The sequence below is a fragment of the Aeromonas salmonicida subsp. salmonicida genome, from assembly GCF_001643305.1.
Lineage (GTDB): Bacteria > Pseudomonadota > Gammaproteobacteria > Enterobacterales > Aeromonadaceae > Aeromonas > Aeromonas salmonicida.
Genome location: NZ_LSGW01000118.1, coordinates 1 through 54,147, shown reverse-complemented (window position 1 = coordinate 54,147; position 54,147 = coordinate 1). Strand labels below are relative to the sequence as shown.

At 58.0% G+C, this 54,147-nt stretch carries 63 protein-coding genes and 1 pseudogene (1 of these 64 only partly in view); 46 read left to right on the top strand and 18 right to left on the bottom strand.

Annotated features, from left to right (window positions below):
* Nucleotides 1–592 carry the 3' end of an oxygen-independent coproporphyrinogen III oxidase gene (gene hemN / locus AXW79_RS21425; protein WP_005319882.1) on the top strand. The gene continues 782 nt to the left of window position 1, outside the view, so only the last 592 of its 1,374 coding nucleotides appear in the window; its start codon lies off the left edge, out of view; the stop codon is at nt 590–592.
* Between the two features lie 75 nt (nt 593–667).
* Here the strand turns inward: hemN and add are convergent, their stop codons facing one another.
* The 5 genes from add to glnA form a co-directional block, all read right to left on the bottom strand.
* Nucleotides 668–1,669 (bottom strand): adenosine deaminase, encoded by a 1,002-nt coding sequence (gene add, locus AXW79_RS21420; RefSeq protein ID WP_005319879.1) that lies wholly within the window; start codon nt 1,667–1,669, stop codon nt 668–670.
* A gap of 141 nt (nt 1,670–1,810) precedes the next feature.
* Complete coding sequence (gene glnG / locus AXW79_RS21415) at nt 1,811–3,229, bottom strand: nitrogen regulation protein NR(I) (RefSeq protein ID WP_005319876.1); 1,419 nt, start codon at nt 3,227–3,229, stop codon at nt 1,811–1,813.
* Nucleotides 3,230–3,238: 9 nt separating this feature from the next.
* On the bottom strand, nt 3,239–4,294 hold the full coding sequence (glnL, locus tag AXW79_RS21410; protein ID WP_005319873.1) for a nitrogen regulation protein NR(II): 1,056 nt from the start codon (nt 4,292–4,294) through the stop codon (nt 3,239–3,241).
* An 80-nt stretch (nt 4,295–4,374) separates the two neighbouring features.
* Nucleotides 4,375–4,956 (bottom strand): DUF4124 domain-containing protein, encoded by a 582-nt coding sequence (locus AXW79_RS21405; RefSeq protein WP_005319870.1) that lies wholly within the window; start codon nt 4,954–4,956, stop codon nt 4,375–4,377.
* 91 nt (nt 4,957–5,047) lie between these two features.
* Nucleotides 5,048–6,457 (bottom strand): glutamate--ammonia ligase, encoded by a 1,410-nt coding sequence (glnA, locus tag AXW79_RS21400; RefSeq protein ID WP_005319867.1) that lies wholly within the window; start codon nt 6,455–6,457, stop codon nt 5,048–5,050.
* A gap of 351 nt (nt 6,458–6,808) precedes the next feature.
* Between glnA and typA the strand changes: the two genes are divergently transcribed.
* The 3 genes and pseudogenes from typA to dtd all read left to right on the top strand — a co-directional run bounded on the left by typA (nt 6,809) and on the right by dtd (nt 10,177).
* Complete coding sequence (gene typA / locus AXW79_RS21395; RefSeq protein WP_005319864.1) at nt 6,809–8,620, top strand: translational GTPase TypA; 1,812 nt, start codon at nt 6,809–6,811, stop codon at nt 8,618–8,620.
* 173 nt (nt 8,621–8,793) lie between these two features.
* Nucleotides 8,794–9,666, top strand: coding sequence for a virulence factor BrkB family protein (locus AXW79_RS21390; protein ID WP_005319863.1), 873 nt, complete (start codon nt 8,794–8,796; stop codon nt 9,664–9,666).
* A gap of 84 nt (nt 9,667–9,750) precedes the next feature.
* Nucleotides 9,751–10,177, top strand: a pseudogene (dtd, locus tag AXW79_RS21385) (D-aminoacyl-tRNA deacylase).
* A gap of 72 nt (nt 10,178–10,249) precedes the next feature.
* Here the strand turns inward: dtd and AXW79_RS21380 are convergent.
* Nucleotides 10,250–10,915 carry a spermidine synthase gene (locus AXW79_RS21380; RefSeq protein WP_005319854.1) on the bottom strand — a complete coding sequence of 222 codons (666 nt, stop codon included), beginning with the start codon at nt 10,913–10,915 and terminating at the stop codon, nt 10,250–10,252.
* 173 nt (nt 10,916–11,088) lie between these two features.
* Here AXW79_RS21380 and AXW79_RS21375 point away from each other — a divergent pair, with 173 nt between their 5' ends.
* Nucleotides 11,089–12,009, top strand: a complete 921-nt coding sequence (locus AXW79_RS21375) for a bifunctional GNAT family N-acetyltransferase/hotdog fold thioesterase (RefSeq protein WP_005319848.1) — start codon at nt 11,089–11,091, stop codon at nt 12,007–12,009.
* Nucleotides 12,010–12,055: 46 nt separating this feature from the next.
* On the opposite strand, the gene AXW79_RS21370 is transcribed toward AXW79_RS21375, so the two are convergent.
* The 4 genes from AXW79_RS21370 to gntU form a co-directional block, all read right to left on the bottom strand.
* A complete protein-coding gene (locus tag AXW79_RS21370; RefSeq protein WP_005319845.1) occupies nt 12,056–14,125 on the bottom strand; it encodes an AsmA family protein in 2,070 nt (689 codons plus the stop codon).
* A gap of 88 nt (nt 14,126–14,213) precedes the next feature.
* Nucleotides 14,214–16,283 (bottom strand): ATP-dependent DNA helicase RecG, encoded by a 2,070-nt coding sequence (gene recG / locus AXW79_RS21365; RefSeq protein WP_005319842.1) that lies wholly within the window; start codon nt 16,281–16,283, stop codon nt 14,214–14,216.
* Nucleotides 16,284–16,486: 203 nt separating this feature from the next.
* Entirely contained in the window at nt 16,487–17,836 is a 1,350-nt protein-coding gene (gene pssA / locus AXW79_RS21360) for a CDP-diacylglycerol--serine O-phosphatidyltransferase (RefSeq protein WP_005319837.1), read from the bottom strand.
* A gap of 146 nt (nt 17,837–17,982) precedes the next feature.
* Entirely contained in the window at nt 17,983–19,323 is a 1,341-nt protein-coding gene (gene gntU, locus AXW79_RS21355) for a gluconate transporter (protein WP_011899209.1), read from the bottom strand.
* A 245-nt stretch (nt 19,324–19,568) separates the two neighbouring features.
* On the opposite strand from gntU, the gene AXW79_RS21350 reads away from it, so the two are divergent.
* The 3 genes from AXW79_RS21350 to AXW79_RS21340 are packed head-to-tail and all read left to right on the top strand — an operon-like array spanning nt 19,569 to nt 22,522.
* Complete coding sequence (locus AXW79_RS21350; protein WP_005319830.1) at nt 19,569–20,078, top strand: gluconokinase; 510 nt, start codon at nt 19,569–19,571, stop codon at nt 20,076–20,078.
* Nucleotides 20,075–21,871, top strand: a complete 1,797-nt coding sequence (edd, locus tag AXW79_RS21345) for a phosphogluconate dehydratase (RefSeq protein WP_005319827.1) — start codon at nt 20,075–20,077, stop codon at nt 21,869–21,871. The genes AXW79_RS21350 and edd overlap by 4 nt, the downstream gene beginning before the upstream one ends.
* Nucleotides 21,872–21,880: 9 nt before the next feature.
* Nucleotides 21,881–22,522 carry a bifunctional 4-hydroxy-2-oxoglutarate aldolase/2-dehydro-3-deoxy-phosphogluconate aldolase gene (locus AXW79_RS21340; protein WP_005319824.1) on the top strand — a complete coding sequence of 214 codons (642 nt, stop codon included), beginning with the start codon at nt 21,881–21,883 and terminating at the stop codon, nt 22,520–22,522.
* A 148-nt stretch (nt 22,523–22,670) separates the two neighbouring features.
* On the opposite strand, the gene AXW79_RS21335 is transcribed toward AXW79_RS21340, so the two are convergent.
* Entirely contained in the window at nt 22,671–23,678 is a 1,008-nt protein-coding gene (locus AXW79_RS21335) for a substrate-binding domain-containing protein (RefSeq protein WP_005319822.1), read from the bottom strand.
* A gap of 89 nt (nt 23,679–23,767) precedes the next feature.
* Here AXW79_RS21335 and AXW79_RS21330 point away from each other — a divergent pair, with 89 nt between their 5' ends.
* Nucleotides 23,768–24,418: a Qnr family pentapeptide repeat protein gene (locus AXW79_RS21330; protein ID WP_005319819.1), complete on the top strand. Its 651-nt coding sequence runs from the start codon at nt 23,768–23,770 to the stop codon at nt 24,416–24,418.
* A gap of 170 nt (nt 24,419–24,588) precedes the next feature.
* Here the strand turns inward: AXW79_RS21330 and AXW79_RS21325 are convergent, their stop codons facing one another.
* Nucleotides 24,589–25,995, bottom strand: a complete 1,407-nt coding sequence (locus AXW79_RS21325) for a peptidoglycan DD-metalloendopeptidase family protein (protein ID WP_043151374.1) — start codon at nt 25,993–25,995, stop codon at nt 24,589–24,591.
* 9 nt (nt 25,996–26,004) lie between these two features.
* A complete protein-coding gene (gene gpmM / locus AXW79_RS21320) occupies nt 26,005–27,534 on the bottom strand; it encodes a 2,3-bisphosphoglycerate-independent phosphoglycerate mutase (RefSeq protein WP_005319813.1) in 1,530 nt (509 codons plus the stop codon).
* A gap of 325 nt (nt 27,535–27,859) precedes the next feature.
* On the opposite strand from gpmM, the gene AXW79_RS21315 reads away from it, so the two are divergent.
* Genes AXW79_RS21315 through gpsA form a run of 3 tightly spaced genes read left to right on the top strand, consistent with a single transcriptional unit; the run spans nt 27,860 to nt 29,816 of the window.
* Nucleotides 27,860–28,291: a rhodanese-like domain-containing protein gene (locus tag AXW79_RS21315; protein ID WP_005319811.1), complete on the top strand. Its 432-nt coding sequence runs from the start codon at nt 27,860–27,862 to the stop codon at nt 28,289–28,291.
* Nucleotides 28,292–28,338: 47 nt separating this feature from the next.
* A complete protein-coding gene (gene secB / locus AXW79_RS21310) occupies nt 28,339–28,809 on the top strand; it encodes a protein-export chaperone SecB (protein WP_005319808.1) in 471 nt (156 codons plus the stop codon).
* Between the two features lie 2 nt (nt 28,810–28,811).
* A complete protein-coding gene (gene gpsA, locus AXW79_RS21305) occupies nt 28,812–29,816 on the top strand; it encodes an NAD(P)H-dependent glycerol-3-phosphate dehydrogenase (protein WP_005319805.1) in 1,005 nt (334 codons plus the stop codon).
* Between the two features lie 107 nt (nt 29,817–29,923).
* Here gpsA and nfuA read toward each other — a convergent pair whose 3' ends face one another.
* Both nfuA and AXW79_RS21295 read right to left on the bottom strand, forming a co-directional pair.
* Entirely contained in the window at nt 29,924–30,502 is a 579-nt protein-coding gene (gene nfuA, locus AXW79_RS21300) for a Fe-S biogenesis protein NfuA (protein ID WP_005319803.1), read from the bottom strand.
* Nucleotides 30,503–30,720: 218 nt separating this feature from the next.
* Entirely contained in the window at nt 30,721–31,449 is a 729-nt protein-coding gene (locus tag AXW79_RS21295; RefSeq protein WP_011899207.1) for a ComF family protein, read from the bottom strand.
* Between the two features lie 38 nt (nt 31,450–31,487).
* Between AXW79_RS21295 and bioH the strand changes: the two genes are divergently transcribed.
* From bioH to AXW79_RS21275, 4 genes are all read left to right on the top strand, one after another.
* On the top strand, nt 31,488–32,252 hold the full coding sequence (gene bioH / locus AXW79_RS21290) for a pimeloyl-ACP methyl ester esterase BioH (RefSeq protein WP_005319797.1): 765 nt from the start codon (nt 31,488–31,490) through the stop codon (nt 32,250–32,252).
* 71 nt (nt 32,253–32,323) lie between these two features.
* On the top strand, nt 32,324–32,557 hold the full coding sequence (locus AXW79_RS21285) for a hypothetical protein (protein ID WP_005319796.1): 234 nt from the start codon (nt 32,324–32,326) through the stop codon (nt 32,555–32,557).
* Between the two features lies 1 nt (nt 32,558).
* On the top strand, nt 32,559–33,359 hold the full coding sequence (locus AXW79_RS21280) for a putative metalloprotease CJM1_0395 family protein (protein ID WP_005319794.1): 801 nt from the start codon (nt 32,559–32,561) through the stop codon (nt 33,357–33,359).
* Between the two features lie 90 nt (nt 33,360–33,449).
* The gene (locus AXW79_RS21275; protein ID WP_005319791.1) at nt 33,450–33,728 is read left to right on the top strand and encodes a hypothetical protein; all 279 of its coding nucleotides are present in this window, start codon (nt 33,450–33,452) and stop codon (nt 33,726–33,728) included.
* A gap of 37 nt (nt 33,729–33,765) precedes the next feature.
* Here AXW79_RS21275 and AXW79_RS21270 read toward each other — a convergent pair whose 3' ends face one another.
* Complete coding sequence (locus AXW79_RS21270) at nt 33,766–36,072, bottom strand: Tex family protein (protein ID WP_011899206.1); 2,307 nt, start codon at nt 36,070–36,072, stop codon at nt 33,766–33,768.
* A 347-nt stretch (nt 36,073–36,419) separates the two neighbouring features.
* Entirely contained in the window at nt 36,420–36,893 is a 474-nt protein-coding gene (gene greB, locus AXW79_RS21265) for a transcription elongation factor GreB (RefSeq protein ID WP_005319766.1), read from the bottom strand.
* A gap of 240 nt (nt 36,894–37,133) precedes the next feature.
* On the opposite strand from greB, the gene ompR reads away from it, so the two are divergent.
* Complete coding sequence (gene ompR / locus AXW79_RS21260; RefSeq protein ID WP_005319762.1) at nt 37,134–37,853, top strand: osmolarity response regulator transcription factor OmpR; 720 nt, start codon at nt 37,134–37,136, stop codon at nt 37,851–37,853.
* A complete protein-coding gene (gene envZ, locus AXW79_RS21255) occupies nt 37,850–39,148 on the top strand; it encodes a two-component system sensor histidine kinase EnvZ (protein ID WP_005319760.1) in 1,299 nt (432 codons plus the stop codon). Before ompR ends, envZ begins: the two co-directional genes overlap by 4 nt.
* Nucleotides 39,149–39,185: 37 nt before the next feature.
* Here envZ and AXW79_RS21250 read toward each other — a convergent pair whose 3' ends face one another.
* Nucleotides 39,186–40,100, bottom strand: a complete 915-nt coding sequence (locus AXW79_RS21250) for a DMT family transporter (RefSeq protein WP_005319757.1) — start codon at nt 40,098–40,100, stop codon at nt 39,186–39,188.
* Between the two features lie 357 nt (nt 40,101–40,457).
* Here AXW79_RS21250 and rpsJ point away from each other — a divergent pair, with 357 nt between their 5' ends.
* From rpsJ to rplQ, 28 genes are all read left to right on the top strand, one after another.
* Complete coding sequence (gene rpsJ / locus AXW79_RS21245; protein ID WP_005307944.1) at nt 40,458–40,769, top strand: 30S ribosomal protein S10; 312 nt, start codon at nt 40,458–40,460, stop codon at nt 40,767–40,769.
* Between the two features lie 22 nt (nt 40,770–40,791).
* A complete protein-coding gene (rplC, locus tag AXW79_RS21240) occupies nt 40,792–41,424 on the top strand; it encodes a 50S ribosomal protein L3 (RefSeq protein ID WP_005319753.1) in 633 nt (210 codons plus the stop codon).
* 17 nt (nt 41,425–41,441) lie between these two features.
* Nucleotides 41,442–42,047: a 50S ribosomal protein L4 gene (rplD, locus tag AXW79_RS21235; RefSeq protein ID WP_005319750.1), complete on the top strand. Its 606-nt coding sequence runs from the start codon at nt 41,442–41,444 to the stop codon at nt 42,045–42,047.
* Nucleotides 42,044–42,346 carry a 50S ribosomal protein L23 gene (rplW, locus tag AXW79_RS21230; protein WP_005319747.1) on the top strand — a complete coding sequence of 101 codons (303 nt, stop codon included), beginning with the start codon at nt 42,044–42,046 and terminating at the stop codon, nt 42,344–42,346. The genes rplD and rplW overlap by 4 nt, the downstream gene beginning before the upstream one ends.
* 15 nt (nt 42,347–42,361) lie before the next feature.
* The gene (rplB, locus tag AXW79_RS21225) at nt 42,362–43,183 is read left to right on the top strand and encodes a 50S ribosomal protein L2 (protein ID WP_005319743.1); all 822 of its coding nucleotides are present in this window, start codon (nt 42,362–42,364) and stop codon (nt 43,181–43,183) included.
* Nucleotides 43,184–43,205: 22 nt separating this feature from the next.
* Nucleotides 43,206–43,484 carry a 30S ribosomal protein S19 gene (gene rpsS / locus AXW79_RS21220; RefSeq protein WP_005307960.1) on the top strand — a complete coding sequence of 93 codons (279 nt, stop codon included), beginning with the start codon at nt 43,206–43,208 and terminating at the stop codon, nt 43,482–43,484.
* Nucleotides 43,485–43,494: 10 nt separating this feature from the next.
* Nucleotides 43,495–43,839 carry a 50S ribosomal protein L22 gene (rplV, locus tag AXW79_RS21215; protein WP_005319741.1) on the top strand — a complete coding sequence of 115 codons (345 nt, stop codon included), beginning with the start codon at nt 43,495–43,497 and terminating at the stop codon, nt 43,837–43,839.
* Nucleotides 43,840–43,842: 3 nt separating this feature from the next.
* On the top strand, nt 43,843–44,553 hold the full coding sequence (gene rpsC / locus AXW79_RS21210) for a 30S ribosomal protein S3 (protein WP_005319740.1): 711 nt from the start codon (nt 43,843–43,845) through the stop codon (nt 44,551–44,553).
* A 13-nt stretch (nt 44,554–44,566) separates the two neighbouring features.
* Nucleotides 44,567–44,980, top strand: a complete 414-nt coding sequence (gene rplP, locus AXW79_RS21205; RefSeq protein ID WP_005319737.1) for a 50S ribosomal protein L16 — start codon at nt 44,567–44,569, stop codon at nt 44,978–44,980.
* Entirely contained in the window at nt 44,980–45,171 is a 192-nt protein-coding gene (rpmC, locus tag AXW79_RS21200; RefSeq protein ID WP_005319733.1) for a 50S ribosomal protein L29, read from the top strand. Before rplP ends, rpmC begins: the two co-directional genes overlap by 1 nt.
* Entirely contained in the window at nt 45,171–45,419 is a 249-nt protein-coding gene (gene rpsQ, locus AXW79_RS21195) for a 30S ribosomal protein S17 (protein ID WP_005319730.1), read from the top strand. The genes rpmC and rpsQ overlap by 1 nt, the downstream gene beginning before the upstream one ends.
* A 147-nt stretch (nt 45,420–45,566) precedes the next feature.
* The gene (gene rplN / locus AXW79_RS21190; RefSeq protein WP_005307975.1) at nt 45,567–45,935 is read left to right on the top strand and encodes a 50S ribosomal protein L14; all 369 of its coding nucleotides are present in this window, start codon (nt 45,567–45,569) and stop codon (nt 45,933–45,935) included.
* An 11-nt stretch (nt 45,936–45,946) separates the two neighbouring features.
* Entirely contained in the window at nt 45,947–46,264 is a 318-nt protein-coding gene (gene rplX / locus AXW79_RS21185) for a 50S ribosomal protein L24 (protein ID WP_005319727.1), read from the top strand.
* Nucleotides 46,265–46,277: 13 nt separating this feature from the next.
* Complete coding sequence (gene rplE, locus AXW79_RS21180) at nt 46,278–46,817, top strand: 50S ribosomal protein L5 (RefSeq protein WP_005319725.1); 540 nt, start codon at nt 46,278–46,280, stop codon at nt 46,815–46,817.
* Nucleotides 46,818–46,827: 10 nt separating this feature from the next.
* Complete coding sequence (gene rpsN, locus AXW79_RS21175) at nt 46,828–47,133, top strand: 30S ribosomal protein S14 (protein WP_005319722.1); 306 nt, start codon at nt 46,828–46,830, stop codon at nt 47,131–47,133.
* A 21-nt stretch (nt 47,134–47,154) separates the two neighbouring features.
* Nucleotides 47,155–47,547, top strand: a complete 393-nt coding sequence (gene rpsH, locus AXW79_RS21170; RefSeq protein WP_005307980.1) for a 30S ribosomal protein S8 — start codon at nt 47,155–47,157, stop codon at nt 47,545–47,547.
* Between the two features lie 13 nt (nt 47,548–47,560).
* On the top strand, nt 47,561–48,094 hold the full coding sequence (rplF, locus tag AXW79_RS21165; RefSeq protein ID WP_005319720.1) for a 50S ribosomal protein L6: 534 nt from the start codon (nt 47,561–47,563) through the stop codon (nt 48,092–48,094).
* 9 nt (nt 48,095–48,103) lie between these two features.
* Nucleotides 48,104–48,457 carry a 50S ribosomal protein L18 gene (rplR, locus tag AXW79_RS21160; protein WP_005319717.1) on the top strand — a complete coding sequence of 118 codons (354 nt, stop codon included), beginning with the start codon at nt 48,104–48,106 and terminating at the stop codon, nt 48,455–48,457.
* 14 nt (nt 48,458–48,471) lie between these two features.
* Nucleotides 48,472–48,972: a 30S ribosomal protein S5 gene (gene rpsE / locus AXW79_RS21155; protein ID WP_005319713.1), complete on the top strand. Its 501-nt coding sequence runs from the start codon at nt 48,472–48,474 to the stop codon at nt 48,970–48,972.
* Between the two features lie 6 nt (nt 48,973–48,978).
* A complete protein-coding gene (gene rpmD, locus AXW79_RS21150; protein WP_005307985.1) occupies nt 48,979–49,158 on the top strand; it encodes a 50S ribosomal protein L30 in 180 nt (59 codons plus the stop codon).
* A 2-nt stretch (nt 49,159–49,160) separates the two neighbouring features.
* Nucleotides 49,161–49,598, top strand: a complete 438-nt coding sequence (rplO, locus tag AXW79_RS21145) for a 50S ribosomal protein L15 (protein WP_005319708.1) — start codon at nt 49,161–49,163, stop codon at nt 49,596–49,598.
* A gap of 8 nt (nt 49,599–49,606) precedes the next feature.
* Complete coding sequence (gene secY / locus AXW79_RS21140; RefSeq protein WP_005307989.1) at nt 49,607–50,935, top strand: preprotein translocase subunit SecY; 1,329 nt, start codon at nt 49,607–49,609, stop codon at nt 50,933–50,935.
* Nucleotides 50,936–50,962: 27 nt separating this feature from the next.
* Nucleotides 50,963–51,076 carry a 50S ribosomal protein L36 gene (gene rpmJ / locus AXW79_RS22600; RefSeq protein WP_005319705.1) on the top strand — a complete coding sequence of 38 codons (114 nt, stop codon included), beginning with the start codon at nt 50,963–50,965 and terminating at the stop codon, nt 51,074–51,076.
* 139 nt (nt 51,077–51,215) lie between these two features.
* A complete protein-coding gene (rpsM, locus tag AXW79_RS21135) occupies nt 51,216–51,572 on the top strand; it encodes a 30S ribosomal protein S13 (protein WP_005307991.1) in 357 nt (118 codons plus the stop codon).
* Between the two features lie 14 nt (nt 51,573–51,586).
* Complete coding sequence (rpsK, locus tag AXW79_RS21130) at nt 51,587–51,976, top strand: 30S ribosomal protein S11 (RefSeq protein ID WP_005319702.1); 390 nt, start codon at nt 51,587–51,589, stop codon at nt 51,974–51,976.
* 39 nt (nt 51,977–52,015) lie between these two features.
* On the top strand, nt 52,016–52,636 hold the full coding sequence (gene rpsD, locus AXW79_RS21125) for a 30S ribosomal protein S4 (RefSeq protein ID WP_005319700.1): 621 nt from the start codon (nt 52,016–52,018) through the stop codon (nt 52,634–52,636).
* Between the two features lie 25 nt (nt 52,637–52,661).
* Nucleotides 52,662–53,651, top strand: a complete 990-nt coding sequence (locus AXW79_RS21120; protein ID WP_005307997.1) for a DNA-directed RNA polymerase subunit alpha — start codon at nt 52,662–52,664, stop codon at nt 53,649–53,651.
* A 43-nt stretch (nt 53,652–53,694) separates the two neighbouring features.
* Entirely contained in the window at nt 53,695–54,078 is a 384-nt protein-coding gene (gene rplQ / locus AXW79_RS21115) for a 50S ribosomal protein L17 (protein ID WP_005307999.1), read from the top strand.
* The last annotated feature ends 69 nt before the right edge of the window (nt 54,079–54,147 follow it).

Below are 54,147 nucleotides of genomic sequence, written 5' to 3'. Positions count from 1 at the left end.
GGCCCCTCGGGAGAAGCTGGCTATGCTGCAGGACACCATCGCCTTCCTCACCGGTCAGGGCTACCAGTTCATCGGCATGGATCACTTCGCCAAACCTGATGACGAGCTGGCGGTGGCGCAGCGTGAAGGCAAGTTGCACCGCAACTTCCAGGGCTACACCACCCAGGGAGATTGTGATCTGCTGGGATTGGGGGTCTCCTCCATCAGCATGATTGGCGATGCCTATTCCCAGAACCAAAAAGAGCTCAAAGCTTACTACGCCCAGGTTGAAGAACTGGGGCATGCCCAGTGGAAGGGGTGCTCCCTCAATCAGGACGACTTGATCCGCCGCGAGGTGATCAAACGTCTCATCTGCGATTTCAGCCTGAACTTCGCCGCCGTCGAGCAGGCTTATGGTCTGGTCTTCAAGGCGTATTTTGCCGATGATCTCAAGCTGTTGCAGACCTTTATCGACGACGGTCTGGTGCGCATGACCGACGATGGGCTGGAAGTGGTCTCCACCGGTCAGCTGCTCATTCGCAATATCTGCATGTGTTTCGATGTCTACCTGCGCAACAAGGCGCGCCAGCAGCAGTTCTCCCGGGTGATCTGAACAGGCAGCCCTGCACTGAAGATAAAAAACCGCCTTTCGGCGGTTTTTTTATGGGGTAAGCAAACGGTTCAAGGTTTAGCGGCGGGCGGCGCGGGCGCTCAGCTCGGCTTTCTCGCCATCGCTCAGGAAAGCGAGGGTCAGACCGTTTTGCTGGGCGGTGCGGATCTCGCTCGCCGTCATGCCGGCGGCCGGGGCGGCCACCTCATATTCGTGGGGCAGGTCTATGCCTTCGACCGCCGGATCGTCCGTGTTGAGGCAGACCAGCACACCGGCAGCCAGGAACTGGCGGATTGGGTGCTCGGTCAGATTCGTGACCGTGGTGGTCTGCAGGTTGGAGGTGAGGCAGGATTCGATGCCGATGCGGTGCTCCGCCAGATAAGCCATCAGGGCAGGATCCGCAATCGCCTTGACGCCGTGGCCGATGCGCTCGGCGCCGAGATCGCGAATGGCTTGCCACATGCTTTCGGGGCCCGCCGCTTCGCCTGCGTGTACTGTGACGCGCATGCCCGCATCACGGACCTTGCGAAAATGCTCGGTGAACAGCTCGCCCGGGAAGCCCAGTTCGTCACCGGCCAGATCGACGGCAACCAGTTTGTCGCGATGGGCCAGACAGGCGTCCAGCTCCTTGCGGCACTGTTCGGTGCCGAAGGTGCGGCTCATGATGCCGATGAGGTTGGTCTTGATGCCAAAGTCGCGGCTGCCAACTGCAACGCCGTCAATGATGGCTTCCACCACACCTTGTGGATGCAGTTTGTGGGTCATGGCCATGTAGGCGGGACTGAAGCGCAGCTCGGCATAGTCGATACCGGCACGCAGCAGATCCTCCACGTTCTCGTAGGCAACACGGCGGCAGGCATCGTAATCAGCCAGCACGGCCACGCCCCAGTCCAGTTTCTTCAGGAAGGCGACCAGACTCGGCTCATTCTCGACGATCTGCACGTGGGGGCGAAGTGCTTCCAGCTCAAAGGCTGGCAACTGGATATTGTGCTGACGGCCCAGCTCGAGGATGGTCTGCGCGCGGATATTACCGTCCAGATGGCGGTGCAGGTCGGTCAAGGGGAGAGATCTGTCAATCATGATGGCGCCTTCTTCGAGTCGGGTTTGAAAGCCTGCCATTCTAGGCAGGGCTTTCAAAAAAGATACCCCGTTTGAAATCAAACGGGGTCTTATTGGTCAGGGATTTGCCAAGGCGTGATGGGAATCGTTTTTCCAGAGGGCTCAGGAGAGGTCGAGCTCCTTGAGCTTGCGAGTCAGGGTGTTGCGACCCCAGCCAAGCAGGCGGGCAGCCTCCTGTTTGTGGCCATGGGTGTGATCCAGTGCCGTCTCCAGCATGATCCGCTCAAATTGGGGCAGGGCATCGGCCAGGATGTCGGTCTCCCCCAGTGCCAGCTTACTGGCGACCCAGTCCTGCAACTGCTGCTGCCAGCAGCCGGGCAGGGCAGGTTGGCCGGGCTCGGCCGTGTTGGTGATGGGGGTCAGCAGTTCGGCGGGCAGATCCCCTACCAGCACCTCCTGGCCCGAGGCCATGACCGTCAGCCAGCGGCAGACGTTCTCCAGCTGGCGCACGTTGCCCGGCCAGGCGAGACGGCTGATGTAGGCCTGGGTATCCGGGTGCAGGCTCTTGGCCTCCACGTTCAGCTCCTTGGCGGCGCGCAGCAGGAAGTGCTGGGCCAGTTGAGGTATATCCTCGCGGCGCTCCTTGAGGGCCGGAATATGAATGCGGATGACGTTGAGGCGGTGGAACAGATCTTCCCGGAATTCACCGTCTGCCACCCGTTTCTCCAGATTCTGGTGGGTAGCGGCGATGATCCGCACATCTACCTGCACCGGCTGATGACCGCCGACCCGGTAGAACTGGCCATCGGCCAGCACCCGCAGCAGGCGGGTCTGCACATCCAGCGGCATGTCGCCGATTTCATCGAGAAACAGGGTGCCGCCATCGGCCTGCTCGAAGCGGCCGTGGCGAATATTGTTGGCACCGGTAAAGGCCCCTTTTTCATGACCGAACAGCTCGGATTCGATGAGATCTTTGGGGATGGCGGCCATGTTGAGTGCGATGAAGTTCTTGTGGGCGCGCGGGCTGTGCTTGTGCAGCGCGTGGGCGACCAGCTCCTTGCCGGTACCGCTCTGACCGTTGATCAGCACTGAGATGCTGGAGCGCGACAGCCGGCCGATGGCGCGAAACACTTCCTGCATGGCCGGCGCTTCGCCGATGATTTCAGGTGTGGTGGCCGTCTCCTGCTGGCGTGCCTTGCGCTTGGTGCGCTGTTCTTTCAGGTGATTCTCGGCGCGGCGCACCAGGGTGACCGCCTCGTCGATGTCGAACGGCTTGGGCAGATACTCGAAGGCGCCCCGCTGATAGGCATTGACTGCGCTGTCCAGATCCGAGTGGGCCGTCATTATGATGATGGGCAGATCGGCCTGGCGGCGGTGGATCTGCTCCAGCAGGCTGAGACCATCGATGCCGGGCATGCGGATATCGGAGAGGATCACATCGGGCGAACGTATCTCCAGCGAGCTCAGCAGAGCCTCGCCATCGGCAAAACTCTCGCACTCGAAGCCTTCACTGCCGAGGGTGCGTTCCAGTACCCAGCGGATAGAACTGTCGTCATCGACGATCCACACTTTTGCTGTCATGACGTTCCCTTATTTGCGAAGCGGTAGAAAAATGGTGAATTCGGTGTGACCAGGCCAGCTGATGCAGTCGATACGCCCCTTGTGCTGATCAATCAGATTCTGGGCGATGGAGAGGCCGAGTCCGGTTCCCCCCTCCTTGCCGGTGATCATGGGGTAGAAGAGGGTGTCGCGGATGGCATCGGGAATGCCGGGGCCGTTGTCGATGATCTTGATCTCGGCCGCCAGCCGGTAGCGCTGACCATGGATGGTGATCTGGAAGGAGGTGCGGGTTTTGATGCGAATCAGTCCCATCTGTTCACCTATGGCTTCGGCGGCGTTGCGAACCATGTTGAGAAAGGCTTGCTGCAGATGATCCGGCTCCATCTCGAACTCGGGAATGCTGGGATCGTAATCCCGCTCTATGCGCACAGTGGGTGGCAGCTCCAGCTCCACCAGACGGCGCACCTGCTCCAGCACGGAGTGGACATTGTGCATCTGGTGGCGACCCGGACGCTGGGGGCCGAGCAGGCGATCGACCAGCACCCTCAGCCGGTCGGCCTGCTCTATGATGATGCCCGTGTATTCGCGCAAGGCCGGATCCGGTAGCTCTTTTTGCAGCAGCTGAGCCGCGCCGCGCAGGCCGCCCAGCGGGTTCTTGATCTCGTGGGCCAGTCCGCGCACCAGTTCCTTGGCCGCCTGTTGCTGGGCATGTTGTTGCAGCTCCTGGCTGATCTTCTTCTGCTGATCAATTTTGCGCAGCTCTACCACCATCAGCCGTTGTTCATGGTCGGCAAGCGGGCTTACGCTCATCTCCAGCAGCCTGGGTTCACCTTCCACCACCAGGGTCACTTCACTGTCGGTGAAGCCCTGCCCAGAGGTAAGGCATTGCTTGAGGCGCTGCAAATCGAGAGAGATATGTTCCAGCAGGTGGGGCAGCTCGATCCCGATCAGCCGAGGCTGGCTGAGGGAGAGCAGTTGTTCGGCCGCCGGGTTGACGAACTGGATGCAGAGCCGCTCATCCATCAGGATGACGGCGGTCAGCAAGTTATCGAGCAGTATCTTGGCTTGATCCGGGCGGGTTGGCACAGGTTTCTCCCTAAAACGGTGCTATACACCAGTAATGCACCAACGTGGTGCATTTAGTCTACCCGTATCGATGCACAGGATCACCCCTTGTTGGGGAGCGGGGTCACTTTAGGTGCCGGATTGATACTGGCTCGATGCAGGTAGAAGGTGACTACCCTTGATTTAGCAAGGATCGTACCGTCTTTGGCGAGTAGTTCGAGTTGTGCCTCGTGTGCGCCGCGATCCAGGTTTTCGACCCGAATAGCCAGGCCGTTGCTGACAATGGGGGCCGCCTTGCCATCCAGGGTCAGGCGCACGTCGTACTGGGTCGGCGGTTTGGGGCTTATCTGCCCCTGGAACACCACATTGCCCGTGTTGTCGCGCAGTGTGCTGCCCTGTTCCGGGGAGAGCATTTCGATTACCAGCTTGGCGGCTTCCTCCTCTTTCTTGGCATCAACGCCGGTCAGGCTGTTGAAGTTGTCCACCTGCACCGAGCGGGGGGCACCACCAATGAGAGGGGCAACACGCAGATCCACTTCTTTGGCCTGCTGGCCGGGAGGGGGGGCATCCGTGTAGTGAACGACGCCCTTGCTGTCTGTCCAGGAGTAGATCTTGGTGGCCTGGGCGACGGTGCTCGTCAACAGCAAAAGTCCCAGAGCCCATAGGGGGCATGCGTTTTTCATCCATCTCTCCTTGACGGGATTTTGCTTAATCCTATCAGAGAAAAAACCCGCCTGTTGGCGGGTTTGGTCAAGTTCCGAGCTGTGGTCCGGATTAAACGGAGTAGTACAGTTCAAACTCCAGCGGGTGCGGGGTCATGCGCACACGGTCAACATCATGCTGTTTCAGTTCCAGATAGGAATTGATGAAGTCATCGCTGAACACGCCGCCGCGGGTCAGGAACTCGCGATCGCTGTCCAGTGCGGCCAGTGCTTCGTCCAGAGAGCCGGCAACGGTCGGCACTTCTGCGGCTTCTTCCGGCGGCAGGTCATACAAGTTCTTGTCCATGGCATCGCCCGGATGGATCTTGTTGATGATACCGTCCAGACCGGCCATCAGCTGAGCTGCAAAAGCCAGGTACGGGTTGGCTGCCGGATCCGGGAAACGTACTTCGATACGACGAGCTTTCGGGCTCGGTACTACCGGGATACGGATGGAAGCAGAGCGGTTGCGGGCGGAGTAAGCCAGCATGACAGGTGCTTCATAACCCGGAACCAGACGCTTGTAGGAGTTGGTGGTCGGGTTGGCGAAGGCATTGATTGCCTTGGCGTGCTTGATGATACCGCCGATGTAGTGCAGTGCCATCTCGGACAGACCACCGTACAGGTCGCCAGCGAACAGGTTGACACCGTTCTTGGCTAGGGACTGGTGGCAGTGCATGCCGGAGCCGTTGTCACCGAACATGGGTTTCGGCATGAAGGTGACAGTCTTGTTGTAAGCGTGGGCCACGTTATGGATCACGTACTTCAGAACCTGTACTTCGTCCGCTTTCAGGGTGAGAGTGTTGAAACGGGTCGCGATCTCGTTCTGACCGGCGGTCGCCACTTCATGGTGGTGCGCTTCAACGACCTGGCCCATCTCTTCCAGCACTAGACACATGGCAGCGCGGATGTCCTGGGAAGAGTCAACCGGTGCAACCGGGAAGTAACCACCTTTCACGAACGGGCGGTGGCCCTTGTTGCCGTGCTCATACTCGGTACCCGAGTTCCAGGCGGCTTCTTCAGATTCGATTTTCACGAAGCTGTGGCCCATGGTGTTCGAGAAGGTGATGTTGTCGAACATGAAGAATTCCGGCTCAGGCCCGAACAGCACTGTGTCAGCGATGCCGCTGGCTTTGAGGAAATCTTCGGCACGCTTGGAGATGGAGCGCGGGTCGCGGTCATAACCTTGCATGGTGGCCGGTTCCAGCACATCACAAACGATGTTCAGGGTGGTCTCTTCGGTAAACGGGTCCAGCTTGGCGGAGGCCGCATCCGGCATCAGCAGCATGTCAGACTCGTTGATACCTTTCCAGCCGCCGATGGAAGAGCCATCGAACATCTTGCCGTCTTCGAAGAAATCTTCGTTGACCTGGTGGGAAGGGATAGATACGTGCTGCTCTTTACCCTTGGTGTCGGTAAAGCGCAGGTCAACAAACTTGACTTCGTGTTCCTGGATCAGGGCCAAAACGTTCTGGGCTGACATGCTAAGTAACCTCCGGTGTTAAAACTCTTAGGGTGAATGCGTCATCACATTCACATAAGCCAGTATCGTGCCAAGTTTGTGACAGCTTGATTTCAGGGCGTTTTCGGCTATAAGGCCGCCCCAAGACCTGCCATCTCAGCGCGTTACGCCTCAAAGTAGTGCAACTGTGGATCGTTTTGGTGCACTAAAATGGTGCGCAGTATACGGTCAGCCCCCATCTAAACAGGCTTTGATCGGAAGGTCTATGATCCTGATCCCCTGTTATGCGTGAATGCACTGCAATTATGCTAGGCAGATCACAAAGGCGAGAGTACAATTAGCGCCCAATTTTACCCGGTGATTGAGGCGAGAATGTTAGAGAATTTACGCAATATTGCGATTATTGCGCACGTAGACCACGGCAAAACTACCCTGGTTGATAAGCTGCTGCAGCAGTCTGGAACCCTGGACCGTACCACTGATGGTCAAGAGCGTCTGATGGATTCCAACGACCTGGAAAAGGAACGTGGTATTACCATTCTCGCCAAGAACACCGCGATCCGTTGGAAAGACTACCGTATCAACATCGTTGATACCCCGGGTCACGCCGACTTCGGTGGTGAAGTAGAGCGCGTTATGTCCATGGTCGACTCAGTGCTGCTGCTGGTTGATGCTGTTGACGGCCCTATGCCGCAGACTCGTTTCGTGACCCAGAAGGCATTCGCCCAGGGTCTGAAGCCGATCGTGGTCATCAACAAGATCGACCGTCCGGGTGCTCGTCCTGACTGGGTTATGGATCAGGTATTCGACTTGTTTGACAACCTGGGTGCGACCGATGAGCAACTGGACTTCAAAGTTGTTTACGCTTCAGCACTGAACGGCTGGGCCACCATGGACCAGGGCGTTGAATCCGACAACATGGAACCCCTGTTCCAGGCGATCGTTGACAACGTCGAGCAGCCGAAGGGTGACCCTGCCGGTGCTTTCCAGATGCAGATCTCTCAGCTGGATTACAACTCCTACGTGGGTGTTATCGGCATCGGCCGTATCAGCCGTGGTCGCGTCAAGACCAACCAGCAAGTCACCGTCATCGGTGCCGATGGCAAGACCCGTACCGGCAAAGTCGGTCAGGTGCTTGGCTACCTGGGTCTGTCCCGTACCGAAGTTGTCGACGCGCAAGCGGGTGACATCATCGCCATCACAGGTCTGGGCGAGCTGAAAATCTCCGACACCATCTGTGACAACAGTGCTGTTCAAGCCCTGCCGCCGCTCTCCGTTGACGAGCCGACCGTGAACATGACCTTCCAGGTCAACACCTCACCGTTCGCCGGTAAAGAAGGCAAGTTCGTGACCTCCCGCAACATCATGGAGCGTCTGAACCAGGAGCTGGTCCACAACGTGGCTCTGCGTGTGGAAGAGACCGAAGATCCGGACAAATTCCGCGTATCCGGTCGTGGTGAACTGCACCTCTCCATCCTGATCGAAAACATGCGTCGTGAAGGTTACGAACTGGCGGTATCCCGTCCGGAAGTTATCCTGCGCACCGTGGACGGTGTTCTGCACGAACCGTTTGAAACCGTGACTGTTGACGTGGAAGAGATCCACCAGGGTTCCGTGATGGAGCAACTTGGCCTGCGTAAGGGCGAGATGACCAACATGACCCCGGATGGCAAGGGCCGTGTCCGTCTTGACTTCATGATCCCGAGTCGTGGCCTGATCGGCTTCCAGACCGAGTTCCTGACCATGACGTCCGGTACCGGTCTGCTGTACCACACCTTTGACCATTACGGTCCGCACAAGGGTGGCAGCATCGGCGAGCGTCAGAATGGCGTGCTGATCTCCAACGCTACCGGCAAGGCGCTGACCTTCGCCCTGTTCGGTCTGCAAGACCGCGGTCGTCTGTTTATCGGTCACGCTACCGAAGTGTACGAAGGCCAGGTGATCGGTATTCACTCCCGCTCCAATGACCTGACTGTAAACTGCCTGAAGGGCAAGCAGCTGACCAACATGCGTGCCTCCGGTACCGACGAAGCCCAGGTGCTGACTCCGCCGATCCGCATGACCCTGGAACAGGCTCTCGAATTCATCGACAACGATGAGTTGGTAGAGATCACTCCCAAGGCCATCCGTGTGCGCAAGAAACTACTGACTGAAATGGATCGCAAGCGCGCCGGTCGTGCTTGATATCTGTTTATCGACAGACAGAGAGAGGCCTGCGGGCCTCTTTTTTTATGCCCATTTGACGGTGGATCACCAGCCAGTATACTCGGGCTGGTCGTACCGATCCGGTCCATGGGTGGTCAAATGACCATGCTATCTGACACAATGTCTGCATGATGAAGACGTTGAGAATCACAATGCAGCAGAAATTTGGTGGCCGTCTTGGCCATGCTCTCTCCTTTTTACGCCACGATGGCGGCCATTTTGCCCAGTTTGTCTGGAGCCGTTTCCAGCACGACAGGCTGACGGTCACTGCCGGTTATCTGGCCTATGTCACCTTGCTCTCTCTGGTCCCCATGATTGCCGTGGTATTTGGCATGATGTCCGCCTTCCCTGTGTTCCAGACCCTGAAACAGGCGATGGAGCAGTTCGTCTATCACAACTTCGTGCCGACCGCGGGTGAGATGCTCAAGGAGTACATAGATGGCTTCGTGGCGAATGCCACCAACACCACAGCGGTGGGTATCGGGGCCCTGATAGTGGTGGCGTTGATGCTGATCTCGGCCATCGACAAGAACCTCAACTACATCTGGCGCTCGACCCAGGGCCGGCCGCTGGCTCAGGCGTTTGCCATGTACTGGATGATACTGACACTGGGTCCTGTGCTTATCGGTGGCAGCATTGCCATCTCCTCTTACATCTTCTCGCTGCGGCTGTTCGGGGCCGAGAGTCTGTTCGGCATCGGTTACCTGTTGTTGCGCAGTTTGCCGTTCCTCTTCTCGGTACTCACCTTCCTGCTGGTCTATACGGTCGTGCCCAACTGCAAGGTGCGCCTGGTTCACGCCTTCATCGGTGCCCTGGTGGCGGCGACCCTGTTCGAGCTGGCCAAGCGCGGATTTGCCATCTACATCACCAACTTCCCCTCCTATCAGGCCATCTATGGCGCTCTGGCGACCATTCCGGTCCTGTTTGTCTGGGTTTATCTCAGCTGGTTGGTGGTATTGCTTGGCGCCGAGACCACGGCTTGTCTCGGCGAATATGAAAAACCGGTGAGCGAGGAGTTGGCCTGAGCCATCGCTTTGCCCGTCGTTTTCTTGGTAGCATCGACGACCGCCCCTGTGAGGGCGGTCGTTCTGTTTTGAGAGGAGAGGGATGTGATTGCATTGATCCAGCGGGTCTCCGAGGCCAGCGTGACAGTGGAAGGCGAAGTAACGGGTGCCATTGCCAATGGCTTGCTGGTGTTGCTCGGGGTGGAGCAGGGGGAGGGCGGACAAGTTGCTGCACAAGGTGAGCGGCTACCGCATCTTCTCCGATGAAGAGGGCAAAATGAACCTCAATGTGAGTCAGGCCGGTGGCAGTCTGCTGGTCGTCTCCCAGTTCACCCTGGCGGCGGATACCAAAAAAGGCATGAGACCCAGCTTCTCTGGCGGTGCCCATCCGACCGACGCCGAGCGGCTCTACGACTATTTTGTAGTGCAGGCAAAGGCCAGTGGCATACCGACCGAGACAGGTCGTTTTGCTGCCGACATGAAGGTGGCGCTGCTCAATGACGGCCCCGTCACCTTTTGGCTGCAGGTGTAGGCGTTATGGCCGCGAGCCCGCCCCTGGCTAAAGGCCTTTATCTGCAACGTGCAGACAGGGCCAGCCGTGGCGTTAGGGGGTCAGGTTGGTGGCGTGCAGTATGACGTTGCGATAGCCGGGCACCCCGTGGGTGCTGGTGAGGCCAATCCACTCCTCCGCCAGCCGCCTGGCCTGCGCCAGTTCGAGATGTGTCCGTGGCAGCAGGTTGACGATGAGGGTACCGCGGAGGCATTTGGCCAGTGCCTGATAGAGCGGAGCCTGAAACAGCAGCAGGGGATTGCCATCCTGACTGAACAGGTCGAGCAGCACGAAGTCATAGGTGTCGTCGTGGGCCAGCAGGAAGGCGAGGGCATCGGCGTGGTGCAGGTGCAACGCCCGGTCAACGGGCTCCGCCGGGTGGCGGAAGAAGGTCTGAAACAGGGTCAGTACCTCTTCATCCAGATCGACGCAGTCGTGCCGAGCCTCTGGCCAGCGCGCCCCCAGATGACGAGTGAGATCGCCACCGCCCAATCCCAGTTCCAGCACCCGGCTTGCGGTGGCGGGCAGCAGGTCTGCGATGCACTGCTGATGGGGCAGGCAGAGGGCGGCAGGTTCGGCAAGGGACATGGCCGATTGCACTACACCGTCGATCTCCAGCCAGCGGTGATGGGCATTTTCCAAGATAAAGAGGCGTCGTTCCGGTTTTGCGCTCAGGTGCAATAAGTGGTCGGCTTGGTACGCTTGCAGATTGAAGTCCATGAATTTGCACGGCAAGATGGTTTCCGACCAGTGTAACTCAAGGATAGAACTATGTACCGGGTGGTCACTCCCCAGACGGCAGCCGAACTGGATGCCTATTATCAGTTGCGCTGGGAGGCATTGGTGCGCAAGCCCTTCAATTTGTCCGTCGGCGCTAACTCAAGGATCGCTTTATGTACCGGGTAGTCACTCCTCAAACGGCAGCCGAATTGGATGCCTATTATCAGTTGCGCTGGGAACTACTGCGTAAACCCTTCAATCTACCCGTTGGTTCCGAGCGAGACGAATACGATACTGTCGCCATCCACCGCATGATGCTGGCGCCGGACGGTACTCCCATTGCCATTGGCCGATTGTTTATCGGTGGTGACGAGGCCCAGATCCGCTTTATGGCGCTGCGCACTGAATTCCGGGGACAGGGGTTGGGTGCCCGCATGGTGGAAGATCTCGAACAGCTGGCCCGCAGCGAGAAGGTGAAACGGCTGGTGATGAATGCCCGCCAGGAAGCGGTGGAGTTCTATCGCAAGTGCGGCTTCCTCGAAGTGGGGGAAGGGCCGGTCAGCTTTGGCCGCATTCCCCATCGTCAGATGATCAAATCCTTAAGCCCCTTGCAGACCATCCAGTATCGCCCCGAGTGGTGCCAGGATCTCACCACTCGCTGGTCGCAAGGCATCCCCATCAGCGAGAAGATGGGGGTACACATCACCCACTATGACGGCCAGACTTTTCATCTCAAGGCCAATCTGGCGGCCAACCTCAACGTGCATGACACCATGTTCGCCGGCAGCATCTACAGTCAGTGCGTGCTGGCGGGCTGGGGTCTCATCTGGTTGCAGCTGAAAGAGGCGGGTCTGGTGGGGGATACGGTACTGGCGGAGGGCAACATCAAGTATTACCGCCCGGTCAACGAGGAGCCCGAGGCGCGGGTTGCCAGGGAGGGGATGCCGGCCGTGCTGGCTCCGCTCAAGGCGGGGGAGTCGGCCAAATTCAGCCTTATGGTCAAGTTGTTCAGCGGCGACAAGCTGGCGGTAGAATTCATCGGCCAGTATGTGGTGCAATCGGTCAAACGGCGAGGCCAGTCCCCCGTTCTGTAAAAGCTACCTGAAACAAACAAGGCCTCGTGATGAGGCCTTGTTTGTTTTACTGAACGCTGGTCGACGCGGGTGCTTTTGGCTGTGGTGCTGGCCGCCAGAGCGGGCTATTGCGCCCCTGTGCAGGATAAGGCACCCCCACCTCCCAGCCACAGGAGGCCTGCCTGGCCGGAAACTCCCAGCTCAAGACGGGGGCATCAAGCGGGCCGCGCCAGTGGCTCAGCAGCTCGGCACAGCGTTGGCCATTCAGGACACCGAGATCCAGCTGCCACTGCTCCTTGACCAGATCCATGCCACCTTGCAGGGCGAGCAGGTGGGTGATGGTGGAGGCGCCAGCCTGTTCCAACTGCAGCTGGCCATGCTCGACCTTGCCTTGCAACTTGATGCGGTAGAAGGGTGTATCTCCTTCCTGCATCGCCTGCCACAGGCTTTCCGGCGTCAGATCAGGTGGCGTGGCGCCTTTGAACCATTCATCCAGCAGGGGGTCTATCTTCACCTTGTCCCAGAATGGATCAACCGCATCGAGGGCGAAGCTGCCCTGCAGGGTACTGCGCCACTCTCCTGCTGTCTTGCCATGCACGGCTTGCAGATCGGCACTCAGGTCGGCCTTGCCGGCGAAGGAGATGGGGGAGTGCAGTATCTTGCTCCACTGCACCAGATCCAGCTTTTCCCCCTTCACCTGCAGGCGGCTGCTTTGGCCTGGCTCCTTGCCCCACTGGCCGCTCAGGCTGAGTGAGCCTTCATCCGGCAGCGAGCTGGTCAGCTTGTTGAGCTGCCAGGAGCTGGGGGTCAGCTCGCCGTCCAGTTCGCCGTTGCGGGCACTAAGGCCGTCCCACACCAGCTCGAACCATTTGCTCTCGACCTTTGCCCGGCCGAGCAAGGGGGTTGGCTGCCGGCCTCGCAGGGCGAGATCGCTTAGATAGAACTGCCAGCCCGTCAGCGACAGGGGCAGGGTATCGTCGAAGGAGAGTACCTTGAGTTTGTCGAACGTCAGTTTGCGGATATCGATCTGTTGTGGCCGCCAGCTTTGCCAATCCTGCCACCACCCCTCTGGCAGGCTGATGTCCATGCCGCTCAGCGTCATGTCTTTGAGGGTCAGCTTCTGCTGCTGGGTATCGAGGGCCAGATCCAGATTGAATTCACCTTCATAGGCTTTGCCCTGCACCTCGGCATCGATCTGCTGTGGCGAGAAAGAGACTCGTCCCTTGAGATCTTCCAGCTGGAACAGGCCGCGGCCGAGATCACCGAGGCTACCCGTAAAGTAACCGGTCGGCGTACTGCCAGCCTGCCAGCTGAAGGCGGTGAGCTGGCCGTTGAAGTTGTTGAGGGAGATCTCCTGGGTGATGGCGGTGATGCTCACATCGCGCACCTGTCCCGTGTCCAGGCTGATGTGGCGCAAGGGCAGTTCAGGCTGGCCCATGGCTCCCCACTCGACCCGCATGCCTTGTGCCTTCAGATTGTGCAGTCGCAGGCTGCGGGCGGGCCAGTCCAGGGTCATGCCGGTTTCCAGCAGGCCATCGAACAGGTTGGCGGTCAGTTTGTCGGTACTCAGCACCTGGCCTTCCAGTCGTCCCTTCAGATTGAGGCGGGAGAGGGCAAAGGCCGGGGTTTCCAGCTCATTGATGTTGAGGCTCAGGTTGGCCTGGGGTGGCCGCACCGGATTGAGCAGCTGCCAGTCGTTGAGGGTGGCGTTGAGGCCGCTCAGGGTCAGCTCGTCACTGTGCAGACTGAGGCGATCGATAGTGCTGTCGCTGATGGTGAGGGAGTGAACCGGCAGGGTCGGCAAGGTGTTGGGCAGCGGCAGCTTGATGACGGGGCGAATGAGGTCGAGGTGGGCGATGCGTACGTCCCTGTTCAGCCAGTCGATGCTCTCTATTTCCAGATAGAGCTTGTCGAGGGTGATGGCGTCGCCATAGCTCACCTGCTCGGCCAGCAGGGTATAGGGATGGAGCGGGTTGAACACCAACCGCCCTATGGTGACCGGCACGCCGGTTTGCTGGCTGATCCAGCTGGCGATGGGGCCCCTGGCCCGTTCGGCGTCGAACAGACCGAGCGCGACCCAGACAAACAGCAGCAGGAAGGCAAATGTGTAGAGCAGGGCGCGAAGCCAGGAATTCATCGGTGCTTTCCTCCAGGGTCTGAGTGTTGTGGCAACACATCTATTGGGAGCCTGAGTGTCACGTTAGTTCTTTCTTGTTCTGCTCTACTCAGGCGTTGGAGTAGTGATCCCGCAGACCCAGCCAGCGCCGGATGAGCGGTTCAACATGGGCGGGATGCCTGTCCATCAGGAAGCGCGCCATCTTCTGTACCTGAGGGATGAGTGGCTGGTCGCGCACCAGGTCGGCAATTTTGAGATCGGCCAGCCCGGTCTGGCGGGTACCTAGCAGTTCCCCCGGGCCGCGCAGCTCGAGATCGCGCTGGGCGATCAGGAAGCCGTCGTTGGTCTCCCGCAATACCCCGAGTCGGCTCTGGGCCGTCTTGGACAAGGGAGCATGATAGAGCAGCACGCAATGAGAGGCCACAGAACCGCGACCGACCCGGCCGCGCAGCTGGTGCAACTGGGCCAGCCCGAGCCGCTCCGGGTTTTCGATGATCATCAGGCTGGCGTTGGGTACATCCACCCCCACCTCTATGACTGTGGTGGCGACCAGCAGCTGCAGTATGCCCGCCTTGAACTCCTCCATCACCCGCTGCTTTTCGACCGGCCGCATCCGGCCGTGTACCAGCCCGATATGCAGGCCGGGCAGCTGGTTTTGCAGCTCGGCGGCGGTATCCTCGGCGGCCTGGCACTCCAGCACCTCGGACTCTTCGATCAGGGTACAGACCCAGTAGGCCTGCTTGCCCTCTTCACAGGCCAGCTTGACCCGCTCGATCACATCCGGGCGACGGCTGTCCGGCAGCGCCACCGTGGTGATGGGGGTGCGGCCCGGTGGCAGCTCGTCGATGACGGAGGTGTCGAGATCGGCATAGGCGGTCATCGCCAGGGTGCGGGGTATGGGAGTGGCAGTCATGATGAGCTGATGGGGATGGACTCCCTCCCGCTCCCCTTTTTCCCGCAGCGCGAGGCGCTGATGCACCCCGAATCTGTGCTGTTCATCGATGATGACCAGCGCGAGGCGTTGGAACACCACCTGCTCCTGGAAGATGGCGTGGGTGCCCACCACCATCTTGACGCTGCCATCGGCGATGGCGGCGAGCTGGGTTTCCCGCGCCTTCCCTTTCTGCTTGCCCGCCAGCCAGCCGACCCCGATACCGAGCGGCTCCAGCCAGTTGGCGAAGTTGATGGCATGCTGTTCGGCCAGCAACTCGGTCGGTGCCATCAGCCCCACCTGGCAGCCGTTGCCGATGGCCTGGAGGGCTGCCAGCGCCGCAACCAGCGTCTTGCCGGAGCCCACGTCCCCCTGCACCAGGCGCATCATGGGGTAGCTGCGTTGCAGGTCCTGGTTGATCTCGGCTACCACCCGATTCTGGGCACCGGTCGGTTTGAACGGCAGCGCTTCCAGCAATTGCTTGACCAGGGCAGGTGCCGGCTTGAGGGCGCGCGCCAGCTGGGTTTGCGCCTGGGCACGCACTTTGAGCACCGACAGGTTATGGGCCAGCAGCTCTTCCAGCACCAGTCGTTGCTGGGCCGGGTGCTGGCCGCTCTCCAGCAAGGCCAGCGCCACCGAGGGGGGCGGGCGATGGAGCAGGCGCAGGGCGGCGGCCAGATCGATCTGCTGGGGATAGAGGCCTGCAGGCAGCAGCTCCTCCACCCCGTACAGGTCGAGTTGAGCCAGCGCCTGATCGGTGAGGCTACGCAGGGTGAGCTGGCGCAGCCCTTCCGTGGTGGGGTAAACGGGGGTGAGTGCCTCTTCGGTCTGACCTGCCTGTTCTTCACCGAGCAGCTTGTACTCGGGGTGGGCCATCTCGAGCCCGTATTTGCCGGGGCGCACCTCGCCGAAGCAGCGGATCAACCTGCCCTGCCCCAGGCTGTTTTTCTGGGCTGCGGTGAAGTTGAAGAAGCGAAGGGTCAGAGTACCGGTGCCGTCACTGATGCGGCAGACCAGCATGCGGCGGCGCCCCATCACCAATTGAGTGTCCTGGATTTCGCCCTCGACGGCGCCGTGCAGCCCGGGCGGCAGATCGCCGATGGGCCACACCTGGGTACGATCCTCGTAACGAAGGGGGAGGTGGAACAGCAGATCCTGTACCGTGGCCAGCCCCAGTCGCTCGAGTTTTTCCTGCATCTTGCTGCCGACGCCCTTGAGGCTGTCGAGGGAGATTTTATCCAATTTCATCAATTAGATGCCCGAAAACACTGTAAATATGTCCAAATGATAGGGGTTATTGACGTCTCGGTGCAAGCCGCGTTGCAGTGACACCTGGCGCCAGGCCAGAGGTGGGATGCGGACCATGGCAGAGCCTGACAAAAAGGCCTGCCGAAAACGGCAGGCCTTTGCACTGGTGTAAACGAGTGAGGACGGGCAGCGTGTACGCCGGATCAGATGATGCGCTTGAGCAGGATATGGGCCCTGACCCTGTGGATCCTGGCCAGCAGCTTGCGTACCTGTTCCGGGTAGTCCTTGATCTGCTCTATCTGATCGAAGTGGCTGATCCGCTTGGTGTTGGCGAGTATGTTCTCCCGCTCCCCGTTGAACTGGGCGCGCAGGTGATGGCGACGATCGTACACCAGCAGGCCGTTCTCCAGATCAAGCGCCCAAGCGCGAGGGTTCAGGTTGTTGCCGGTGAGCAGTGCCCACTCGTCATCCACGAAGATCCCCTTGAGGTGGTAGGAGTTGCGCTCGCAGCACCACAACATCAGGTTGAGACGGCCGGCATCGATATGATGCTGATTGCGCTCGGCAAACTTGCGCAGATTGGTCTCGTACAGATAAGGCAGGCCACCTATGGTGGTGAACTTCTCTTCCGGAGGGATGAAGAAGTCGTTGGCCGTCTTGTCGCCCACCACTATGGTCACCTTGCAGCCGCGCTTGAGCAGGGCTTCGATGTCCTTGTTCAACTCCTTGGGCGGGTTGAAATAGGGGGTGCAGATGAAGATCTCCCGCTCGGTGGCACGCACCAGGGTACGGATCATCTTGTTGAGCTGATTGCCCCGCTTGCCTAGCCCCGTCATCGGAGTGATGGCGATCTCCTGGCTGTTGACCGGCATGCTCTCGAAGCGGTACTGGCCCAGGCGCAGGCTGTGCTTGAAGCGGCGGATCGGCCCCTTCAGTTGCTTGGCGGTGGGAATGTCGCTGCGATCGAGTCGCTGCACCGCTTCGCTCTTGAGAAAGAGATCGTCCACATAGTTGACCATGCAGCGGGTCAGCTCTGGGCTGGTGATCTGGTGATAACGGTCGAAACGGTAGCGATCCTGCTGATGCAGGTAGATATCGTTGAGGCTGGCACCGGAGTAGAGCAGGGTGTCATCGAAGATGAAGCCCTTGAGGTGCAGCACCCCGAGCAGCTCTCGTCCCTTGACCGGCACGCCGTAGATGGCGATCTGGTGTTCATGGCGGGCGGCCATTTCCTGATACATCAGGTGATTGCCCCCCTGCTTGCCTTTGCCGATCAGGCCGCGTTGGGCACGGTGAAAATCCACGAACAACTTGATGTCCAGGGCCGGGTTGCGCTGCTTGGAGGCGTAGAGGGCAGACAGAATTTCCCGTCCCGCCTCGTCATCTTGCAGATAGAGCGCCACCAGATAGATGCGCCGAGTCGCGCTGGCGATAAGCGAAAGGATCCGGCTCTTGAAGTCCTTGGCGCTGTTGAGCACCTGAAACTGATCTGCGGCGACAGCGATCTGGGGCAGACGAGCCAACAGTTGTCGATAATGTGCCGATGAATGCATAGAGAAACCTGAAATCACTGCGTTAAGCGTTCCACTCGGAGCGATGGATAGGCGATTCTAGCAACCTCAACCTGTTAGCCAAAGAAAGAATCGTCATAAAGATGAAAAAGGCCTCACATCGGAGGCCTTTTTGACAGCGGTTATGTTCAAAGGAAGCTGTAGATAATCATCGCCATGACGCCACCCGTGGTGCCTATGATGGTCTCCATCACTGTCCAGGTTTGCAGGGTCTGCTTCTCGGAGAGGCCCAGGTAGCGGTTGGCCAGCCAGAAACCCGAGTCGTTGACGTGGGAGAGGACGATGGCTCCGCCGCCGATGGCGATGGTCACGGCCGCCAGTTGGGCTCCGTTCAGACCGAGCGGTTCCAGCATGGGCAGCAGCAGGCCGCAGGCGGTCAGCATGGCGACGGTGGCAGAACCCTGAATGACCCGCACGGCCGCCGCCAGGATAAAGGCCAGCGCGACTATGGGCAGGCCGGAGTCTGCCAGCATGTTGCCAAGGGCGGCGCCCACACCGGAATCCACCAGTATCTGCTTGAAGACGCCACCGGCACCGGTCACCAGTATGATGACGCCGGCAGGCTGGATGGCGCTGTTGCAGACGTTCATCACCTCGTCACGGGACATGCCGCGGCGCACCCCCAGCAGATAGAAGGCGGCCAGACAGGCGACCATGATGGCGGTGAAGGGGTGGCCGACGAACTCCAGCCAGTTATGCAGGGTGGATCCCGCCTCGACGAAGCGGCCGACTATGGTCTTGAGGCCAATCATCAGCAGCGGCAGACCGATCAGGCCCATGGCCAGTCCGAAGGAGGGGAGAGTCTTGCTATCGTCATGGGCGCTGCTCTGGGCATCGGCAGGGAGCGGCACATCCACCACCTTGCTGATCAGGTCGCCGAACAGGGGGCCCGCCAGGATCAGGGCTGGCACGGCGGCGATCAGACCGAACAGTATCATGTAGCCAAAATCGGCCCCCAGCTGGGACGCTACCAGAATGGGGCCTGGCGCGGGGATGAGGAACGCCTGGCAGGTGGCGATGCCCGCCAGCAGCGCTATGCCTATCTTCACCACGCTGCCACCGCCACGGCGGACAATGGCAAAGGCCACCCCGATCAGCAGCACTACGGCGACGTCGAAGAAGAGCGGCAGAGCGCAGACGAAGCCAGTCAGTGACATGGCCCAGTTGGCGCGCTTGACGCCGAAGGTACCGAGCAGGGTATGGGCTACCCGGTCGAGGGCGCCGGTGACTTCCATCACCTTGCCAAACATGGCGCCCAGCGCCACCACAACGGCGACGAAGCCCAGGGTGCCACCCATCCCTTTCTGGATGGTAGTGGCGATCTCAGCCGGGTTCATGCCGGCGGCGAGGCCGGCCACCATGGAGACCAGGATGAGGGAGACGACCGCGTGCAGGCGGGCCTTCATCACCAGAAAGAGCAGCAGCACTATGGAGCCCGCGGCCGTCATGATCAGGGAGAGGTCAGACATTGTTGTGCGTTCCTTGTTCCAAGTTCAGTATCGACACCCTGCTGATCCGTCAGCAGACCATATCTTTATGATTTATTTAGATTTATGGCCAGGGCTCAAGGTCGATTGCCCAGGTGACTGTGAGTTCGCTCAGTCTGTGGCAGACTTCACATTTCTTGTTGTTACCGGTAACATGTTGCCGGTAACGTGCTAAGTTAGAACCCATCAGCAGCACGATTTTTGAAAAATGGGATAGAGGTCAAACAATGGCGGGCAAGAGCATTATCGTGATGGGTGTGTGTGGTAGCGGCAAGTCCAGTGTCGGCCTCAAGGTGGCCCAGGCGCTGGGTGCCAAGTTCATCGATGGTGATGACCTGCACCCCAGAGCCAATATTCAGAAGATGGCGGGTGGCAACCCCCTCAACGATGAGGATCGTGCCCCCTGGCTGGAGCGGATCCGTGATGCGGCTTACAGCCTGGAACAGAAGAACGAGGTGGGCGTGATCGTCTGCTCGGCCCTCAAGAAGCAGTACCGCGACCAGATCCGCGATGGCAATGAGTCAGTGCATTTCCTGTTTCTGGACGGTGATCAGCCGCTGATCCTCGAACGGATGCGGGCACGCAAGGGCCATTTCATGCGGGAAAGCATGGTACAAAGTCAGTTCGATACGCTGGAACGTCCGGATGGCGAGGCCGGGGTATTCCATATCGATATAGATGGCACCTTCGAACAGGTGGTCGACCGCGCCGTCTCAGCGTTGGAGCAAGCCGTATGACACACATTGTTATTTCCGAGGTTACTGCGCGCATTCGTGAGCGCAGTGTCGCCCGTCGCCAGGCTTTCCTGGCGCGTATTCAGCGCCAGGCCGAACAGGGAAAGACCCGCGCCGCCCTGGCCTGCGGTAACCTGGCCCACGCCGTAGCCGCCTGTAGCAGTGACGAGAAGGGTCGCATTCTCGACATGACCCGCGCCAACGTCGGCATTGTCACTGCGTACAACGACATGCTGAGCGCCCATCAGCCCTATCAGGGCTACCCGGACATCATCAAGGCGGCACTGGCCGAACTCGGCCACAGCGCCCAGGTGGCGGGTGGCGTACCGGCCATGTGCGATGGTGTGACTCAGGGTCAGCCGGGGATGGACATGTCTTTGTTTTCCCGCGATCTCATCGCCCAGGCGACCGCGCTGTCGCTCTCCCACAACACCTTCGACGCCACCCTGCTGCTCGGCATCTGCGACAAGATAGCCCCGGGCCAGATTATGGGGGCGCTCTCCCATGCTCACCTGCCCACCGCCTTCGTGCCGGCCGGCCCCATGGCCAGCGGCATCAGCAATGATGACAAGGTAAAGGTGCGCCAGCAGTACGCCGCCGGTGAACTGGGCCGCGACGCCCTGCTGGAGATGGAGTGCGGCGCCTATCATGCGCCGGGTACCTGCACCTTCTACGGCACAGCCAACACCAACCAGCTGGTGTTCGAGGCCATGGGCCTGATGCTGCCGGGCTCTGCTTTTGTGCATCCTCACAGCGAGTTGCGCCACGCGCTCACTGAAGAAGCCGCCCGTCGCATCAGCGCCATGATCCCTGGCTCTCCTGCCTACCGCCCCTTGAGCGAGGTGCTGGATGAGCGCTCCCTGGTCAATGGTCTGGTGGCCCTGCTCGCCTCCGGCGGCAGCACCAACCACAGCATCCACATGGTGGCGCTGGCGCGGGCCGCCGGCCTGCACCTGACCTGGGACGACATCAGCGATCTCTCCGATGTGGTGCCGCTCTTGGTACGCATGTACCCGAACGGCCCGGCCGATGTGAATGCCTTCGAGCAGGCGGGCGGCGTGCCCGGCCTGATGCGTCGTCTGGCGCAAGAGGGGCTGATCCACATGGATGCCACCCCTGTGTTTGGCGAGATGCAGCATTACCTCAGCCGTCCCGCTCTGGTGGATGGCGAGCTGGTGTGGCAGCCGGTGGGTGAAAGCAGCGATGCGAGCGTGCTGTCGCCGACCGGCTCCGTATTCCAGGCCACCGGCGGCACCAAGCTGCTGGCGGGCAATCTGGGCCGCGCCGTGGTCAAGGCCTCCGCCGTGGCGCCCGAGTATCGCGTTATCGAAGCGCCCGCCCGAGTTTTCTCCTCCCAGCACGCTGTGGAGGCGGCCTACAAGGCTGGCAGTCTCAATCAGGATGCCGTTATCGTGGTGCGCCACAACGGCCCGGCGGTCAACGGCATGCCGGAGCTGCACAAGTTGATGCCTGTGCTCGGCAACCTGCAGAAGGCGGGGCACAAGGTGGCGCTGGTTACCGATGGTCGCCTCTCAGGCGCCTCCGGCAAGATCCCGGCTGCCATCCATGTCACCCCGGAAGCCTTGCACGGCGGCGCCATTGGCCTGCTGCGCGATGGCGATCTGCTGCGGGTGGACGCGGTGACTGGCCGCCTCGACTGCCTGACCGATTTGAGTGGCCGTACCCAGGCCGAGATTGATCTCACTCTGGAACAAGAGGGGTGGGGCCGTGAACTGTTCAGCGTGATGCGTCGCGCGGTATCGAGCGCCGAGTGTGGCGCCACCATCTTTGATTAAGGAAGCGTTATGCAAAACTGGAAAGTGACCCCTGCCGAGGTGTTTGCCGCCTCTCCGCTGGTACCCGTGATGGTCATCAACGATCTGGAACAGGCCCTGCCGATGGCCAAGGCGCTGCTCGACGGCGGCATCTCGGTATTCGAGATCACCCTGCGCACCCCGGTGGCGCTCGATGCCATCGCCCTCATCGCCAAGGCGATGCCGGATGCCATGGTCGGTGCAGGCACAGTGCTCAACTGCGCGCAGTTTGACGCAGCCGTGGCCGCCGGTGCCCGCTTCGTCATCTCCCCGGGGATGACACCGGCGCTGCTGGCCCATGCGGCCAACAGCACGGCGCCGCTGATCCCGGGCGTTGCCACCGCCTCCGAGGTAATGCAGGCGCTGGAAGCAGGCTACGACCACCTGAAGTTCTTCCCGGCCGAAGCGAACGGCGGCACCAAGGCGCTGGCTGCCATTGCAGCACCGCTTCCCCAGATCAAATTCTGCCCCACCGGTGGCATAGGCCCGAAAAACGTGGCCGACTATCTGGCGCTGAAATGCGTCGCCACCGTCGGCGGTTCCTGGATGCTGCCGGCCGATGCGGTCAAGAGCGGCAACTGGGAAGAGGTGAGCCGCCTCTCTCGCGAAGCGGTCGAGCTAGTTAAACGCTAAGCGCGCGTTCTTTATAAAAAAGAGCAGGCCACCTGGGGTGACCTGCTCTTTTTTTGCCTTTGAATCAGGAGGATAAATCGGCTGGCGTTTCGGATCAGACTGCTTCGCGTGCGTACCGTCAGGCTTTGACCCTCCCTTCGCGCAAGCGTCAGCCCAGGCTCTCCCCGACATAGAGGGAGAAGCCCATATCCTTGCGGGTGTCGGGCAGTGGCTGGCCGCTGAGTCGGGCCAGCAGCATGGTCGCCGCCTCACTGCCTATCTCCTTGCGTGGTGTGACGATACTGGCCAGCTTGGGGGTCATGGCATGGCCTATGTCGAGGGCGTTGCTGCCAGCGATGGCGATCTGCTGGGGGACGGGTATCCACTTTGCCTGACACTGCAGCAGGGCGCCAACCGCCAAGTCGTCATTGGTACAGAAGAGGCCATCGAGGTCGGGATAGCGCACCAGCGCCTGATCCAGCAGTTGACCACCCAGGGTGAAGCTGGAGGATTGCTCGGTCAGCAGGTGCTGACCTGTCAGGCCGAAATCGGCCATCGCCTGGTAGTAACCCTCCATCCTCAGCTGGGTGCGCACGTCGAGCCGCGCCCCCAGGTAAACCAGCTTGCGTCGGCCCCGGCGCAGCATCTCTGTTACCATGGCCCGGGCGGCGGCCCTGTGATCCATCCCCACTACCATGTCGATGGGGGCTTGCGGCAGATCCATGGTTTCCACCACAGGAATGCCGGCGGTGGCGATCATCTTGCGGGTGCGCTCCGTGTGCTGGCTGTCGGAGAGGATCAGGCCGTCCACGTGATAGGAGAGCAGGGAGGCCACCTGCTCCTCTTCCCGCTCCGGGCTGTAGCCGTAGTGAGCGAGCAGGGTCTGGTAGCCGGCAGGCCGGGTCACCGACTCTATGCCGTGCACCACGGCGGAGAAGACCTGGTTGGAGAGGGAGGGGATCAGGATGCCGATCGCCTTGCTGGTGGCGTTGGAGAGAATGTCCGGCGCCCGGTTGGGGATATAGCCCAGCTCTTCCACTGCGGCGGCGATCCGCTCACGGGTGCCCTCGGCCACGGCATGGGGATCGCGCAGATAGCGGCTGACGGTCATCTTGGTGACCCCGGTCAGGTCGGCTATGTCCTGCAGTGTAGGGCGGCGTTTGCGGGTGTCGTTCATCTGGGGATCCGGCAGGAATGTTACACGTAACATTACCGTTTTTGTTTAACAAAGTCAGCATATGACGCCATCAGTAGAGGATGACTCGGATGATCAAGGGCAAGTGCTTCGAGGGGAAGCGTTTCGAACAGCAGGATGTGGAAGAGGAACAGTTTGATGGTTGCCGCTTTGTCGACTGCAACTTCTCCTGGCTGGACTTGAGCGAGAGCCGCTTCGTTGACTGCACCTTCTATGAGCGGGAGCGCGAGCTGGGCTGTCAGTTGCAGGGTTGCGACCTGCGGGAGGCGAGCTTTCTGCGCTGCGATCTGACTCTGGCAGATCTCAGCCGCAGCCAGTGCCTGGGGCTGGAGATGCGCGACTGTCAGGCCATGGGCATCAATTTCGCCCACGCCAGCTTCGCCAACCAGATCACCGTCAAGAGCTACTTCTGCGAGGCCCATCTTACGGGCAACAATTTCAGCTACGCCAACTTCGATGGCTGCCTGCTGGAGCGATGCGAGCTCAGTGGCAACCGCTGGCAGGGGGCCAGCCTGCTGGGGGCCTCGTTGGCGGGATCTGATCTGAGTGGCTCCGAGTTTGGCCAGATAGACTGGGCCAGCTTCAACCTGCAGGGCTGTGATCTGCGTCAGTGCGATCTCCCCGGGCTGGATCTGCGCCGGATCAACCTGGACGGCGTGCAGATCAATGAAGAGCAGCAACAGGATTTGCTGGAGCAGATAGGTCTGGTGGTGTTTCCTTGAATGTTTCGGAAAAGAGGTAAATTTCCACCATCTGGCACTGAGCTGCGGTGAATGCTGCGATCAAAAAAGCCTGCGTAATGCAGGCTTTTTGTCATTTTGGCTGACCAGTGATCAGTCGGCTCTTGGTCAATCCCCTTTGAGGGGATCAATGCATTATCCGGCATATCTGATCAGCCCTTGGCCAACCATTTTGTCGGGTTGATGGCCTCACCCTGATAGCGGATCTCGAAGTAGAGGCCGGGTCTGTCCTGGCCGCCACTGTCGCCGACCAGAGCCACAGGTTCGCCCTGTTCCACATTCTGGCCAACCTGGCGCAGCAGCGACTGATTGTGACCATAGAGGCTCATATAGCCACGGCCATGGTCGATCACCAGCAACATGCCGAAACCGTCCAGCCAGTCGGCGTAGACTATCTGGCCCGGTGCGACCGCCTTGACCTGGGTACCTTCGCTGGCACCGATCAGAGTGCCCTTCCACTTGAGCTGGGCGGTGCGCGGCGAGCCATAGGAGATGAGGATGGGCCCCTGCACCGGCCAGCGCAGGCTGCCGTTGGTCTTGAGACCGCCGTAGCCGCCACTGCTTGCCTTGGCGCTGCTGTTGCGCGCAGCGGCTTGCTGATCAGCCACCCTGTCTTGTTGTTCGGCGACTCTCTGCTGCTCGGCGGCGAGTCGTTGCTGCTCGCCGACCTTCTGTTGTTGAGCCGCGATCCGCTGTTGTTCTGCAATCCGTTTCTGTTCGGCGGCCAGTCGTTGGGCCTCCAGACGGCGCTGGCGTTCCTGCTCGGCTTTCAGCTTGGCCAGCCGTTCCCGCTCTGCCCGCTCGCGACGCTCCTGCTCTTCCCGCTGGCGGCGAAGCTCTTCCAGCCTGGCTTTCAGGGCTTTTTCCGCCTTGACCAGCTTGGTCAGCTTCAGCTCGTCGTTTTGCACCGATTGTTGCAACTGGTTGCGCACCTTGGCACGGCTCTGCTGGCTGGCCAACAGGCTCTGGTGATGCTGTTGCTGTTCGCTCAGCAAGGATTGCAGCTTGCTCTCGGTCTCTTTGGTGGCCTGCTGGTTTTTGGCCAGCTTGGTGCGGGTCGCGCGCAGGGCTTCGATGGCCTCGATGCGGGCCTTGTTGAGATAGTCGTAGTAGTCGAGAGAGCGGCTCAGTTTGGCCGGATCCTGCTGGTTGAGCAGTAGTTTGAGGTAATCGTGGTTGCCCGCCTGGAAGGCGCTTTCCGCCTGCTTGGCCAGCAACTGCTTCTGATGCTTTGCCTGTTGTTCCAGATCCAGCTTGTCCTGTTGCAGGCTTACCAGCTTTTGCTGGTTTTTTTTCAGCTGTTGCCTGGTCTGCTCGAGCTTGGCCGCTGCGGCCGAAATGGCCTGCTCGTCAGCCTTGAGCTGAGTATTGAGTTTGGTCAGCTCTTGCTTGCTGAGCTTGATGGTTTTCTGCTGTTCCTTTATCTGGGACTGCATGTTGCCGAGCTGCTGGTTGGCAGCCAGGGCCTTGCCCGCGATAAACGACAGGCAAAAAAACAGCGCGCCGGCCAACAGGCCGACGCGACTGGTTTTGTTTGAAATAACTTCGCATCCCCGCATGGGGAAGGATTATTTCAGAATCATCAGGGGCTTGCCAGTCATTTCCGGCGGCACAGGAAGACCCATCAGGGTCAGCATGGTCGGGGCCAGATCGGACAGTTTGCCACCTTCAAGCACCTCGGCCTTGCGACCGAAATAGATGAGGGGAACCGGCAGGTTGGTGTGGGCTGTGTGAGCCTGACCGGTCTCTTCGTCCAGCATCTTCTCGGCGTTGCCGTGGTCGGCGGTGATCAGGCATTCGCCGCCTACTTCGGCCAGGGCCTCGGTGACGCGACCGACGCAGTGGTCAACGGCTTCACAGGCTTTGACGGCCGCATCGAATACGCCGGTGTGGCCGACCATGTCGCCGTTCGGGTAGTTGCAGATGATGGTGTCGTACTTGCCACTCTTGATGGCAGCGACCAGCTTGTCGGTCAGCTCTTCGGAGCTCATTTCCGGCTGCAGGTCATAAGTCGCCACTTTCGGGCTGGCAACGATCTCGCGGTCTTCACCGGTGAAGCAGGACTCTTCGCCACCGTTGAAGAAGAAGGTGACGTGGGCGTACTTCTCGGTTTCGGAGATGCGCAGCTGGGTCTTGCCCTGCTTGGCCAGCCACTCACCCAGGGTGTTCACCAGGGCAGTCGGCGGGTAGGCACAGGCAGTTTTGATGTCGGCCGCGTATTCGGTCAGCATCACGAAGTTCAGCGCAGGGGTGGCGGCACGGGCAAAGCCGGTGAAGTCACTGTCAACGAAGGCGCGGGTGATTTCACGGGCGCGGTCGGCACGGAAGTTCATGAAGATCAGGGCATCGCCATCCTGCATGGGGGCGGCAGCACCGATGCGGGTGGCCTTGACGAACTCGTCGTTCTCGTCGCGGGCATAGGCGGCGGCCAGGGCTTCGCTGGCGCTGTCGGCGGTGAACTCGCCCTTGCCCTGAGTCATCAGGTCATAAGCTTGCTGCACGCGATCCCAGCGGTTGTCACGATCCATGGCGAAGTAGCGGCCGATCATGGAGGCGAAACGACCCTTGCCCAGACGGGCAAACAGGGCATCGAACTGTTCGATGGAGGACTGGGCGGAGCGCGGCGGAACGTCGCGGCCATCCAGGAAGGCGTGGAAGTAGATCTGCTCGGCGCCACGCTTGGCGGCCATCTCGATCATGCCCATGATGTGCTCTTCGTGGCTGTGTACGCCACCCGGGGACATCAGACCCATGATGTGAACGGCTTTGCCCTTGGTCACGGCAGAATCGAGAGCCTTGGCCAGTTCGACGTTCTGGAAGAAGTCGCCGTCCTTGATCTCTTTGGAGATACGGGTCAGCTCCTGATAGACGATGCGACCGGCACCTATGTTGACGTGGCCCACTTCGGAGTTACCCATCTGACCATCCGGCAGACCCACATCCAGGCCGGAGCCGGAGATCAGGGTGCTGGTGTAGTCACGGGCGAGACGGTCGAGGTTGGGAGTTTTGGCGGCAGCGACGGCGTTGTGCTCTTGCTTGGTGCTGTAGCCCCAACCGTCCATGATGACCAGAACCAAAGGTTTCTTAGCTGTTGACATAAGGCTATGTCCTCTCGGATAGGAATGAATTGCGGGAAGTGAAACTAGCGTAATATTACTACATCTGCCGAAATAGTCACCTGATAGCCAAGCCCTTGCCAACACCCGCCGCGGACTGTTGCCAGCCTGTTTCCCCTTTGTCGCCGGCTTGTCCCCTCACTCGACGAATCCTCGCCCCAAGAGACGGGATGCCACTTTTTATTCCGATCCGTTATGGAGGTCCCGCCTGATGGGAGCCCGCTCCCGCTTTGCCGCCAAGATGGCTGATCTTGGTGGGGTCACCATGTATACTCGGGCCCTTGTCTTGGTCCCTGGATAGTAGAAGATGCAAGAGTATTTGGATTTTGCGGCCCGTAACCCGCTGCTGACCGCAGCCTGGTTCGGCCTGGCAGGCACCCTGGTTTACACCAGCGTGCGTGCTCGTTTTTCTCCGGTGAAGACGGTGAACAACCACACGGCTACCCTGCTGATCAACCGTGAAAATGCCACCGTGGTGGATATTCGCAGTCAGGAAGAGTTTGCCAAGGGTCATCTGGCCGGTGCCCAGCACCTGCTGCTCAGCCAGATCCAGAGCAATAATCTGGGCCCGGTTGAAAAGCATAAAGATGCCCCCATCATAGTGGTGTGCGAGTCGGGGATGACCGCTGGTGGCGCGGGTCGCCAACTGAGCAAGGCCGGTTTCAAGCAGGTGTATGTGCTCAGCGGTGGCATGGCCCAGTGGCGTGCAGATAATCTGCCGGTGACCAAAAAACGCTGATTTAAGGGCCTGCGCCCACTCATTATCTTAAAAAGGAATCAAACGAAATGGCTGACGAAATCAACAACCAGGAAGTGCAACCGGAATTCCACATCCAGCGTGTCTACACCAAGGATGTCTCTTTCGAAGCCCCGAATACCCCGCACATCTTCCAGAAAGAGTGGCAGCCGGACGTCAAGCTGGACATGGACACTAAGACCAACATCCTGGCTGATGGCGTGTACGAGGTTGTACTGACCCTGACCGTGACCTGCAAGCTGGAAACCGAGACTGCTTTCCTGTGTGAAGTCCAGCAAGCCGGTATCTTCACCATAGGCAACCTGCCGGAGCCGCAACTGGCTCACTGCTTGGCCGCCTTCTGCCCGAACATCCTGTTCCCCTATGCCCGCGAAGCCGTGGCCAACATGGTGAGCAAGGGGTCCTTCCCGCAGCTGAACCTGGCACCGGTCAACTTCGATGCCCTGTTTGCCCAGCACATGGCGCAAGCACAGGCCCAGCAGGCGACTGCGGAAGCCTGATAATGGCTGACCAGATCGCTATCTCGGTCTTGGGGGCGGGGTCTTATGGCTCCGCTCTTGCCATTTCTCTGGCGCGCAACGGTCATCCGACCCTGCTGTGGGGTCACGACCCTGCCCATGTCGCCGAGCTGGAACACGACCGCTGCAACAAGGCCTTTTTGCCTGATGTTCCTTTTCCTGCGGATCTGCAACTGACCGCCGATTTGCAACGGGCGGTACAAGCCGCTCCCGTCCTGCTGCTGGTGGTGCCGAGCCATGTGTTCGGCCAGGTGCTGAGCCAGGTCAAACCCTTCCTGCGCCCCGATACCCGTATCGCCTGGGCCACCAAGGGGCTTGAACCTGACAGCGGCCGTCTGCTGCAGGATGTGGCCCGTGATGTGCTGGGGGAGACTATTCCGCTGGCCGTGATCTCGGGCCCCACTTTTGCCAAGGAGCTGGCCGCCGGTCTGCCGACCGCCATCTCGGTGGCGTCGACTCACGACGACTTTGCCGATGAGCTCTCCCATCTGCTGCACTGCGGCCGTTCGTTCCGGGTTTATACCAATCCGGATTTCGTCGGCCTGCAACTGGGTGGTGCGGTCAAGAACGTCATCGCCATCGGTGCCGGTCTCTCTGATGGTCTGGGCTTTGGCGCCAACGCCAGAACCGCGCTCATCACCCGGGGTCTGGTGGAGATGCAGCGCCTCGGTGCGGCGCTGGGTGCCGATGCCAAAACCTTCATGGGGATGGCGGGGCTCGGGGATCTGGTGCTGACCTGTACCGACAACCAGTCCCGCAACCGTCGTTTCGGTCTGGCTCTAGGTGCAGGCAAGGCGGTGGAGACTGCCATGGCCGAGATCGGCCAGGTGGTGGAAGGTTATCGCAACACCAAGGAGGTGCATCTGCTGGCGGCCCGTTGTGGCGTCGAGATGCCCATCTGCGAGCAGATCTTCCAGGTGCTCTACCAGGGCAAGAACCCGAAAGAAGCCGCGATTGCTCTGCTCAGTCGGGACAAGCGCGACGAATAAGCCTCATCCGTTTGCCGGATAGCAAAAGGCCCTGCCAGATTGGCGGGGCCTTTTCATGTGCGGTCAGAGGGGATCAACCCTGATGGATGATCGCCACTGGCACGGGATCAATAGTAGGAGTGATCGCCGCGCTGGTGCTCGGTGGCATCTTTGACGCCGTTGAGCTCGCCAGGGAATTTTTCCAGCAGCTGCTTCTCGATCCCCTCTTTCAGGGTGTAATCGACCATGGAGCAACCGTTGCAACCGCCGCCAAACTGCAGGATGGCCAGCTTGTCTTCGGTCAGCTCGACCAGAGTTACCTTGCCACCGTGACCGGCCAGCATGGGGTTGACCTCGGACATCAGCACATATTCAATGCGGTCGATCAGCGGTGCATCGTCGGCTACTTTGCGCATCTTGGCGTTTGGTGCTTTGAGGGTGAGCTGGGAGCCCATCTGGTCGGTGACGAAGTCGATGGTGGCATCGACCAGGTAAGGGGCGCTCAGAGGATCAACTAGGCAGTCGAATCCGCTGAAAGGCAGGTGTTGATCTTCCGGATCCACCGCATCGGGCGGGCAATATGATACGCCGCACTCGGCATTCTGGGTTCCCGGATTGACCACAAACACCCGGATATTGGTGCCATCAGGCTGTTTTTTCAGCAGTTTACGGAAATGGGCCTGGGCGGTGTCGGAAATGCTGATCATCACTATCCTCATAAACCTGAGTGTACGACTAGGGTATTCATGATAACTCGCTTGGCAGTGCTTGGGTAGCATGCAGATGGCGCTTAACATATGTCAAATATACCTATGGCAGCCTGATGTGGCTGAGCCTGCGGGATATATGCTGAGGATGTTTGCGGGGCGGCACGCATCTCCATCGCTGCCTTATGTACCCGAGCTTGCGGTATACATACCTAGGGTCATTTGAGATGTTTTAGCGTACGGCAAATGGCCCACACTTCCACTTTTTCGATGCCGCTCTCATGCAGTAAGCGGGTGAGCTGGCCCGCCGTCGCCCCCGTGGTTACCACATCGTCGAGCAGGGCCACATGCCGATAGTGATGGGAGCGAACGTGAAAGGCGCCCCGCAGATTCCGCCGCCGCTGACCGGCACTGAGCCGGGTCTGTTGCGGGGTTGCCTTGGTGCGACTCAGCAACTGCTTATCGCAAGGAATGCCGGTGATCTGGCTGAGGGTGGTGGCTATCTCTTCAGCCTGATTGAAGCCGCGCCACCACTGCCGCCACCAGTGCAGGGGAACAGGGATGATGACTTCTGGGAGCTCGTCGCTTTTCAGATGATCGGCCAGCAGGCGTGCGAGCAGTGGCGCCAGCAGGATCTGGCCGGCGTATTTCAGCTGGGGAATGAGCATGGGGTAGGGGGCCTGATAGTCGCCAATGACCTGCAACCGCTCCCAGGGTGGTGGCCTGCGCTGGCAGCGGCCGCAGATCAGCTCCTTATCTCCCATGTATTCCGGCAAGGGGGCCGCGCACAATGTGCATCTGGGGTAGGACTGGTACAGGGCTTGTCGACACCAGCTACAAAGCAGTGGCTGGCTATCACAAGCTTGCAGGCAGAGCAGACAGCTGCCCTGCCAGTCGGCATGGCTGCCAAGGATCGGACTTGCTTTGGCTAGCAGCCGCTTTAACATGCTGACCCCAAGAGAATGAACAGGGATCTTGAGTCTAGATGAGCGTATCGGTAGAGCGATTTGGTCAGGGACCCGATCTGGTGCTGTTGCACGGATGGGGCATGAATGGCGCAGTCTGGCATGGTATTGCCCAGCAGTTGGCGGCACATTATCGGCTGCATCTGGTGGACTTGCCCGGGTTTGGCAACAGTCCGCTGCGCGAGGGGAGTGATTATTCATTGCCCTGGCTGGCAGAGCAGATTGCCATAGTCTTGCCACAGAAGTGCCATCTGCTCGGCTGGTCCCTCGGTGGTCTGGTAGCAAGCCAGCTGGCCTTGACTCAGCCTGAGCGACTTCATTCGCTTATCACTGTGGCCAGCTCTCCCTGTTTCATGGCCCGGGATGAGTGGCCAGGTATAGCTCCCAAGGTGCTGACCGGTTTCAATCAGATGTTGGCGGGAGACTTCAGACAGACCATAGAACGCTTTCTGGCGATCCAGGCCATGGGCAGCGAGCATGCCCGTGATGATATCCGTCAGCTGCGCCACTGGCTGGCGGAACGCCCCGCCCCTCAGTTTGCTGCGCTGGAGGCCGGACTCGGTTTGCTGGCAGATGTGGACCTGCGCGATGAGCTGCTACAACTGAGCCTGCCCTGGCTGCGCGTCTATGGCCGGCTGGATTCCCTGGTGCCTAAAGCCTCCATTGCGCTGCTGGATGAGCGCTACCCAGCCAGCCACAGCGTGGTGCTGGAAAAAGCCTCACACGCACCCTTTATTTCCCATCCCCAACAGTTCGTTGAAATCGTTCGATATTTTGTTGGTTAAAAAACAGACGATTTACTTCATTAATCTTCTGGCGTGACGGATAATTAATCCAATATCAGAGGAGAGTTGTCATGCGCATAGATTCTGCATTGAACAGCGGAGTACAAGGGTTTCAGCGAGCGGAGCAGATTGCCGACAAGGCATCCAGCCAGATTGCCCGGCTTAACACACCGAGCGGCGATCAGGTGCAGTTGCCTGACGAGCTGGTCAACCTCAAGGTGGCCGAGGTGCAGGCTGGTGCCTCTGCCAAAGTGATCCAGACTGCCAGTGACATGATGGGTACCCTGATCGATATCCGAGTCTGACATGAACATCAATGTCAGTCTGCCGACCCTTATTCCTAATCAGCTGCAACCGCAGACGGAATCGGCACGCACTGACAATCGCCGTGCAGCACTCATCCCCCAGACTCGTCAGAGCGAGGCATTCAATGCCGAGCCTGAAGTCGGCTCGCAGAAAGACAAGTCCAAGACCAGCCAGGCCAATGCCGCCCAGACCTCTCAGCAGACGCGGGAAGGGTCACAGACCAGCACCCCGCAAACGCCCGTGGATAACCGCTTTGTTGAAGCCACGGGTGAGGATGGCCAGCGCAACAAGCAACAGCAGGATCCCAAGCAGCAGGAGCAGCAACAAAAGCAGGAGCTGCAGATCAAGGAGCTGGTGGACAGGGATCAGGAGGTTCGCACCCACGAGCAGGCTCATCAGGCTGCAGGCGGCCAGTATGCCAGTAGCCCTACTTATCAATTCTCGATGGGACCGGACGGCAAGCGTTATGCCACTGGTGGTGAGGTGTCCATCGATATCGGGACTATCCCTGGTGATCCTGAAGCCACCATTGCCAAGATGCAGCAGGTACGGGCAGCCGCTCTGGCGCCTGCCGAGCCTTCCGGACAGGATCTGAGTGTGGCCAGAAGTGCCACAGCCAAGGAAGCCCAAGCCCGCAAGGCAATGATGACATCCAGCTCCCAGTCAGGCGCTACGTTTGCTGATGGTGCACGGACCGGCGTGCTGCACACCTATATGGAACAACGTAATCAGGTCATCGCCCAGCGATATCAACAGGCGGTCAGGCCAGCGGCGCAGCAGGGTCTCAGCCTAAGCGTCTAGGCATACTACTTTTCCCCGATTTTTCTATCCCGACCCGGGTTTTTGCAACTAATCTGAGGGGTAATCCCATTCATCCTCACAGGAGTCGCCATGCACTTTGATGAAGTCAAACCGGAAGATTTTGCCACCTTCTCCCGTGTTCCCCCTCCTCACCTTCAGATGGAACAGTTCTTGATGCAACTCGGTGGCGGCGGGACTGAAGGGACCCATTTCAAGAAGAAGGTCATGCTGGCGGCCGGCTGGAGCCACACCGGCGTCGTTTCTTATGGCAAGTACCCGCAGGAAGCCTGCAAGGCATTCAACCGGCTGCGGGAGGTGCTGGTACAACATCAGGATCCGGAAGGTATTCTGGCTACTCTCAGTCAGTAAGCCTGGCCTTGTAAAAAAGCCCCTCGCGGGGCTTTTTTCATTTCTTGGTTTTGGAGAGAGCAGCAGCGAACGCACTGCCCATGGCGCCCCCCATGGGCGCTGCCTGACGGGGCTCGTTTCTGGGTTTGGCACTGCCAGCGTTGCGTGGCTCGGCAGGCTTGCGGGCCGGTTGTCCGGCTTTTTCGTCCAGCCGCATGGTCAGGCTGATCCGCTTGCGCGGGGCATCGACCTCCAGCACCTTGACCCTCACTATGTCCCCCGCCTTGACCACCTCGCGAGGGTCCTTCACGAAGCGATCCGTCAGGGAGGATATGTGGACCAGCCCGTCCTGATGGACACCGATATCGACGAAGGCGCCGAAGTTGGTGACGTTGGTGACCACGCCTTCCAATATCATCTCTGGCGCCAGGTCGCTTATCTTCTCTACCCCATCCTTGAAGGTGGCGGTCTTGAACTCGGGGCGCGGGTCGCGGCCAGGCTTGTCCAGCTCGCCTATGATGTCGGTGACAGTGGGCACGCCGAACTGCTCATCCGTATAGTCAGCCGGCTTCAGGCTGCGTAGCAGGCTGCCGTTGCCGAGCAGGCTTTCAACTTGCTGCTGGAGTTGCGCCAGGATCCTTTCAACCACAGGGTAGGATTCCGGGTGTACCGCCGAGCTGTCGAGAGGATTGCTGCCCCCACGAATACGCAGGAAGCCGGCACACTGCTCGAATGCCTTGGGGCCGAGCCGGCTCACCTTCAGCAACTGCTGGTGGCTCTGGAAGGCGCCGTGCTCGTCCCGATAGGCGACGATATTCTGGGCTAGTGTCTGGGAGAGACCGGAGACCCGATTCAACAGGGCGACCGAGGCTGTGTTCACATCCACCCCGACTGCGTTCACGCAATCCTCGACCACTGCATCCAGCCGCCGTGCAAGCTGGCTCTGGCCTACGTCGTGCTGGTATTGGCCCACACCGATACTCTTGGGATCGATCTTGACCAGCTCGGCCAGGGGATCCTGCAGGCGGCGGGCGATGGAGACGGCGCCACGGATAGAGACATCCAGATCCGGGAACTCCTGGGAGGCAAGCTCGGAAGCGGAGTAGACAGAGGCACCCGCCTCGCTGACCACAACCTTTTGCGCCTTGGCTGCGGGGTAGCGCTCGAATAGTTCGCTCACCAGCCGATCGGTTTCCCGCGAGGCGGTGCCGTTGCCGATGCTGATGAGCTCCACCTTGTGCTTCTGGCACAGCTCGCTAAGGGTTTTGAGGCTCTGATCGACCTGTTTCTTCGGCTCGAACGGGTAGATAGTGGCGTGATCGACCAGCTTGCCAGTGGCGTCGACCACGGCCACCTTGACCCCGGTACGGATACCTGGATCCAGCCCCATGGTGCAGCGCATGCCAGCCGGGGCTGCCATCAGCAGATCCTGGAGGTTCATGGCAAACACCTTGATCGCCTCCTCTTCTGCCGATTCGCGGATCCGGCCGATCAGCTCGGTCTCCATCTGCAGCGACAGCTTGATCTTCCATGTCCAGCTCACGACACCTTGCAGCCACTTGTCGGCCGGACGGCTTTGCAGATTGAGTTTGAGGTGGTGGGCTATGATGCCTTCACAAGGGCTGGCGCTCTCGTTTTCACCTGTGACCAGCGCCAGATTGAGGACCCCCTCATTGCGCCCGCGCAGCATCGCCAGTACCCGGTGGGAGGGAGCCTTGTGCAGCGGCTCGTCATGTTCGAAGTAGTCCTTGAACTTGGCCCCTTCCTGTTCCTTGCCTGCCACCACGCGAGCGCGCAGGGTGGCGTTGTGCCACAGATAGTCCCGCAATTTCTCCAGCAGGTCTGCCTGCTCTGCGAAGCGCTCCATCAGTATGTAGCGGGCTCCATCAAGGGCTGTCTTGCTGTCGGTGATGCCTTGCTCGGAATTGAGGAAGCCGGCAGCGGCCTGTTCGGGATCCCGCATCGGGTCCGTGAGCAGCAGGGTCGCCAGTGGCTCGAGCCCCGCCTCTATGGCCATCTGTCCCTTGGTGCGACGCTTGGGTTTGTAAGGGAGATAGAGATCTTCCAGCCGGGTCTTACTGTCGGCGCCATTCAGCTCGCGGGTCAGCTCAGGGGTGAGTTTGCCTTGCTCCTCGATGGAGCGAATGATTACCTGGCGCCGATCCTCCAGCTCGCGCAGATAACCAAGGCGGCTCTCCAGGGTGCGTAGCTGGCTGTCATCCAGGCCACCAGTCACCTCTTTGCGGTAACGGGCGATAAAGGGTACTGTCGAGCCTTCATCCAGCAGGCGCACGGCTGCCTGCACTTGTTCCGGACGGGCATTCAGCTCACCGGCAATCTGTCTCTCTATTACATGGCTGTGCATCGGGGATCTCTGTGGTCGCTTCTATCCAACTGGCCTGGGTGGCGTCGACTTGCTGCTGGGTATATTGCCTGCCAGCAGGTCGCGTCTCTACGCCATGGGGATGTGCATCATGGCGTGTACCGAGAGTGCCACCGAGATCGGTTTGCGCCATAAGGCGCCAAATGTGAGCACTATATGGGGTCGCGCGACTGTATGCCACCCTGGCGAAATGACGTAAATGGCTGTTGAGCCCAAGGGAGAGGGAAGAGACCGAGCGATCCGCTCCCCGTCATGGAAGAGAAGATGTCCGGGAGGGAAGAGCACTCTGCTGACCTGGATGGCGGGGAGGAGAAGTCTCCCCGGCTGCGTCATTTGGGATAGCTGATGTCATTGATATACCAGCAGGCGTCACCGACTGGCGTAGGTACTATGGCCTCATCCCCGACCTCTTTCTTGAGCAGGGCCCGAGCCATGGGAGAGTCGATGGAGATGTAATCCTTGCGGCCAAAAATCTCGTCATAACCGACGATGCGAAAGCGCTTGGTGTCACCCTCTTCGTTTTCCACCTCGACCCAGGCGCCGAAGAACACCTTGCCCTCCTGGGCGGGAGCATAATCGACGATCCCCAGCTCCTCGAGGCATTTGCGCAGGTAACGCACCCGTCTGTCGATCTCCCGCAGCCGCTTCTTGTTGTACTGGTAGTCTGCATTCTCGCTGCGATCCCCAAGGCTGGCGGCCCAGGCCACCTTGCGCGTGGTCTCGGGGCGCTCTTCGCGCCACAGGAAATCGAGCTCTTCTTTCAGCTTGTTGTAGCCTTCGCGGGTGATGAGCTTGGTCTTCATGGATTTCAGGTACCTGCGTCAATGTGGGCTGATGAGCCTCTTATGGCTCGGCGGATCTTAGTCGCTGCCATTTCTGTGTCGAGCAAAAACTGCGTCGTCATCAGGGGACCGCATGGTCGACAGGCGCTGACGGCAGAGGGATCAAGGGATGCCATGGGCAATAACCGGTAACATATTTATGCTTTGCCGTTGGGGCCTCGAGCTCTAGTATTGGCAACATATCGAGAGGAGAGGCAAGCAATGAGTCAGCAATACAAGGTTCTGGTCGTCGACGATGATTTGAAATTACGTTCCCTGCTGGAGCGCTATCTGACCGAACAGGGATTCGTTGTTCGGGGCGTCGCCAATGGCGAACAGGCTGACCGCCTGCTGACCCGTGAAAACTTCAGCCTGATGGTACTTGATCTGATGCTGCCGGGGGAGGATGGGCTTTCTATCTGTCGTCGCCTTCGTGAAGCCGGCAACCAGATCCCGGTACTCATGCTGACCGCCAAGGGGGATGAGGTGGATCGCATCGTCGGGCTCGAGATGGGGGCTGATGACTATCTGCCCAAGCCATTCAACCCCCGTGAGCTGCTGGCGCGGATCCGTGCCGTGCTGCGCCGGCATACCGTCGAACTGCCAGGCGCGCCCTCGACCGCCGAGAAGATGGTGACCTTTGGCAGCTATCAGCTCAACCTGGCGACCCGGGAGCTCAGCCGTGATGGCGAGCCCGTGGCCCTGACCAGCGGTGAATTTGCCGTGCTCAAGGTGCTGGTCAGCCACCCTCGTGAGCCTCTCTCCCGCGACAAGTTGATGAATCTGGCCAGAGGGCGCGAGTACACGGCGACCGAGCGCAGCATAGACGTGCAGGTCTCCCGCTTGCGCCGCCTGCTGGAGCAGGACCCGGCCCAGCCTCGTTATCTGCAGACCGTCTGGGGCCTGGGTTACGTCTTCGTGCCGGACGGTGATGGCGAATGAAAAAAATGGGCAGCATGTTTTCTCGCATGCTCTGGTTTTTGGCCGCCGTGCTGGTGGTCTATCAGTTTGTCTCCTATGTCACCTTCTACAACTATCTGCTGGCACCCACCGTCAAGCAGATCAGCCACCTGCTGGCCAATCAGGTCAAGCTCATCTTCCCGGTCGAAAGCAATCAGCTGGCGCTGAGCGAGGATGCCGAAGCACTGGTCTATGTCGCGACCGGCAGTGACCTCTACACCCAGACGGAGGCCGAACAGCATGGGCTCAACGACTCCAAGCCCTATACCTATCTGGAAGAGAGCATCAGTCGTGAACTGGGTGGCAAGACCAAGGTGCGGGTCGAGATCCAGGATCACTACATCATCTGGATCCAGCCGCCGCAGGCCAATCAGGTGTGGGTGCGTATCCCGCTGACCGAGATCGAAGATGACGATATCGAGCCGCTGATCCTCTACATGAGCGTGCTGCTGGTGGTCACCCTGTTTGCTGCCTGGCGTTTTGCTCGTCTGCTGGAGGATCTGGAGGCCGGCGCCGTAGCCGTGGCGCGCGGCAACTTTCCCGATGCGCTGGGGGAACAGGGGTCGCGGGAGGTACGCCGACTGACCCGGACCTTCAATCATATGTCGAGCTCCATCAAACGCTTGATTGAGGAGCGCAATCTGATGATGGCTGGGGTCTCTCATGACTTGCGCACACCGCTGACCCGCATCCGGCTGGCGACCGAAATGATGTCGTCCGGGGATGAGTATCTCAAGGAGAGCATCAACGCGGACATCGACGAGTCCAACGGCATCATAGATCAGTTCATCGACTACATTCGTCCGGACGAGGGACTGGATACCCAGCAGATCGATCTGACTCAGCTGATCCACGACGTACTGCTGATGCAGACCGATCAGGGATTGGAGGTTGACCTCGAATTGCCGGAAGAGGCGGTGAGAGTGGCCTGCAATCCCATCAGTATTCGCCGTATTCTCAACAACCTGTCAGGCAACTCGCTGCGCTACGGCGCGAGCAGGTTGCACGCCGAGCTCAAAGATGATGGTCACTGGGTGCGGCTGCGGCTGTCGGACAATGGTCCCGGCATCCCCGAGCAGGATTATTACCGGGTGCTCAAGCCCTTCACTCAGGGCAACGAGGCTCGCACCGGCAGTGGCAGCGGCCTGGGATTGGCCATCGTCGCCAAGATCGTCTCTCAGCATCACGGCACCATCCGGCTGGGACGGGCCGAACTGGGGGGCTTGTTGGTCGAGGTCCGGCTTCCCAAGAACCAGCCACTGGAGTGGATGGATTGAGAAAAGGGCGTATCCGTGGATACGCCCTTTTGCATTATCAGGCTTGCGGCTCTGCTCCCTTGCGATAGCGCTTGCCATATTTCAGCTGCTGGATCAGCAAGGCGGCGACGATCAGCCCCAGCCCTATGGGGGTTGCCGGGTGTATTGTCTCGCCGATCAACAGGTTGAGCAGCACCAGGGAGGCAAACGGCGAGATGAAGATGAGGTTGCTTATAGGGGCCGTGTTGGTGGCATGGCGCAAAGCCATCAGCCAGAGCACGAAACCGAAGCCCATCTCGAACAGGCCCACATAGATGGCGCCGACCCAGCCTTGCCAGGCTGTCATGGCGAAATCGGAGAGCAGCCAGGTCGCCGCGACAATGAAAGGAAGGCTGATGATAAAGCCGAGCAACAGGCTGACGATAGGGTCTCCCTGATTGCGGGTGTTGAGGATCCAGTAACTGGCCCAGATAAGCGTCGATACCAGCGCCAGCGCGACCCCGAGCGGGCTGTCGAATTGCAGGCCGAACACATCCCCCTTGGTGGCGATCACCAGGGCACCGAAGTAGCCCAGCACTATGGCCACTCCATCGCGGCGGCGCAGTTTCTGGCCGAGAAAGGGGACTGCCAGAAGACTGAGGGTGATGGCCCAGGTGTAGTTGAGGGTCTGTGCCTGCTGGGCGGGCAGCAGATCATAGGCTTTGAACAGCAGCAGGTAATAGAGGAAGGGGTTCAGCACACCCAGGGTCAGGTAATAGAAAGGTCGGGCCTTGATGTAACTCCGTAGCAGCGGCAGTTTACCCTGTTTGGCGACTATCGCCGTCAGCGTGAGGGTCGAGGTGAAGGCGGCTACAAGCAGCAATTGCACCGGTTCAAAGTAGGTGAGGGAGATCTTGAAGGCGGTGGCGACTGTCGACCAGAGGGCAACGGCGCAGAGTCCATACTGATAGGCTTTTTTTTGATCTTTGAGCATTGGATGTCGTTCCACTGACAGAGGCAGGCGCACAGTCTACCAGCCTGTTTGTAACATTGTCGTTACCCCGAGTTGGCAAGGGGGGGTGAGGTGTCGTCGGCGAGATCCATCTGTCACATAAAACTGCGCACAATCTGTTCGCCCTCCCTTGCGCAAATTTGAAAAATCCGTATAATCCCCTCCGCTTACCCATGAGGTAAGCCAGACGATATGTCTGCTGCTGAGCTTCCTGTTTACAGGAGCCAGCCATACAGTCCTCCCGATATGGGAGGAAACGTGAAAAATCACACCTCTGGCGGGAGTAATCTCGGTCGGGCGGTGTTGGTTTATGTTCTTTTATCTATTGGAGCTCTGTCAATGCAGAACCAAAGAATCCGTATCCGCCTGAAGGCTTTTGATCATCGCCTGATTGATCAATCCACTGCGGAAATCGTTGAAACTGCAAAGCGCACCGGCGCGCAGGTTCGCGGTCCTATTCCGCTGCCGACTCGCAAAGAGCGCTTCACCGTCCTGATCTCCCCGCACGTCAACAAAGATGCGCGTGATCAGTACGAGATCCGCACTCACAAGCGTCTGGTAGACATCGTTGAGCCGACTGACAAGACCGTAGACGCCCTGATGCGTCTGGATCTGGCAGCTGGTGTAGACGTCCAGATCAGCCTGGGTTAATTACGGAAAGAGGTTGATAACAATGACAATCGGTCTTGTAGGTCGCAAAGTGGGTATGACTCGCATCTTCACTGAAGATGGCGTTTCTATCCCGGTGACTGTTATCGAAGTTGAAGCTAACCGTGTAACTCAGGTCAAATCTGTAGAAACCGACGGCTACAACGCTATTCAGGTTACCACTGGCGCCAAGAAAGCCAGCCGTGTGACCAAGCCGGAAGCTGGCCACTTCGCCAAAGCTGGTGTAGAAGCCGGTCGCGGTCTGTGGGAGTTCCGCCTGAACAACGGTGAAACTTTCACTGTTGGTAGCGAGCTGAAAGTAGATCTTCTCGCTGACGTTAAGATGGTAGACGTTACCGGCACATCCAAGGGTAAAGGTTTTGCGGGCACTGTAAAGCGCCACAACTTCCGCACCCAGGATATGACCCACGGTAACTCCTTGTCTCACCGCGCTCCGGGTTCTATCGGTCAGAACCAGACTCCGGGTCGTGTATTCAAGGGCAAAAAGATGGCTGGTCACATGGGTGCTGAGCGTGTAACGACTCAGAACCTGGAACTGGTTCGTGTTGACGCTGAACGTAACCTGCTGCTCATCAAAGGTGCAGTCCCAGGTGCAACCAACGGCAACGTGATCGTCAAACCTGCCGTCAAAGCGTAACGTCTGAGGAGATAGTAATGGAATTGGTAATGAAAGACGCCAAGAGCGCTCTTGAAGTTTCCGAGACTACCTTCGGGCGCGAATTCAACGAAGCTCTGGTTCACCAGGTCGTCGTTGCATATGCCGCAGGTGCCCGTCAGGGTACTCGTGCGCAGCTGACTCGCTCTGAAGTGTCTGGTGGCGGCAAAAAGCCGTGGCGTCAGAAGGGTACTGGTCGTGCCCGTGCTGGCTCCATCCGTTCGCCCATTTGGCGTTCCGGTGGTGTGACTTTTGCTGCTAAGCCGCAAGATCACAGCCAAAAAGTAAACAAGAAGATGTACCGCGGCGCTATCCGTAGCATCCTGTCCGAGCTGGTACGTCAAGAGCGCCTGATCGTTGTCGAGAAATTCGGCATCGAAGCGCCGAAGACCAAAGAACTGATCGCCAAGCTGAAAGAGATGGAACTGACTGACGTTCTGATCGTGACAGCTGAAGTCGATGAGAACCTGTTCCTGGCTGCTCGCAACCTGTACAAAGTTGACGTGCGTGACGTTGCCGGTATCGACCCGGTCAGCCTGATCGCTTTCGACAAGGTTCTGATGACTGCTGAAGCAGTTAAGCAAATCGAGGAGATGCTGGCATGATCCGCGAAGAGCGTCTGTTGAAAGTTCTGAAGGCTCCGCATATCTCTGAAAAGAGCACCATGGTCGCCGAGAAGCAGAACACTATCGTGTTCAAAATTGCTGTCGACGCCACCAAGGCGGAAGTCAAAGCTGCAGTTGCGAAACTGTTCGAGGTCGAAGTTGAGACCGTCCGTACCCTGAACATGAAGGGTAAAACCAAGCGCTCAGGTGCACGCGTAGGCCGTCGTTCCGATTGGAAAAAGGCTTATGTGACCCTGAAAGCTGGTCAGGACATCGACTTCATGGGCGCAGCCGAGTAAGAGGAGTTCTGAAAAATGGCAATCGTTAAGTGCAAGCCTACTTCTCCAGGCCGCCGCCACGTCGTTAAGATCGTCAATCAAGAGCTGTACAAGGGTAAGCCCTTTGCCGCTCTGCTGGACAGCAAGAGCAAGTCCGGTGGTCGTAACAACAACGGTCGTATCACCACCCGTCATATCGGTGGTGGTCACAAGCAGCATTACCGTATCGTCGACTTCAAACGTGACAAAGACGGTATCCCGGCCAAAGTAGAACGCCTGGAATACGATCCTAACCGTACCGCTAACATCGCACTGGTGTTGTATGCAGACGGTGAGCGTCGTTACATCCTGGCTCCGAAAGGCCTGAAAGCTGGTGACGCGATCGCTTCTGGTGCTGATGCAGCCATCAAGGTAGGTAACACCCTGCCGATGCGCAACATCCCGGTTGGTTCTACTGTTCACGCCGTTGAGATGAAACCTGGTAAAGGTGCCCAGCTGGCTCGTTCCGCTGGTACTTTCATCCAGATCCTGGCTCGTGAAGGTAACTATGTAACTCTGCGTCTGCGTTCCGGCGAAGTACGTAAAGTTCTGGCCGAGTGCCGCGCCACCATCGGTGAAGTCGGTAACTCCGAGCACATGTTGCGTCAACTGGGTAAAGCCGGTGCCAACCGCTGGCGTGGTATTCGTCCGACCGTTCGCGGTATGGCGATGAACCCGGTCGACCACCCGCACGGTGGTGGTGAGGGTCGTAACAAGGGCATGCAGCCTGTGTCCCCATGGGGCCAGAAGGCTAAAGGCTTCAAGACCCGTAAGAACAAGCGTACCGACAAGTACATCGTACGTCGTCGTAACAAGTAATTGTTAACATAGAGGAATCACCATGCCACGTTCTCTCAAGAAGGGTCCATTTATTGACCTGCACTTGCTGAAGAAGGTAGAGAAAGCGGTGGAAAGCGGGGATAAAAAGCCGGTTAAAACCTGGTCCCGTCGTTCAATGATCATCCCGAACATGATCGGTTTGACCATCGCTGTCCATAATGGTCGTCAGCACGTTCCGGTTTTCGTTACCGAAGAAATGATCGGTCACAAACTGGGTGAATTCGCACCGACTCGTACTTATCGCGGCCATGCTGCTGATAAGAAGGCTAAGAAGCGCTAAGGGATAAATGATGGAAGCTATCGCTAAACACCGTTATGCCCGTACTTCTGCCCAGAAAGCTCGTCTGGTAGCCGATCAAGTACGTGGTCTGTCTGTAGACAAGGCTCTGAATATCCTGACCTTCAGCCCGAAAAAGGCTGCAGTGCTGGTTAAGAAAGTGCTGGAATCTGCCATTGCAAACGCTGAGCACAACGAAGGCGCTGATATCGATGCGCTGCGTGTTGCTACTATCATGGTCGACGAAGGTCCCTCCATGAAGCGCATCCGTCCGCGTGCCAAAGGTCGTGCGGATCGTATCCTCAAGCGTACCGCTCACATCACTGTAGTGGTATCCGACGCTAAGGCTGGGAGATAAGCAATGGGTCAGAAAGTACATCCTAATGGCATTCGCCTGGGTATTACCAAGCCTTGGAATTCTACCTGGTTCGCGAACACCAAAGACTTCGCTGACAACCTGTACAGCGATTTTCAAGTACGCCAGTTCCTGACCAAGGAACTGAAAAATGCGTCCTTGTCCAAGATCACCATCGAGCGTCCGGCCAAGAGCATCCGTGTGACCATTCACACCGCTCGTCCGGGTGTTGTGATCGGTAAGAAAGGCGAAGACGTTGAGAAACTGCGCAAAGCTGTCGCCGTGATTACCGGCGTGCCTGCTCAGATCAACATTTCCGAAGTCCGTAAGCCGGAGCTGGATGGCAAGCTTGTTGCTGACAGCATCACTTCCCAACTGGAACGTCGCGTAATGTTCCGTCGTGCTATGAAGCGCGCCGTACAGAACGCAATGCGCCTGGGTGCCAAGGGCATCAAAGTGGAAGTGTCTGGTCGTCTGGGCGGTGCTGAAATCGCGCGTACCGAATGGTACCGTGAAGGTCGTGTGCCGTTGCACACCCTGCGTGCCGACATCGACTACGCAACTTCTGAAGCCCACACCACTTACGGTGTGATCGGCGTTAAGGTTTGGATCTTCAAGGGCGAAGTTCTGGGTGGTCTGGCTGCAGTCAATGCTGCCGCTGCTCAAGAGCAAGCTCCTGCAAAGCCCAAGCGCGATAACAAACGCCGCGGTAAGTAAGGAGATTCGGTAAATGTTGCAACCAAAGCGTACTAAATTCCGCAAGACCCATAAGGGTCGCAACCGCGGTCTGGCCAACACTGGTAACGAAGTATCCTTCGGTACCTTTGGCCTGAAGGCGACATCTCGTGGTCAACTGACTGCTCGTCAAATCGAAGCAGCCCGTCGTGCCATGACCCGTCACGTTAAGCGTCAAGGCAAGATCTGGATCCGTGTGTTCCCGGACAAGCCCATCACCGAAAAGCCTCTCGAAGTTCGTATGGGTAAAGGTAAGGGCAACGTGGAATATTGGGTCTGCCCGATCCAGCCTGGCAAGGTTCTGTACGAGATGGACGGTGTACCTGAGGCTCTGGCGCGTGAAGCGTTTGCCCTGGCCGCAGCTAAGCTGTCTGTTCAGACCACTTTCGTAATTAAGACGGTGATGTGATGAAAGCCCAAGATCTGCGTCAAAAGAGCGTCGATGAACTGAACCAGGAGCTGCTGGGCCTGCTGCGTGAGCAATTCAACATGCGCATGCAAGCGTCCACTGGCCAGCTGGCTCAGACTCACACTCTGAAACAAGTGCGTCGTGACGTCGCACGTATCAAGACTGTACTGACTGAGAAGGCAGGTGCGTAATGACTGACAAGATCCGTACTCTGCAAGGTCGTGTAATCAGCGACAAGATGGAAAAATCCATCACTGTTGCTATCGAGCGCAAGGTAAAGCACCCGATCTACGGTAAGATCATCAAGCGCACTACCAAGCTGCACGTACATGATGAAAACAACGAGTGTAAAGCTGGCGATCTCGTGGAAATCCGCGAATGCCGCCCGCTGTCCAAGACCAAGTCCTGGACCCTGGTTGCGATCTTAGAAAAGGCCTAATCGGTACTTTGTAGTCCAAACGGCCCCTTAGCGGGGCCGTTTGTTTTTTAGGCTACCTTTTCTCAAAATCATGTGTTATAGTTTCGCGCCTTTTGAAGGCAGCCAGATCCCGAAAGGGATAAGAAGTAAACAAAGCGGAGCACTAAAATGATCCAGATGCAAAGTATGCTGGGTGTAGCCGACAACTCCGGCGCTCGCAGTGTAATGTGTATTAAGGTTCTGGGTGGCTCGCACCGCCGTTATGCCGGCATCGGCGACATCATCAAAGTTTCCATCAAGGAAGCCATTCCTCGCGGTAAAGTGAAGAAAGGTGATGTATATAACGCGGTGGTCGTACGCACCCGTAAAGGCGTTCGTCGTCCGGACGGCTCAGTCATCCGTTTCGACAACAATGCGGCTGTGTTGCTTAACAACAACCAACAGCCAATCGGTACTCGTATTTTTGGCCCGGTGACCCGTGAACTCCGTAATGAGAAGTTCATGAAGATTGTGTCCCTGGCACCCGAAGTACTGTAAGGAGTCGAACGATGGCAGCTAAAATCCGTCGCGAAGACGAAGTGATTGTTCTTACCGGCAAAGACAAGGGCAAGCGTGGCAAAGTCACTCAAGTCCTGGTAACCGAAGGTAAGGTTCTCGTTGAAGGCATCAATCTGGTGAAGAAGCATCAAAAGCCGGTACCCGCACTGGGTCAGGCTGGCGGCATCATCAGCAAAGAAGCCCCAATGGACGTTTCTAACGTAGCGCTGTTCAACTCTGCCGCTGGCAAGGCTGATCGCGTTGGTTTCCGGATTGAAGACGGCAAAAAAGTTCGTTTCTTCAAATCCACCGGCGAACTTGTGAAGTAATTGGAGTTTAACGATGGCGAAACTGCATGATTACTACAAATCCGATGTAGTAAATGAACTGGCCAAACAGTTCGGTTACAAGACTATCATGCAAGTCCCTCGGATCGAGAAAATCACCCTGAACATGGGTGTTGGTGAAGCGATCTCTGACAAAAAGCTGTTGGAAAATGCCGCTGCCGATATGGCTGCCATTTCCGGTCAGAAGCCGCTGATCACCAAAGCTCGCAAATCTGTTGCGGGCTTCAAGATTCGTGAAGGCTACCCGATAGGTTGTAAAGTAACCCTGCGTGGCGAGCGTATGTGGGAGTTCCTGGAACGGCTGATTTGCATCTCCGTACCGCGTATCCGTGACTTCCGTGGCCTGAACGCTAAAGCGTTCGACGGTCGTGGTAACTACTCCATGGGCGTGCGTGAGCAAATCATCTTCCCGGAAATCGACTATGACAAAGTCGATCGCGTCCGTGGTCTGGATATCACCATCACCACTTCCGCGAATACCGATGAAGAAGGCCGTGCTCTGCTGGCTGCCTTTAACTTCCCATTCCGCAAGTAAGGTTAGGGTTATGGCTAAAACATCCATGAAAGCACGTGAAGCAAAGCGTGCGAAGCTGGTAGCCAAGTTCGCCACTAAGCGAACCGAGCTGAAAGCTATCATCGTTGATATGAACGCTTCTGAAGAAGCGCGTTGGGATGCTGTACTGCAACTGCAACAGCTGCCCCGTGATTCCAGTCCGTCCCGCCAGCGTAACCGTTGCAATATTACTGGTCGTCCGCACGGTTTCCTGCGTAAGTTTGGTCTGTCTCGCATCAAGGTGCGTGAGCATGCCATGAAGGGCGAAATTCCGGGCCTGAAGAAGGCTTCTTGGTAACGAATCTCGGGAGTTAGACTTATGAGCATGCAAGATCCGATCGCGGATATGCTGACCCGCATCCGTAACGGTCAGGCGGCGAGCAAAGTTGCGGTTTCCATGCCTTCTTCCAAGCTGAAAGTGGCTATCGCCAAAGTGCTGAAAGAAGAAGGTTACATCGCTGGCTACTCCGTAGCGGGTGATGTGAAGCCGGAACTGGAAATTGAACTGAAATATTTCCAGGGCAAGCCAGTTGTAGAACTGATCCAACGCGTGAGCCGTCCCGGCCTGCGTATTTACAAGCGCACTACTGATCTGCCGAAAGTTATGGGCGGTCTCGGTGTTGCTATCGTGTCCACGTCTAAAGGTGTGATGACCGACCGTGCTGCCCGCAAGGCAAGCATGGGTGGTGAGATCATCTGCTACGTCGCTTAATAGGAGGTCGGAAATGTCTCGCGTTGCTAAGGCACCCGTCACTATTCCTGCTGGCGTAGAGGTGACTCTGAACGGTCAGGAACTGTCCATCAAAGGTGGTAAAGGTTCTCTGGTTCGTTCCATCCACGCCGGTGTAGAAGTGACCAAAGAAGACAATGTACTGAAGTTCGCCCCGCGCGACGGCATCGCTGGTGCTGACGCTCAGGCCGGTACTGCACGTGCATTGGCTAACAACATGGTAATCGGTGTTACCCAAGGCTTCGAGCGTAAGCTGCAGCTGGTTGGTGTAGGTTATAAAGCCTCCATCAAGGGCAATGCTGTCGCGCTGGCCCTGGGCTTCTCTCACCCGGTAGAGCATGCGCTGCCGGCTGGTGTCACCGCTGAATGCCCGACCGCTACAGAGATCGTTCTGCGTGGTGTGGACAAGCAGCTGGTTGGCCAGGTCGCCGCCGATATCCGTTCTTACCGCGCTCCGGAGCCCTACAAGGGCAAGGGTGTACGCTATGCCAACGAGCAAGTGCGTACTAAAGAAGCTAAGAAGAAGTAAGGTAACACTATGGACAAGAAAGCAGCTCGTCTCCGTCGTGCTACTCGTGCTCGGAAGAAGATGCAGGAACTGGGAGCTACCCGTCTGGTTGTTCACCGTACCCCGCGTCATATCTACGCGCAGGTTATCGCAGCCAACGGTTCCGAAGTTCTGGCCTCTGCTTCTACAGTAGAGAAAGCCATCAGTGAAGCTCTTAAATACTCCGGTAATGCTGATGCAGCTACCGCAGTGGGTAAAGCAATCGCTGAGCGTGCTATTGCCAAAGGCGTTCAGAACGTATCTTTCGATCGTTCCGGTTTCAAGTATCACGGTCGTGTAGCCGCTCTGGCTACCGCTGCTCGTGACGCTGGTCTTCAGTTCTAAGCTAGGAGTCGAAGATGGCTAAAGTCGAATCTCAAGCCGGCGAACTGCAAGAAAAGCTGATTGCAGTAAACCGTGTTTCGAAAACTGTTAAAGGTGGTCGTATCATGTCCTTCACCGCGTTGACCGTGGTGGGTGATGGTAACGGCCGTGTAGGTTACGGTTACGGTAAGGCCCGTGAAGTTCCGGCCGCTATTCAAAAAGCGATGGAACAGGCTAAGCGTAACCTGAGCAAGGTAGAACTGAACAATGGCACTCTGCACCACCCGGTGCGCGGTGTTCACTCCGGTTCCTCCGTGTTCATGAAGCCGGCCTCACAAGGTACTGGTATCATTGCAGGCGGCGCCATGCGTGCTGTTCTGGAAGTTGCTGGTATTCACAACGTGCTGGCTAAGACCTACGGTTCCACCAACCCAATCAACGTTGTTCGCGCAACTGTAGACGCTCTGGTACAGGGTCAATCCCCGGCCCAGATCGCTGCCAAGCGTGGTCTGCGCGTTGAAGAAATTCTGGGGTAATGCGACATGGCTAACACTGTAAAAGTAACTCAAACTCGCAGCTCTATCGGCCGTCTGCCAAAGCACAAGGCGACTCTGCGTGGTCTGGGTCTGCGTCGCATTGGTCACACCGTTGAGCTGGAAGATACTCCCTGCGTACGCGGTATGATCAACCAGGTTTATTACATGGTTAAGGTGGAGGGCTAAGCATGCGTCTGAATACTCTGTCTCCGGCCGCTGGTTCCAAGCCTGAAAAACAACGTCGTGGTCGTGGTATCGGCTCCGGCCTGGGCAAGACTGGTGGTCGTGGTGTGAAAGGTCAAACCTCTCGTTCCGGTGGCGGTAAAGTCCGCGCTGGTTTCGAAGGCGGCCAGATGCCTTTGAAAATCCGTCTGCCGAAGTTCGGTTTCTTCTCTCGCAAATCTTTGGTTTCTGCCGAAGTGCGTCTGAACGAAATCGCCATGGTAGAAGGTGATGTGGTCGATTTGAGCACTCTGAAGCAAGCCGGTGTTGTTACCAAGAACATCGTTTTCGCTAAAGTTGTTCTGTCTGGCAACATTGACCGTGCTGTGACCGTTCGTGGTGTGTCCGTCACCAAAGGTGCACGTGCAGCCATCGAGGCCGCTGGCGGTAAAATCGAGGAATAATCAGTACAATGGCTAAGAAACCAGGATTGGATGTTAAAGCACAGGGTGGTCTGAGTGAATTGAAGAGCCGTCTGCTCTTCGTTCTCGGGGCGATTATCGTTTTCCGTGCAGGCTCTTATGTGCCGATTCCTGGTATTGACGCCGCCGTACTGGCCGAATTGTTCCAACAACAGAAGGGCACCATCATTGAGATGTTTAACATGTTCAGTGGTGGTGCACTCTCGCGTGCTTCTATTCTTGCGCTGGGGATCATGCCGTACATTTCGGCATCGATCATTATCCAGCTGCTGACTGTGGTTCACCCCGCTCTTGCTGAACTCAAGAAAGAAGGTGAATCTGGCCGTCGCAAGATTAGCCAATATACCCGTTGGGGCACGCTGGTTTTGGGAACTTTCCAGGCCATTGGTATTGCAACCGGTCTGCCGAATATGATGCAAGGACTCGTGACACATCCGGGTTTGGGCTTCTATTTCACGGCCGTTGTGAGTCTGGTCACCGGTACCATGTTCTTGATGTGGTTGGGTGAGCAGATTACCGAGCGTGGGATCGGTAATGGTATCTCGTTGATTATTTTCACGGGTATCGTTGCTGGTTTGCCGCATGCCATTGGTGCTACGGCCGAACAGGCACGTCAAGGGGAATTGCACATCCTGCTGTTGTTGTTGCTGGGCTTGATTGTTTTCGCAGTGACTTACTTTGTGGTGTTCGTGGAACGTGGTCAGCGTCGTATCGTCGTTAACTACGCCAAGCGTCAACAAGGCCGCCAGGTATTCGCAGCGCAAAGCACACACCTGCCATTGAAAGTGAATATGGCCGGTGTGATTCCTGCGATTTTCGCATCCAGCATCATCCTCTTCCCAGGGACCATCACCTCTTGGTTTGGTCAGGGTGAGGGCAAGGTCGCTGATATCCTGCAACAGGTCTCTATGGTCCTGCAGCCGGGTCAGCCCTTGTATGAGATGCTCTATGCAGCAGCCATTATCTTCTTCTGTTTCTTCTATACCGCGCTGGTGTTCAACCCCCGCGAGACAGCAGACAACTTGAAGAAGAGTGGAGCCTTTATCCCGGGGATCCGCCCGGGCGAGCAGACAGCACGTTACATCGATAAGGTTATGACTCGCCTGACATTGGCAGGTGCGCTCTATATAACCTTTATCTGTCTGGTACCCCAGTTCTTGATGACTGCCTGGAACGTACAGTTCTACTTCGGTGGCACCTCGCTGCTGATTATCGTGGTAGTTATCATGGACTTCATGGCTCAGGTACAAACCCATATGATGTCTCATCAATATGGCGACGTCCTGAGGAAGGCCAACCTGAAGGGCTACGGCCGCTAAAGGTCGGCGTAGTTACGGAGTTAAGCAATGAAAGTTCGTGCTTCCGTTAAGGCAATCTGCCGTAACTGCAAAATCATCAAGCGTCACGGTGTGGTGCGTGTGATTTGCAGCGAGCCAAAGCATAAACAGCGCCAAGGCTAATTTTTTACGGTTAGTACTTGCAACAAATAGTTGTGCTGGCTAATATAGCCAGCCAACTTTTGTTGTGTATTGGTTGACCGCCACGTATCCGCTCACGGGCTTTGTGGTGGTCGTAATCTACTATATGTAGGAGTGAATAGTGGCCCGTATCGCTGGCATTAACATTCCTGACCATAAGCATGCAGTCATTGCTTTGACTGCGATTTATGGCGTCGGTCGTACCCGCTCCAAGGCCATCTGTGCCGCAGCCGGTATCGCTGAGAATGTGAAAATTAAAGACCTGGACGAAGCTCAGATCGAGAGTCTGCGTGAACAAGTAGGTAAATTCACCGTTGAAGGTGACCTGCGTCGTCAGATATCCATGAACATCAAGCGATTGATGGATCTGGGTTGCTACCGTGGTTTGCGTCACCGTCGTAGCCTGCCTGTTCGTGGTCAACGTACCAAGACCAACGCTCGTACCCGTAAGGGTCCGCGCAAGGCTATCAAGAAGTAACGGGAAGGTAGAAAATGGCTAAAACTCCGACTCGTGCTCGCAAGCGCGTTAAAAAGCAAGTGAGCGACGGTATTGCGCACGTTCATGCATCTTTCAACAACACAATCGTGACCATTACTGACCGTCAGGGCAATGCTCTGTCATGGGCTACCTCCGGTGGTTCAGGTTTCCGTGGTTCCCGTAAGTCCACTCCGTTTGCTGCCCAGGTAGCTGCTGAGCGTGCTGGTGAGATCGCCAAAGAATACGGCGTGAAGAACCTGGAAGTCATGGTCAAAGGTCCGGGTCCCGGTCGTGAGTCTTCCATCCGCGCTCTGAACGCGGCTGGTTTCCGCATCACTAATATTACTGATGTGACTCCGATCCCGCACAACGGTTGTCGTCCTCCCAAGAAGCGCCGCGTATAACGCTGTTGCAACTTGGTCTAGGATTGTTGGAGAAAGAAGATGGCAAGATATATCGGTCCTAAGCTTAAGCTTAGCCGTCGTGAGGGCACCGACCTCTTCCTGAAGTCTGGTGTTCGTGCGATTGATTCTAAGTGCAAGATTGACACCGCCCCTGGTCAGCACGGTGCGCGCAAAGCGCGTCTGTCCGACTACGGTGTTCAGCTGCGCGAGAAACAAAAAGTTCGTCGTATCTACGGCGTATTGGAAAAACAGTTCCGCAACTACTACCGCGACGCTGCCCGTCAAAAGGGTAACACCGGTGAGAACCTGTTGCAGCTGCTGGAAGGTCGTTTGGACAACGTTGTTTACCGTATGGGCTTCGGCGCTACCCGTGCTGAATCTCGTCAGCTGGTGAGCCATAAGGCCATCATGGTAAATGGTCGCGTTGTGAATATTCCTTCTTTCCAGGTTTCCCCTGAGGACGTGGTCTGCGTTCGTGAGAAGGCTAAGAAGCAAGCGCGTATCAAAGCATCCCTCGAGGTTGCTGGTCAGCGTGAGAAGCCGACTTGGGTAGAGGTTGACACCGCTAAAATGGAAGGTGCTTTCAAGCGTCTGCCAGAGCGTTCCGACCTGTCTGCCGACATTAACGAACAGCTGATCGTCGAGCTTTACTCCAAGTAAAGCTAGCTTCTAAAGAGAGGACACAATGCTGGGTTCTGTAACAGATTTTCTTAAACCGCGGCTAGTTGACATCGAGCAAGTTAGCCCGACTCATGCGAAAGTGACTCTTGAGCCACTTGAGCGTGGTTTTGGTCACACGCTGGGTAATGCCCTGCGTCGTATTTTGCTGTCATCTATGCCCGGTTGTGCAGTTACTGAAGTCGAAATTGACGGGGTACTGCATGAGTACAGCAGCAAAGAAGGTGTGCAGGAAGACATTCTTGAAATTCTGCTCAACCTGAAAGGCATCGCTGTGAAGCTGGAAGGCAAGGACGAGGTAACTCTGTCCCTGACCAAGTCTGGAACAGGCCCCGTTACCGCTGGTGATATCACTCACGGTGATGAAGTCGAGATCGTAAACCCGGAGCACGTAATCTGCCACCTGACCGGTGCCAATGCTGAAATCAGCATGCGCCTGAAAGTTCAGCGCGGTCGTGGTTATGTGCCTGCTTCTGCTCGTGTTCACAACGATGATGAAGAGCGTCCGATTGGTCGCCTGCTGCTGGACTCTGCGTTCAGCCCCATCGTTCGTATTGCCTACAATGTTGAGGCAGCACGTGTGGAACAGCGTACCGACTTGGACAAGCTGGTCATCGACATGGAGACCAATGGTACTCTGGATCCCGAAGAAGCCATCCGTCGTTCTGCCACTATTCTGGCCGAGCAACTGGAAGCCTTCGTGGATCTGCGCGATGTCAGCGTGCCCGAGAAGAAAGAAGAGAAACCCGAGTTTGATCCGATTCTGCTACGTCCTGTCGATGATTTGGAGCTGACAGTTCGTTCTGCGAACTGTCTGAAGGCAGAAGCTATCCACTATATTGGTGATCTGGTACAGCGTACCGAAGTTGAGTTGCTTAAAACTCCTAACCTCGGTAAGAAGTCCCTGACTGAGATCAAGGATGTGTTGGCCTCCCGTGGTCTGTCTCTTGGCATGCGCCTTGAGAACTGGCCGCCCGCCAGCATCGCTGACGAGTAATCCAGATTACGGGTTTCACAGATTTAGTTAGAAGGATAAGGTCATGCGCCATCGTTTGAGTGGTCGTCAACTGAACCGGAACAGCAGCCATCGTCAGGCTATGTTCCGCAACATGGCCAGCTCCCTGGTTCGTCATGAGATCATCAAGACGACTCTGCCTAAGGCAAAAGAGCTGCGTCGTGTAGTTGAACCGCTGATCACCCTTGCCAAGACTGATAGCGTTGCTAATCGTCGTCTGGCATTTGCCCGCACTCGCGACAACGCGATCGTGGCTAAGCTGTTCAATGAACTGGGCCCGCGCTACCTGGAGCGCGCCGGCGGTTATACTCGCATTCTGAAATGCGGTTTCCGTGCTGGCGACAACGCCCCTATGGCTTACATTGAGCTGGTAGACCGCCCAGCCGCTGCTGAAGCAGCTGCTGAGTGATAAAGAAAAAGCCGGGCTTGTCCCGGCTTTTCTTTTAATGAATCCTGATACTGCCTCAACTGCCTCAAC

Bases quoted from the DNA above. Each gene is read 5' to 3' on its own strand.
- add (WP_005319879.1), bottom strand. From the start codon at position 1,669: ATGATTGACAGATCTCTCCCCTTGACCGACCTGCACCGCCATCTGGAC.
- glnG (WP_005319876.1), bottom strand. From the start codon at position 3,229: ATGACAGCAAAAGTGTGGATCGTCGATGACGACAGTTCTATCCGCTGG.
- AXW79_RS21405 (WP_005319870.1), bottom strand. From the start codon at position 4,956: ATGAAAAACGCATGCCCCCTATGGGCTCTGGGACTTTTGCTGTTGACG.
- glnA (WP_005319867.1), bottom strand. From the start codon at position 6,457: ATGTCAGCCCAGAACGTTTTGGCCCTGATCCAGGAACACGAAGTCAAG.
- typA (WP_005319864.1), top strand. From the start codon at position 6,809: ATGTTAGAGAATTTACGCAATATTGCGATTATTGCGCACGTAGACCAC.
- AXW79_RS21390 (WP_005319863.1), top strand. From the start codon at position 8,794: ATGCAGCAGAAATTTGGTGGCCGTCTTGGCCATGCTCTCTCCTTTTTA.
- AXW79_RS21380 (WP_005319854.1), bottom strand. From the start codon at position 10,915: ATGGACTTCAATCTGCAAGCGTACCAAGCCGACCACTTATTGCACCTG.
- AXW79_RS21375 (WP_005319848.1), top strand. From the start codon at position 11,089: ATGTACCGGGTAGTCACTCCTCAAACGGCAGCCGAATTGGATGCCTAT.
- AXW79_RS21370 (WP_005319845.1), bottom strand. From the start codon at position 14,125: ATGAATTCCTGGCTTCGCGCCCTGCTCTACACATTTGCCTTCCTGCTG.
- recG (WP_005319842.1), bottom strand. From the start codon at position 16,283: ATGAAATTGGATAAAATCTCCCTCGACAGCCTCAAGGGCGTCGGCAGC.
- pssA (WP_005319837.1), bottom strand. From the start codon at position 17,836: ATGCATTCATCGGCACATTATCGACAACTGTTGGCTCGTCTGCCCCAG.
- gntU (WP_011899209.1), bottom strand. From the start codon at position 19,323: ATGTCTGACCTCTCCCTGATCATGACGGCCGCGGGCTCCATAGTGCTG.
- AXW79_RS21350 (WP_005319830.1), top strand. From the start codon at position 19,569: ATGGCGGGCAAGAGCATTATCGTGATGGGTGTGTGTGGTAGCGGCAAG.
- edd (WP_005319827.1), top strand. From the start codon at position 20,075: ATGACACACATTGTTATTTCCGAGGTTACTGCGCGCATTCGTGAGCGC.
- AXW79_RS21340 (WP_005319824.1), top strand. From the start codon at position 21,881: ATGCAAAACTGGAAAGTGACCCCTGCCGAGGTGTTTGCCGCCTCTCCG.
- AXW79_RS21335 (WP_005319822.1), bottom strand. From the start codon at position 23,678: ATGAACGACACCCGCAAACGCCGCCCTACACTGCAGGACATAGCCGAC.
- AXW79_RS21330 (WP_005319819.1), top strand. From the start codon at position 23,768: ATGATCAAGGGCAAGTGCTTCGAGGGGAAGCGTTTCGAACAGCAGGAT.
- AXW79_RS21325 (WP_043151374.1), bottom strand. From the start codon at position 25,995: ATGCGGGGATGCGAAGTTATTTCAAACAAAACCAGTCGCGTCGGCCTG.
- gpmM (WP_005319813.1), bottom strand. From the start codon at position 27,534: ATGTCAACAGCTAAGAAACCTTTGGTTCTGGTCATCATGGACGGTTGG.
- AXW79_RS21315 (WP_005319811.1), top strand. From the start codon at position 27,860: ATGCAAGAGTATTTGGATTTTGCGGCCCGTAACCCGCTGCTGACCGCA.
- secB (WP_005319808.1), top strand. From the start codon at position 28,339: ATGGCTGACGAAATCAACAACCAGGAAGTGCAACCGGAATTCCACATC.
- gpsA (WP_005319805.1), top strand. From the start codon at position 28,812: ATGGCTGACCAGATCGCTATCTCGGTCTTGGGGGCGGGGTCTTATGGC.
- nfuA (WP_005319803.1), bottom strand. From the start codon at position 30,502: ATGATCAGCATTTCCGACACCGCCCAGGCCCATTTCCGTAAACTGCTG.
- AXW79_RS21295 (WP_011899207.1), bottom strand. From the start codon at position 31,449: ATGTTAAAGCGGCTGCTAGCCAAAGCAAGTCCGATCCTTGGCAGCCAT.
- bioH (WP_005319797.1), top strand. From the start codon at position 31,488: ATGAGCGTATCGGTAGAGCGATTTGGTCAGGGACCCGATCTGGTGCTG.
- AXW79_RS21285 (WP_005319796.1), top strand. From the start codon at position 32,324: ATGCGCATAGATTCTGCATTGAACAGCGGAGTACAAGGGTTTCAGCGA.
- AXW79_RS21280 (WP_005319794.1), top strand. From the start codon at position 32,559: ATGAACATCAATGTCAGTCTGCCGACCCTTATTCCTAATCAGCTGCAA.
- AXW79_RS21275 (WP_005319791.1), top strand. From the start codon at position 33,450: ATGCACTTTGATGAAGTCAAACCGGAAGATTTTGCCACCTTCTCCCGT.
- AXW79_RS21270 (WP_011899206.1), bottom strand. From the start codon at position 36,072: ATGCACAGCCATGTAATAGAGAGACAGATTGCCGGTGAGCTGAATGCC.
- greB (WP_005319766.1), bottom strand. From the start codon at position 36,893: ATGAAGACCAAGCTCATCACCCGCGAAGGCTACAACAAGCTGAAAGAA.
- ompR (WP_005319762.1), top strand. From the start codon at position 37,134: ATGAGTCAGCAATACAAGGTTCTGGTCGTCGACGATGATTTGAAATTA.
- envZ (WP_005319760.1), top strand. From the start codon at position 37,850: ATGAAAAAAATGGGCAGCATGTTTTCTCGCATGCTCTGGTTTTTGGCC.
- AXW79_RS21250 (WP_005319757.1), bottom strand. From the start codon at position 40,100: ATGCTCAAAGATCAAAAAAAAGCCTATCAGTATGGACTCTGCGCCGTT.
- rpsJ (WP_005307944.1), top strand. From the start codon at position 40,458: ATGCAGAACCAAAGAATCCGTATCCGCCTGAAGGCTTTTGATCATCGC.
- rplC (WP_005319753.1), top strand. From the start codon at position 40,792: ATGACAATCGGTCTTGTAGGTCGCAAAGTGGGTATGACTCGCATCTTC.
- rplD (WP_005319750.1), top strand. From the start codon at position 41,442: ATGGAATTGGTAATGAAAGACGCCAAGAGCGCTCTTGAAGTTTCCGAG.
- rplW (WP_005319747.1), top strand. From the start codon at position 42,044: ATGATCCGCGAAGAGCGTCTGTTGAAAGTTCTGAAGGCTCCGCATATC.
- rplB (WP_005319743.1), top strand. From the start codon at position 42,362: ATGGCAATCGTTAAGTGCAAGCCTACTTCTCCAGGCCGCCGCCACGTC.
- rpsS (WP_005307960.1), top strand. From the start codon at position 43,206: ATGCCACGTTCTCTCAAGAAGGGTCCATTTATTGACCTGCACTTGCTG.
- rplV (WP_005319741.1), top strand. From the start codon at position 43,495: ATGGAAGCTATCGCTAAACACCGTTATGCCCGTACTTCTGCCCAGAAA.
- rpsC (WP_005319740.1), top strand. From the start codon at position 43,843: ATGGGTCAGAAAGTACATCCTAATGGCATTCGCCTGGGTATTACCAAG.
- rplP (WP_005319737.1), top strand. From the start codon at position 44,567: ATGTTGCAACCAAAGCGTACTAAATTCCGCAAGACCCATAAGGGTCGC.
- rpmC (WP_005319733.1), top strand. From the start codon at position 44,980: ATGAAAGCCCAAGATCTGCGTCAAAAGAGCGTCGATGAACTGAACCAG.
- rpsQ (WP_005319730.1), top strand. From the start codon at position 45,171: ATGACTGACAAGATCCGTACTCTGCAAGGTCGTGTAATCAGCGACAAG.
- rplN (WP_005307975.1), top strand. From the start codon at position 45,567: ATGATCCAGATGCAAAGTATGCTGGGTGTAGCCGACAACTCCGGCGCT.
- rplX (WP_005319727.1), top strand. From the start codon at position 45,947: ATGGCAGCTAAAATCCGTCGCGAAGACGAAGTGATTGTTCTTACCGGC.
- rplE (WP_005319725.1), top strand. From the start codon at position 46,278: ATGGCGAAACTGCATGATTACTACAAATCCGATGTAGTAAATGAACTG.
- rpsN (WP_005319722.1), top strand. From the start codon at position 46,828: ATGGCTAAAACATCCATGAAAGCACGTGAAGCAAAGCGTGCGAAGCTG.
- rpsH (WP_005307980.1), top strand. From the start codon at position 47,155: ATGAGCATGCAAGATCCGATCGCGGATATGCTGACCCGCATCCGTAAC.
- rplF (WP_005319720.1), top strand. From the start codon at position 47,561: ATGTCTCGCGTTGCTAAGGCACCCGTCACTATTCCTGCTGGCGTAGAG.
- rplR (WP_005319717.1), top strand. From the start codon at position 48,104: ATGGACAAGAAAGCAGCTCGTCTCCGTCGTGCTACTCGTGCTCGGAAG.
- rpsE (WP_005319713.1), top strand. From the start codon at position 48,472: ATGGCTAAAGTCGAATCTCAAGCCGGCGAACTGCAAGAAAAGCTGATT.
- rpmD (WP_005307985.1), top strand. From the start codon at position 48,979: ATGGCTAACACTGTAAAAGTAACTCAAACTCGCAGCTCTATCGGCCGT.
- rplO (WP_005319708.1), top strand. From the start codon at position 49,161: ATGCGTCTGAATACTCTGTCTCCGGCCGCTGGTTCCAAGCCTGAAAAA.
- secY (WP_005307989.1), top strand. From the start codon at position 49,607: ATGGCTAAGAAACCAGGATTGGATGTTAAAGCACAGGGTGGTCTGAGT.
- rpmJ (WP_005319705.1), top strand. From the start codon at position 50,963: ATGAAAGTTCGTGCTTCCGTTAAGGCAATCTGCCGTAACTGCAAAATC.
- rpsK (WP_005319702.1), top strand. From the start codon at position 51,587: ATGGCTAAAACTCCGACTCGTGCTCGCAAGCGCGTTAAAAAGCAAGTG.
- rpsD (WP_005319700.1), top strand. From the start codon at position 52,016: ATGGCAAGATATATCGGTCCTAAGCTTAAGCTTAGCCGTCGTGAGGGC.
- AXW79_RS21120 (WP_005307997.1), top strand. From the start codon at position 52,662: ATGCTGGGTTCTGTAACAGATTTTCTTAAACCGCGGCTAGTTGACATC.
- rplQ (WP_005307999.1), top strand. From the start codon at position 53,695: ATGCGCCATCGTTTGAGTGGTCGTCAACTGAACCGGAACAGCAGCCAT.